The sequence below is a fragment of the Gracilibacillus sp. D59 genome (genome assembly GCF_052246695.1).
Lineage (GTDB): Bacteria > Bacillota > Bacilli > Bacillales > Amphibacillaceae > Gracilibacillus.
Window position 1 is genome coordinate 1 of sequence record NZ_JBQQCK010000019.1, and the last position, 52,122, is coordinate 52,122.

Sequence of the window (52,122 nt, forward strand, 5' to 3'; positions counted from 1 at the left end):
TACCCATGCATTTTCGTTTACTAATCATTTAATGTATTCGACTAATTTTAATCGTAACAGGTTTATTTTTTCTCAATATGAAATAGTACATTCTCACCTGCTGCTACGGTTTGTTCACCTGCAACATTACTCATAGCAAATTCTTCACCGTTCAGCAAAATAATTGGAGTCACCGTTTTAAATCCTTCCGCTATAATGGTATCAATATCAAATATAGCTAATGGATCTCCTTTTTTTACCTTTTGGCCATTCTCTACTTGAATATCAAAACCTTTACCATCCAATTCAACTGTTTCAAGTCCCATGTGCACTAAGATCTCTGCCCCTCCTTCGGTTTTCAGGCTAATTGCGTGTTTTGTTTTAAATACATCGACCACTTCTCCGTCGACCGGTGACACAACCTGTTTATCCGTAGGTTCAATCGCTATTCCGTCCCCCATCATTTTTTGGGAAAACACTTGATCTGGCACTTGATCTAATGGTATTACTTTTCCTGTTAATGGTGCTATTAAGTCCGTGTTTGCAGCTTTTTTCTTAAATAGATTTTTTAACATTGCATAACCCCTCCATTAGCGTCATTATATAGATACTTTTACCCCAAAATAAGCCATAATAATCATTTTAAAATATTCCATCAAAATTAATCGAGCAAAACCTATCTCGCTAACGACAAATCATTTAACACAAAAATACTCCTCATTATAAAATGAGGAGTATCCTTCTTATTTATTAATAACTTTTTTCAAGTTGACAACATTCTCTTTGGCACTGTCTAGCGGGTCTCCATCAAATTGTTCCTGCTCAATTACATACCAATCAACTCCGACAGATTCTCCAGTTTCCCATAACGTTGCAATATCTAGTGATCCTTTTCCAATTTCAATACTACGTTTTTCATCATTCTCTACTGTCATATCTTTGATGTGTAAGGAGACCACAAGATCATTATATGCTTTTATCGTTTGTAACGGATCTACACCGGCATGAGTTGCCCAATAACAATCGAGTTCCATTTTCACATACTCACGATCGGTTTCTTCAAATAAGATATCAAATCCTCTTTTTCCATTACCAAGATCAAAAAACTCCATATTATGATTGTGGTAAGCAAAGGAAAAGCCTGCTTCCGCACATTTTCGACCGATCTCATTTAACTCTTCAGCTGCACGATAATATGCTCCTTCATCTGCTCGCAGTTCTTCCGGAAGGATCGGACAAATGATCAAATCATTACCAATTATTCTATTATACGTTAACGATGCCTCCAGTTGATCTCCTGTTAGACTGTCAAACGGCATATGACTGCCAGCAGCTACAAGGCCAGACTCATCCATCACTTGTTTTAATTCGTCTGCAGGTGTATCAAAGAATCCGGCAAATTGCACCGCTTCATAACCCATCTCTCCTAATTTACGTAAAGTACCTAAAAAATCTTTCGTCGTATGATCACGAACAGAATATAATTGAATAGCAATTTTCCCCATGTGTAGCACACTCCTTATCACTCTTAAATTTTATAAGTAGACAGCTTTACCTGATTCAGCCGATTGATAAAGTCCATCGATAATTTTTTGAATATTGGTTCCTTGCTTTGCAAAACGGTCTGTTACATTTCCTTCGATACAGTCTGCTACAAAGGCGTGAATTTCTGTTTGATGAGCATTGATTTCTGGTAAATAGGCTGGCGTAATATCTATTAATGTATCGTGTTTTTCCTGATACATTTTTAATGGAAAAATATCTGCTCCTCCCTTATTTCCCATTAAGGAAACCTGCATCGTATCACGCTTCTCGACATTGGCTGCAAAAGCGGATTCTAATACAAGTGATGCACCATTTGTAAAGGTAATCATTCCTACAGCCATGTCCTCTACGGTATAATTTTGGTAATCCCATTCACCTAATAAACCTACACCTTTTTTCGTTCCTAGTTGTTGATGTGTTTGACCGAGGACTACGGCTGGTTCCGGATAACCCATTAAATATAACGCCGTATCTAACATATGGACACCGATATCGATTAATGGGCCACCACCTTGTAACTCTTTGTTAGTAAATACACCCCAACCAGGAATACCTCTACGTCTGATTGCTTGCACACGACCAGAATAAATTTCACCTAATTCGCCGGCATCAATAAATCGTTTAGCTGTCTGTGTTTCAGATTGAAAACGATAATGGAAACCATACATCAACAATTTACCTGATTTAGTAGCCGCTTCTTCCATTTCTTTTGCTTCTTGTTGGTTCATTGCCGGTGGTTTTTCACATAAGACATGGCAACCTGCTTCTAAGCCAGCAATCGCTGCATCCTTATGAAATTTATTCGGTACACAAACACTCACCGCGTCTATTTCTGTTTCTGCTAACATAGTCTCATAATTATCAAATGCTGCTTCAATACCATAATCACTTGCCACCATTTTTGCCTTATCATATGCTACATCTGCCACCGCTACAATTTCTACTTGTTCGGGAACTTTTCTATATGCAGGAATATGCACATCTGTTGCAATACCTCCTGCACCAATCAGAGCAACTTTTAATTTTGTCATTAGTGACTTCCTTTCCTTACGCCCACCACATCTCTGCTGGGCTTTCTTTAATATTAACTGCTTTTAAATTATCTACAGCACGAGCAAATCCTTCATCAATCGACATTAATGGATCTTCATGTTCAATACTTACCACGTAATCGTAACCAAAAGTACGTAGTGCACTGATCATGTTAGACCAATCTTCTAAGCTGTGGCCACATCCGACAGAACGGAAATTCCATGCTCTTGTCTGAATGTTGCCATATGGTTGCATATCTGTAAGACCATACATATTGACATTATCCTGATCAATGTAGGTGTCCTTTGCATGAAAATGATGTATCGCATTTTCTTTTCCTAAAATTTTAATGGCTGCGACTGGATCTATCCCTTGCCACCATAAATGACTAGGATCTAGATTTGCACCAATCGCTGGGCTTGTTTTCTCACGAAGTTTAAGCATAGTGTATGGTGTGTGTACTAAAAATCCAGCATGTAACTCGATTCCGACTTTGACGTTATGCTTTTCTGCTAGTTCTCCGATTTCTTTCCAATACGGAACAAGCTTTTCTTCCCATTGCCATTCTAATACATCTGCATATTCCGTTGGCCAAGGTGCTACAGGCCAGTTTGGTGCTTTTGCATTTTCTTGGTCACCTGGTGTTCCCGAAAAACAGTTAACAACTGGTACTCCAGTAAGGCCCGCAAGTTCAATTGTTTTACGAAGAATTTGATCACTTTCTTCAGCAAATTTCTTATCAGGTGTTAATGGGTTTCCGTGACAGCTAAATGCACTTATAGTTAAGTCTCTTTTCTTTACCGCTTGCAAATATTGCTCGCGTTTAGCTGAATCCTCTACTAATTCATCAATTTTACAATGAGCATCACCTGGATAACCTCCAGTTCCGATTTCCACTGCATCTAAACCACTTGCTTTAACATGATCTAACATTTCTTCATAGTTTTTATCTGAAAAAAGAACAGTAAATACCCCGAGTTTCAAGACTTTCTCCTCCTTTTGTGAACAACCGTCCGTAACTAACAATCAGCTGGAGATCAAGAAAATCCCCACTGATTGAAGTCTCTTTTTATAACGATACATTTTTCTTTGTTTCGTTTGCTTCTAAAGCTGCAAGTATAATCTGTAACGATTTATATCCTTCTTCTCCATCTATTAATGGTTTTGTATCATTTCGTACACTTTCGACAAAATGATCGACTACTCCTGAAGAGGTTTGACCACCACTGTCATTTGTTTGGATTTGACCAAGCTCATAATTTACTTTTGATCCATCTGTATAGGTTGCTATTAATCCATAAGCAGGATCATCTTCGAGACGGAGCATACCTTTTTCACCATAAATGACGGTTGAATTATCCTCACCAGCTCCATATGCCCAGCTTGCTGTTAACGTACCAATAATCCCATTCTCACTACGTAAGATGGATACAGCTTGATCATCGACATCACTGTTTTCTTTTGCTGATGCCTCGACCATGGCAGCTACTTCAGTAAATTCTGTACCTAATATATAACGAATCATATCTGCCTTATGTACGCCAAGGTCACCGAGCGCCCCAATAAACGCTTCTTCTTTACGGAAAAACCAGCTTTCTTTGCCATCGATACTCCATCCTTCTGGTCCACCATGGCCAAATGTAGTACGGAAGCTGTACACTTTTCCTATCTCACCATTTGCAATTAATTGTTTTGCTTTCTCATGACTAGGTACAAAGCGTTGATTGTGTGCAATCATTAATTTTTTACCTGCTTTATTACTTGCTTCGATCATTTGTTGTGCTTCCTCTTCTGAGGTTGCCATCGGCTTTTCGCATAGGACATGTTTTCCTTGTTCTGCTGCAAAAACCGAAACTGGGGCGTGTAAATAGTTCGGTAAACAAACACTGACTAGATCTGCCTTAGAGTCTGTTATCGCTTGCTTATAATCAGTATAGGCTTTTGCATTATACTCAGATGCCGTTAATTGCGCGCGCTCCTCTTTAATATCACAAACAGCAACAATCTCAACGAAAGGATTAGCTTGATATTCTGGTAAATGACGATGAATCGCAATACTTCCACAGCCGATTACTGCAACTTTTAATTTTTCCATAGTTCATTTCTCCTTTTATGATTTTATCTCGGCGCTAACCAAGTCTTACTTTATCACGGTGCTAACCGTCTGTAAGACCCCCATTTCATGCTTCAAGTAATTTTAGGGACATCAGACGCTAACACCCTGATAAGTTTCGCTAAAGTGGAGGTCAAAACCCTCACTGATCATAGTCTCACTTTATCTCTTCTAGTGGTTGAGCATTACCGTAACTGGAAAATTCCCTTGTTGTCGGTTTAGCCCATCTCACTGCATTTTGAATCACTTTTTGGACATCTTTATGATAATACGTTGGATATGCTTCATGACCTGGACGGAAATAAAACACCTTTCCGTGACCTCTACGATATGTACAACCGGAACGGAACACTTCGCCACCTTCAAACCAACTAACAAGCACTAACTCATCAGGTGCTGGAATATCAAAATGTTCGCCATACATTTCTTCTTTTTCAATTTCAATGTATTCTCCAATACCTTCTACAATTGGATGTGATGGATTAATTACCCACATTCTTTCCTTCTCATCTGCTTCACGCCATTTCAAGTCACAACCTGTTCCCATTAATTTCTGGAATATTTTTGAGAAATGCCCGGAATGAAGTACAATTAAACCCATTCCTTCCAAAACACGCTGATGAACTTTATCAACTATTTCATCCGCTACCTCATGGTGAGCTAAATGTCCCCACCACAGCATGACATCTGTTTTTGCCAATTTTTCATCAGTTATTCCGTGATCTTGCTCGTCTAGTGTAGCGGTTTCAACATGAATATCATCTGTTTCCAAAAATTCTTTTATCGCTTCATGGATCCCTTTTGGATAAATTTTTGCTACTTCTTCATCTTGTTGTTCATGTCTGTATTCGTTCCATATTAAAACGTTCATTATGCTCCTCCTCCACATTTCGTATTTGCGCAAATAATAGGGGTTAACAACCATAATTATTATCTAGGAGAATCATTTAATTTAAATTTGTTACCCTTTTCATTTGCAATATAAGTTATCTATTATAATAAATGATGATATACAACTTGAACATAAATGATATAATCAAAACATGAACTATTTTGCTATTAATCATAATTTTATTGTATTTATTTTAAAGATGGGGGATTTTCTTATGAAGATTGGTTTTTGTGGTTATGCTTATCATAATTATCGTTACCACACGTCACATCAATCGCGTTATGCGTCATATTTATTTAGGCTTCAAACAGAAGGACAGGCAAAGGTGAAAGTGAATGAAGATACACGAGTAGTAGAGAAAGGCGATCTGTTGATTATCAAACCGGGTGAGAATTATGTGTTGTATGTCGAGGAAGGACAACAAAGTGGTGACTTTCATTTATATTGTGAAGGTGAATGGATTGACGAACGCTTTAAGGATGCTCCAACCTTTGCAAAGATCACACTTGATGAAGCTGTATTGGATTTCTGGCATCATCTTATCATTGAAGAAAGAAGACCCAAAAAAGAAAGAAATAGTGAACTTACCTTTTATTTGGTTAGTGCCCTTTGCGTTTCTTTACAAAGAGCTATTGATAAAAGATCACATGAAATATATCGGCCATATGTTGTAACGAAGATGATGCGCTTCATTGAAGAAAACGCGACAAAACAAGGCTTCAAGGTTGAAGACATTGCCAATCATTGCAATTTAAGTGTCTCAAGATGTGTGCACCTATTTAAAGAACATGTGAATCAAACATTAATCGAGTACGCTCAATCAATTCGAATATCTGCAGCGATAAACCAAATGAAATATACAACGATGACACTCGAAAATATTGCACAAAATTGTGGATTCGGTTCTTACTCTTATTTTCATCGCGTTTTCAAGAAGAATTACAACGTTTCTCCAAGAGCCTACCGTGAAAAAATGTAGGACTATCAACCGGTCATATCAGATAGTATTTGCAAGAGCTCCACACGACTTTTGATTTGGAGCTTTTTATATATAAGTGATAAATAATTTTTTACCGTACCTTCACTAATTCCTAATTTTTCAGCAATCATTCGGTTTGTCCAGCCTTTTTTCATTAGTTGAATAATTTGTAATTCTCTGTTATTCAAATCCTTATGTTGATTAAATTGTTCTTTTATAAAATGCAACGAACTCTCCCGTTCGATTCTTAGTAAAGATTCTAAACGCTGGGAGAAATATTGAACTAGTTTTTGTGGTGCAACAAACTTGCCATCAATAATAAAGCGAAGTGTATCTTTAAATTCATCAAGTCCTGAACTTTTTAATATGTATCCATCAGCTGATGCAGATAATACCGTTTCAATCGATTCTTCGTCATCATATGCAGATAATAAAACTACTTTAATGTTTGGGTACAATTCTTTTAACTGCTTGGCACATTCTAAACCATTCATAACTGGCATATGAATATCTAACAATATTAAATAGGGACGAACTTCCTTCTCTTTTATAAAATTGATGACTTCTTGTCCATTTTTCAACGTTCCAATCACCTGGAACTCATCCATGTCTTCTACAAAATTCGTAATCATATCACGAAAAAGTGTTTGTGATTCTGCCACAACTACCGTATGCTTTGTCATACTATTTTCCTCCTCCTATTTACTAATTTATTTATAATTTCGAACACTGATATTACTATTATTCCTACCATGTTTTTATTATAACGTATTTTTTATTCGTTTTAAAGAACATTTTGGTTTAAATTAACTATTTTTTCAATAAAATTGTCCATTACTCGTTAAAATTTGGGATTATCCCCGTCAAATGGACTAATTATCCAATGTTATATCTTTTTTATCGATTTTATCGCTTGTACGATATTACACCATCCTTTTGGTAATATATGGTTGTGATCGAATGATTCATTTTTCATATCAATAATAGGCTTCTGTAATGTTATTGCTTCAAAATAGATGGAAGAGTGCTTTTCCCATTCAACATAGACATCTGCTGTTTCCAAATATTGAAAAACATTTGCTATATCACCAATAAACACCACATGATCCTCTAGTTGATGAGTTTTAAGCTCTTCACGTATTATCGTTTCATTTTGGTTATCACCATAAAAATACCACCTGAAAGGGGTGTTCTGTTTAACCAAGTATATGGACATACGAATAAATTCTTCGATATGCTTCTTATTTTGAAGATTATTTGCCGATAAAATAGATAAGCAACGCGGATGATACCTTTTTGCATCTAATAACTGCAAAACACGGTAGAGTGATTCATGATAGTAAGGATCCGCGTAGTACTTTACCTGAAGATTATTTGCCTTTAACTCACGATACATCGATTTTGAAGCGGTGTATATGAAATCCTGTTGACTTAATTGCTCAACAATAGGTGCTGCAACCTGTTGAAACTGTCTGACAGGAAAATAGTAGATTTTCTTCTCGGCTTTCACTTTGTCTCTTAAGTAAAAGGATGGAATACCAGCAGAAAGACTAATAGCCTCATCATAATGGATATGACTTTTTGGTACTCCCCTGCTTATATATTGCCAATACAACCGGACTATTGTTGGATAATTGTAATATGCTTTTCTTATATGCAATGGCACCGGCCGAGATTTCATCGAAAAACGCCATCCCCTAGGGAAGTGGGTATCTTTTCTTGCAGAGGAAATTATATGACTAATTGGTAGCAATATATGGATATGCTTATTAAGTTGTTGTAAAAATAGGGAATCGTAATTTAATAATTTGAGATAAGTGTCAGCATCAGGATCAAGCTGACGATGGATAAGGTGTAATTGATGTTCAATTGATAATCCAGGATCTAATGAATCCATTACAAATAACACTTTTTTCATGAACATTCCTTCTTTCCATCCATTTTTCGTTGTAACTAATTGCTTTTGATGATTCCTTTAGACTCGTCACACATATTAAGCAATCTATTCATTAATATTAGCTATATAGTATATAAAAACTCTCTGTTCTTATTTCTGTGCGTCCTTATGGTTCTTCCATTTAATGAATTCAAAGACGATTCGATATTCATCAAAATTTGGTTTTGTTATCCCTAAGGATTTTAGATTATTTATAAAATCCAGCCATTCTTTATCATTTGTAAAAGTTTGACCTTCTTCTCCTAGTAGCGTCACCACTTCTACACCTAATACTTCTGCTAATTTTTCAACGATTTGTATCGAGGGATTATCATTTAAATTGCGTTCGATATTACTCAAATAAGATTTAGACACATCTGCTCTTTCCGCTAATTCTGATAAAGTTAAATTTTTCTTTTTCCTAATTCGATTTATATTTGTCCCTATCATTTTACAAACCTCAAATCCTATCAATATTCTATTTTTTTGATTATGTAAGACAGTAACCTAACTTATATGCCATCATCCCTAAGTTGCAAATACTTTTGCTCTGTTAATTGAGCTACTTCTTTGACGTGATAGCCCTTTTTTTCTAACACTTCGGGTGCAACTGGATTTCGATATTTTTGGTCATAGGCATCATACATAGCATCCAACCATTCTCGCTTATTATCTAGGGAATGAATTGAATTAATCCTGCTCCCAAATCAATTTCTTTGGATATTGAGTCAGAGGTAATAATCGGTAACCCTGTGACTTGGGCTTCTAATAATGTAAGGGGAAAGCTTTCATGCTGAGATGGGAACACAAGCAGATCAAAAACCTGTTTCCATTTCTTAATATCTTCTTTGACGCCTAATAGAATAACATGATCTTGTATGTGATACTGCTTTATTTTCGCTTCAATTTGCGCCCTTAATGGTCCATCACCGACTAAAATCAATTTCGATTGAGGTATCCTCCTGCGAAAACCAACAAATAATTCTATTAAATAGTCATGATTTTTTTGTGGTGTAAATCTACCAACATGTCCAATTACAAATTCTTTATCGATTATATTTAATTCTTTTCGCCCTTGTTCTCTACGCGAATGTGAATAGCAAAAGCGTTCTAATTCGATTCCATTAAACATAATTTCTGCTTGTTTAGCTTTCCTTTTGAACAACCATTCTGCAGCTTCTGTTGAACAAGCAAAATAATCGGTAGCATATATAGGAATTATAAAACCAGCAATTTCTTTAAACAGCTCCCTTTTTTCTGTTCTGATACTTTTTGTACTGTGACTGTGAGCTATTCTTACAGGTATTCCTGCTCTTTTTGCTGCTTTCAGAGGAAAGACACTCATTTGATCTATATGTGAATGCATAATAATATAAAACCTGTGCCCCTTAAAAAAGTGGCGTAATGCTTTTTGATAACCTTTAATTCCAGCTTCCTTTCTAGAAGGTATATGATAGATAAGACCACCTAACTGACGTATTTCCTCGTTATAATCCCCTTCCTCACATGTTAAAAAATCAAATTGTATTTTACTTCGATCTAAATTACGGTAAACATTCATTATCATAGTTCCTATTTCACTATGACTCATGCTATCTACAACATGCAGAATTCTTAATGCACTTTCCACTTTTTGTACCTCCAATTTCGAATCTTGCACTTCATTATAACGAACAGACGAGTGTATGTGTTTATTAAAGAGCCTGTAGACAAAGACAATACTGATGTAATCATTACTTTATGTCTGTTCAATTACAGCTCTGTCATTTCACCTATTCTTTATAAAGAACACAAATACATATTCTCATGATTTAAAAAGGTTGTCAACTGTAATTTCGCAGATATAAGATAGTTATGAGTGAGTGCAAGATACGCTTCGGCAAAATAATTCTCTTTTCAAAAAAATAAACTCTGTTTCAATATAAAACAGAGTTTTTAAATCTTATTCTTCCATCATTTTTCTTCTGTCATTTTCTTCTGTTAAGAAATTAATGAATGTTTGTATCCCCATTTTAGGTTGTGACTTTATTAGAGAAATATAATCCTTCTTCTTGAGCTCATTCATGACGTTACTTTTCTCAATTCTAGTTACGATATGTTCCATCTCTAATTCCCTAATTTTCTTTTTAATGTGCTTTGATTCCTTATATAGCGCCATACCAACGGCTGCCATTAATGCACAGACGACCGCAACAGCTACCATACCATTGGAGAATCCATCAAAGAACAAGAAAAAGAATAAGTTGAAAATTGAAATAAATAACAAGGGAACAGCAAACATCATATATTTAGCATTCTTTTTTATTAAAGGATTTATTTTATGAAATAATTTTTCTAATTCGGTCTTCATAAATGTAGGTATGCCATTCGTAAAAAATGAAACCATATTGATAACCTCCTTTATAGAGTTATTCCCAATTTTATAAAACGAAAACCTACATCGTTGGCCAAGGAAATATTGAGATTATCTTTATACTAATCATTATATGTTTCAAACCTTTAGAACGTCAAAATCTTTGCTTTATCAAAAGAATCTATTTTATCATAAAGTGAGACTTCCATCAGTGGGGGTTTTTAACCCTGATGGTTAGTAAAACTTATCAGGGTGTTAGCGTCCGTTATCACCCCTTATTTATTTAAAAACTTGAAGTGGTGGGGTTTACAGACGATTAGCACCGTGATAGATCTGAGGTGATAAAAATGAGATTCGCTTTTATTTCTGACATTCACGGAAATGCCGTAGCTTTGGAAGAAGTCTTGGATGATATCGAAAGAAAACAAGTTGATCGTATTGCTGTACTTGGTGACATCGCGTATCGTGGACCCGAACCATCCAAATCGATAAACTTAATTCGTGGTTTAAACACAGATGTTATCAAAGGCAATGCTGATCAATGGATCGTTAGAGGTGTCCGGGAAGGAGAAGTTCCTCAGCAAGCCTTTGACACAATGGAACAGGAACAGCAATGGGTAAAAAATCAACTAAATGATGAGCAAATTTCCTATTTAGAATCACTGCCAACAGAATTAACGTTAGAGGAAGAAGGAGTCCGCATTCATGCCTTCCATGCAACACCTGACAGTTTATTTGATGTCGTCTTACCAAATGTAACGGACAATGATTTGTTAGCAAAATTAACGACAAAAGAAGAGGCAAACCTTTATTTATACGGTCATATTCACAAAGCATATGAACGGACAATAGAAGGCAAAACCATTGTTAATTTAGGGAGTGTTGGTCTACCTTTTGACGGGATTGCGAAAGCATCCTATGTGATCGTTGATATTGTTGGTGGACAGGTGCAAACAAGTCATGTGCGTGTTCCATATGATCTTGAAAAGGTGTGCCAGCAATATCAAGATTTTGACTATCCAAATATAGAAAAAATGCAAAACATTATTCGTTCTGGTCGGAACTAATTTTGAAATTATGTAAAACTTGTGGTGATATATTGATGCCTGTTCACGAGATTATCTTGTGAACAGGCTAATTTGCGGAACATTATTTATCATTTTTGCGGATTAACCGTAAAGCATTTAAAACGACTAGCAAAGTCGCTCCCATATCTGCAAATATGGCTAGCCACAATGTTAACCACCCTGGAATCACTAGTAACAAGGCAACCACTTTTATTAATAAAGCTAATCCTATGTTTTCTTTTATAATGCGTAATGTCCGCTTGCTTAAGTGCATCGAATCATGAATTTTCGAAATATCGTCGCCCATTAACGCAATATCCGCTGTTTCTAAGGCAACATCCGTCCCTGCTCCACCCATGGCAATACCAACATTTGCTTCAGCTAATGCAGGTGCATCATTAATTCCGTCACCAACCATCGCAACACGGTGAGACTGCTTTAACTGCTTAATAAATGATAGTTTTTCTTCCGGAAAAAGTTCTGCCTTTACCTCAGATACACCTGTTTCTTTTCCAATTTGTTCTGCGACATTGGATACATCACCTGTCAGCATCACCGTTTTGCTTACACCTAATTGATGGAGGTTTGCAATCTGTTGTCTGATACCAGGCCGAGGTTGGTCTTCTATAGTTAGATAACCTATTAGTTTATCCTCTGTTCCGATATATAAAACCGTATTTCCTGACACAGAAGGTAGCTCAATTCCATCAAAAAGTCTGGCATTACCAATTTGATAATTTATTCCATGAATCTTAGCTGTAATCCCTTTTCCGGTAATCGATTGAAATTGTATTGCTTCAGGTAACGTTAAGTCTTTTGTTTTTTTATGAATGGCACGTGCTATCGGATGTTCGGAATAGGCTTCCAATGCCCCTGCTATTTGCAGAAGTTCTTCTTCGGTACCATGAATAGCTTTTACTTCGGTAACAACAGGTTTACCAAGTGTAATGGTACCTGTTTTATCAAAAGCGACAGTATCAATATTTGCCAGTTGTTCTAAATGTATACCACCTTTGATCAGCACACCATTTCGCGCTGCATTGCCAATCGCTGTCACAATCGCAACTGGAGTCGAGATAACCAGTGCACATGGACAACCAACAACTAATACAGCTAAGCCATTATAAATCCACGTCTGCCAGTCCGCACCAAAAATAGGTGGAATAACGATGACAAGGAAAGCCAATACCATAATAGCGGGGGTGTAATATTTAGCAAAACGATCGACAAATTGCTGTGTTGGTGCTTTTTCTGCTTGTGCTTCTTCGACTAAATGAATAATTTTAGCAATCGTTGTATCCTCGCTTGATTTGGTTACTTCGACAACTAATGCTCCTTCTTCATTAAACGAACCTGCAAAGACTTCGGCCCCTTCTTCTTTTTCAACCGCAACAGATTCACCGGTAATCGCTGCTTGATTAACAGACGACATTCCTTCTTTAACAATGCCATCCATGGCAATCTTTTCTCCTGGTTTGACGATCATTGTATCACCGATTTGTACATCTTCTACATCTATTTCTATCAATTGTTTCCCACGCTTAATGGTCGCACGATTAGGAGCAACTTCCATTAACGATTGGATCGAATTACGGGCTTTATCCATTGAATAACTTTCCAAAGCCTCACTTAATGCAAATAGAAAGACAACCACAGCTGCTTCTGCCCATTCACCAATAATTGCTGCTCCTATCACGGCGATTGTCATTAACGTTTTCATATCGAATTGTAATTTAATCAGGTTTTTACTTCCAGCTTTTATCAGATCATATCCGCCTATTGCAATCGCAAGTAAAAAAGTCCCGATTGTAAAAGCATGATGTTCTCCTAATTGAAAGAAAAAGACATACCCAATAATGACAAGTAATAATGCAAGCATCGTTAACTGATTTTCTCTTTTCTGGTAAAAAGGAATGATTGGAGCTTTCTTTTTTTCCGGATACACTTTGATATGATCGAATGCACCAGCTTGTTCCAACTGTTCAATGGTAGCCTTACCATGCACTGTTAACTTAGCTGCGGAAAAATTTAAATCTACATCCTCGACACTGTCAATTTTTCTAATATTTTTTTCAAATGTAGCAGCACAATTCGTACATGATAAACCTTGTAGTCGAAAGACTTGTTTCTCAGCCAATTTGTACACCTTCTTCCGCATGTGTTTTAGCAATAGTTACAAGTTGACGCACATGGTCATCCTTTAATGAATAAAAGACAAGCTTTCCTTCCTTGCGATATTTCGCTAATCCCATATTGCGAAGCATGCGTAAGTGATGGGATGCGGTTGCAGTTGAAGATCCGATAATATTAGCCACATCACAAACACATAATTCTTTTTCTAATGTTAAGGCATATGTGATTTTTAATCGTGTTGCATCGGACAATGCTTTAAAAATCAATTCGACACCTGTAAGCTTTTCTATTTCGGGCTGTACACGTGTTACAACCGCTTCATCATAACAATATGTTTCACATTTCATCGAAACACCTCATTCAAATATTCATTTGATTATTTGAATATAGTATATAATAAAAAAGGAAAAATGTCACTACTATCAAAAAAGAACTTTCTAATAATTAACTTCAGACATTTCTATTCGACGTTCGCTTCCTTTTTGAGGCTCCTGACGTCGTTTAGATCACTTCTATTCGACGCAAGCAGCCAATGAAAAGCTATAAAGCTACTTTAAGCATTATTATTTTCATCGACCTCTATGTTATCTATACAGTACCTTTTTTACTAAACGCTGAAAGATGACCTGTCTGATTATAGCTTTTTATTTTCCAGGATTCTTCTTCTAACCATTCAATATGATTAATACAACCATTAACAAGCTTAGTCTTTCCTGAACCGATTTTTCCGTCTGAAAAATGGGTTAAAATTGCATTGATCACAGCACCATGAGCAACAAGTAATACTTTTTTTCCTTTATGTAACTTATGAATTTTACGTATTCCTTCGACAAGACGCTCCGTAAGTGCTTCAAAACTTTCCTGATTAGGATAGATCCCATCCGGGAAGACTTGCAAACGTTCCGTTACTGTCATTCCTTCTGCATCACCAAAGCCTCTTTCACAAAAATCCTCCATTTCTGTTAAAGGCAGATCGAGATATTTATTAATGATTGTTGCTGTTTCTTTTGCTCGCAGTAAAGGGCTGGTTATCATCAAGTCCCATTCGGAATCTTGTAAGTAACGTCCACATTCATCTGCTTGTGAGCGCCCATTATTATTTAATGGGATGTCTGTTTGCCCTTGAATTTTCCCTAGTGCGTTCCAATCTGTTTCCCCATGTCTTACAAAACATATCGATGTCAAGCTAACCCTCTCCTTTATTTAGGTTTTGTATCTTCCCCGACTTCTAGATAAAATACTTCCAGAAATTGTTCCATAAACTGATGTCGCTCTTGAGCTAATTGATAACCTGCACGCGTATTCATTAAATCTTTTAATTTTAACAATTTTTCATAGAAATGGTGAATCGCACTTGATTTACCTTTACGATATTCGTCAATACTCATTTCTTCTCGTACTTCTAAATCCGGATTATACATAGGCTGACCTTTTTTTCCAGCATAAACAAAGCACCTTGCAATGCCAACCGCACCAATCGCATCTAATCTGTCAGCATCCTGTACAACTTGTCCTTCTATTGTTTCTAGCTTCTTTCCGTTACCACCTTTAAATGACATATTCTTTATGATAGATAAAATATGCCTCACGTCTTGTTTTTCTACACCATGTTGCCCAAGCCATTCCTGAATTGCTTTCAAACCGATCTCTTCACTTTCTACTACCTTATCATCTGCTAAATCATGTAATAGCGCTGCTAGTGTCACAACAAATAGATTAGCGTTTTCTTGATCGGCTAGTTTTTTAGCTGTAGTGGTCACGCGTTCAATATGGTACCAATCATGGCCCGATCCCTCACCCAATAATTTCTCACGCACCATGTCTTCTGTTTTTTTAATTACTGTTGTCTGCTCCATTTCATCACCTTCATTCGTTAAAGTAAGACTTTGATCAGTGGAGGTTTTTGACCCCCACTGATCATTAGCGAAACTTATCAGGGTGGTAGCGTCTTTTACCCCCACTTAGCTTCTTTGTGTTACTAGAAGCTCGAAGTGAGGGCTTACAGACGATTACCACCGTGATAAATCAAAAAACCACAACAATTATGCTGTGGTTAATCTAGGCCTGGAAAGCCTTGTTGTTTTAAGACATCATAGACGATAATCGCTGCAGTATTAGATAAATTCAAGGAACGAACTTTATCTGTCATATGAATACGCAGGCAACGATCTTCTTTACCTGCTAATAGTTCTTTCGGAATGCCATTGGTTTCACGACCAAAAACGAAAAACAAATCTTTCTCACTGTCGCTAAAGTCAAAGTCTGAATAATATTTCGTACCAAAGTTTTCGATATAATAAAACTCACCTTTTGGAAATGTTTCATATAACTCATCCAATGAATCATAATAATTAATCGAAACATCATGCCAATAGTCTAATCCTGCACGACGTAACATTTTATCATCAGTAGAAAAACCGAGTGGTCTTATTAAGTGTAAATGAACATTTGTTGCTAGACAAGTTCTAGCGATATTTCCCGTATTTGCTGGGATTTCTGGTTGATATAGAACGACATGGACTGCCAATGTATTTTCACCTCGAATATTGCTTATTAACCCTAGTTATTATACCATAATCTTAATCTTTTGCACGATCTTCCTCTCCTATTCGAAAAAAACGATAATTACAATCCGGTGTCCATGCTGCTGAATCTTCATAGGTCCAATATCGATGGCGGCTATTATTCGTATGGGCATTTACTAGCGGCATGTTCTGACTATCTTTTGCCACAACAATAGTAGTATGATCCCATCTGCCATCTCCTTGAAAATCATAGCAAATTACATCACCTAGTAATAGATTTTTCGGATCACTTAACTCTGTTCCCTTTAACCCTGATGTTGCTCCACTTAAATACCACCTAAACGCGTTAGCTACCGACCAGCTGTAACTCCAATTATTATTCTGATACCACCAGCCCTTAGAACGATTCGGGGCACCATTCATCGGAGCTCCTCCTGCTCGTAAACATTGCGAAATATAGTTGGTACAATCATTATCTTCAAAAAAATGATAGGCAGGATTGGCATCATTCCACCATCGTTCTGCATATTGAACCGCTGCTCTCCTATCATATGCAAAACGAACCTGATTTTGATCAACCTCTACTTTCTCTTGATTTAGCACAGTCTGAAATGAAATTTCTTTATCTTCTATTAATTCATTATTTTTTATAGTTGCAATACGATTTTCTACCACTTCTTCATGGTAAAAATCTTCGTGATCCTGAATAAATAGTTTTATATACAATTGATACGCTACCTCTGACCGATCGTTAGCTGTCTTTGTATCCTGTTTTTTTCCTATTATATCTATATGATTAATACTTTTACCATTTTTCCTATGAAGCTGTTGCTTTTTGCGAAGAGAATGCTCATTCTTATCCCAGTTATCTTCCCAATGACTTTTAATTAACTTCCATTCTGACAACACAATCCCCTCCCTTTTTCCATATATATTCATAAGATTTGCAATTAGTCTTGATTAACATGATCTGATTAAGTTTACAATTTTGTTTCGTTATATCATAAAATTTTCAAATCTATTACTATATTTAAGGAAGATTAACATTATATTAAATAGGCTTTTTTTATGATTAATTGGTTTACTACCTGGGAATAAGATTTGTGAACATACAAGAAGGAGGAATTAAACATGAAGAAAAAAATATTATCATTGATTGGAATTTCTGTACTGACAGTTGGTGGTCTAGCAGCTTGTAACGAGGAGGAAAGTCCAGATCCAGCAGAAGATACGCCAATGGAAGAACAAGCTCCGGCTGAGGAAGAGACACCTACGCCAGAAGAAGAGCCTGCTACTGGTGATGAGGCTCCAGCTCCAGAGGAAGATCCAGCTACCGGTGATGAAGCTCCTTCTGAAGATGCACCTGCAGACGAAGGCGCAACCGAAGAAGGTAATCAAGACAGTACTGGTACAGAAGGTACAGAAGAAAATAGTCAAGACGATACCCAAGCAAACACAGAAATGGAAAGCGATGTTGGGCTAGAGTAATAGTAAATAGAGGTAAGCGAGCTACTCGCTTACCTTTTTTTATGGAAATTATAAAATTTGACTATGTGGATAAATATGGTTGTGTTGAGCCACGTCCACGAAGCGTCCTTATGCCCTTGGGTGAAAGTCATCATTGGTTCTCTTTTCTCAGTGATTCCTTTTCTTAACGGGCACTTGCGCTTTTTTTTATGTTAACCTCATGTAAATAATATAAATTTTAGTTAATAAATGGAATTTTTAGTTGTAATTATCCATATTGATTTTTAGAATGGAAATTGAAGGAGGGATAATTGATGAAAAACAAATGGCTTTCTCTATTTGCTGTTGCTTTCTTAGCATTTGGCGCACTTACTGCATGTGCTGGAGAAGAGGAAAGTGACACTGAAGACCAAACGGAAAAAACTACAACTGAGACATCTGATGAAGAAGCAACAGAATAAAACATATAAAGGCGGAAGCATATTAAGCTTCCGCCTTTTCTAGTGCTAATAAATATTCTTTTTTATCTAGCCCTCCGCCATAGCCAACCAACTTGCCATTTTTTCCAATAACACGATGGCAAGGAACAATGATGGAAATGGGGTTCTTATTATTAGCACCTCCAACAGCACGTACTGCTTTCGGTGAATCAATGTGATGAGCAATATCCAAATAAGAGCAAGTTTTGCCATACTCTACTTCAGCTAACGCTTGCCAAACCTTTTGCTGAAAAGGTGTACCATAAAACTTATATGGTATGGAAAACGTCTTTCGCTCTCCATTAAAGTATTGATCTAATTGGTAAATCGTCTCTTGTAATGGCTCTATTGCTTCCGTTAATGAAGTTGGGAGTGAATGTTTTTCTGCCCATGCTGTAATCTCTTTTTCATTCTCCTGAATCGTACCAAATTTAATTAGAATAAGATCTTGATCATAACTTACAAGTAAAATAGTGCCAAGTGGTGAATCATATGGATAATAGACCAGCGTATTCATTATAGAACCTCCCACTGTATATTATTTTGAAACAGCTTCAAATTGTAAACCTTTTTCCATTTCTGCGATAACTTCCGGATCTTTTTCTCGCTCCATTGCTTGTTCAATAGCTCGGAACCCTCGCTCTTCGCCAATTTTGCCAATTGCCCATGCTGCTGTTCCACGGATGACTGGACGTGGATCATCGTTCATCAATTCGATTAACTTATCAACCGCCGAAGCTTCCTTATAGTGGGCTAAGGCGAGAATTGCATTACGTTGGAGTGGTTTTTTACCACGCCATGAACCAGCCATTTTCCCAAATTTATCTTTGAATTCACGGTTGGAAACGGATAACAAATCAACAAGTCGCGGTTTTACCAGTTCAGGATCAGGCTCAAATTCTTCGTGATTATGAAAATCTACTCCTTTGTTATACGGGCAGACGACCTGACAAGTTTCATATCCATAGATGTAATTTCCCAGTTTCGTACGATGATCTTCTGGCATAAAATCTTTTGTCTGAGTGAGAAATGCGAGACATTGCTGTGCATTTAATCTTCCCGGTTCAACAAGCGCTCCAGTTGGACAAGCGTCAATGCATTTCGTGCAAGTCCCACATCCATCTTCAAGCGGTTGATCAGCTGAAAAAGGAATATTAGTAATCATTTCTCCTAGATACATATAAGATCCGTATTCTGGAGAAATGATTAATGTATTACTACCACTAAAACCAATGCCAGCACGTTCTGCAACAGCTCGGTCAGATAACTCTCCCGTGTCCACCATCGAACTGTATTGAAAGCCGGGCACTTTTTCCTGTAAAAAAGACGCGAGCTTATCTAATTTTTCTTTTAAAACAATATGATAATCTGTTCCCCACGATGCACGGGCAAAGAAACCGCGACGATCTCCTTTGACACTTTTAGGCTCGTCTTTAATTTTTGTCGGATAGGCAAGTGCAATAGCGATGATCGATTCTGCACCTTGCATTAGTCGTTCCGGTTCCGTTCTTTCTTCATTGGTTCCTTTTTCAAAACCAGAAGCATAACCTAATTCTTGCTGTTCTTCTAATCTCGATTTAAATTCAGTAAAAGGTTCTGTACTGGCAAAACCGATTTTATCAATACCAATTTCTTTACTATAAGCAATTAACTCTTCTTTAAGCTTTTGATATGCCATTACACTCACCTCCTTTTTATCGAACTTTTGCTGTCCTCATTCGGTTCAAGCACGCCGCTATTTCAAATCTTCTTGGCCGGGCTAGGTCACCTGGATGTTGATTTGGAAACGGAGCAAAAGCTTGTAAACCTTCTTTATCTATTAGTGTTTCCAAGTCGTCAAGCAACTCCGATAATGGTTTTGTTTGCTTTAAAACCCCTTTCGCTTCCATGAAACGTAACATTTCTGCGATGGCCTGAGTTTGCGAAGCATCGACTAACTGTTCTACATCTTGGAGCTGGATTGTTGACGTCCCCATCATAATGGTATAAAGACCTTTTGCTTGGACTTTTTTCTTTTTTCCCTTTTGTAAGTTTAGACTTTGAGGTAAAAAGACACGTTGATTCATATTAATAGTCAGTTTTTCCGTTACCGACTGACGTGATACAGGATGATTTTTCACAATTTCACGTGCTTTGTCTGTGACGCTAAATGGTTTATATTGATCCATCATGATTACTTCATCTGCCACATCAAAATAGTCACCAGAACCACCCATTACTAAGATTGTTGATACATCTAAATCATCTCGTAATTGTTTGATTTTATCGATAAATGGTGTGATCGGTTCTTTGTCCTCGTGAACAAGAGCTTGCATCCGTACATCACGAATCATAAAATTAGTCGCACTTGTATCCTCATCAATTAACAATGTTGTCGTCCCTGCCTCAATTGCTTCCACTACATTAGTTGCTTGTGAGGTACTACCACTGGCATTCTCTGTCGTAAAATTAGTCGTCGCTTGCCCATGTGGGAGATCATTAATAAAAGCTGAGATGTTGACCGAGGTCACCTGTCTGCCATCCTCCGCTCTTATTTTTACAGCGTCAGGATCAGTTAACACATATTCACGGCCATCACCGTGAATGTGATGATAAACACCGCGCTCCAATGCTTGCAGTAACGTACTTTTTCCGTGGTAGCCGCCTCCTACAATTAGGCTTATTCCTTTCTTAATTGCCATACCTGTTAAAGGATCCTCACGATGAGGCAGATTGATTTCTACTCTATTTTCTTGTGGACTTTCAAAAGGCACTGCTTTTTTTAATGGTCTATTGCTCACTCCACTTTCCCGTGGAAGTATCGCACCATCTGCAATAAACCCAATCCAATTATTTTGCTTCATTTTCTCTCTTATCGCAATATGTTGATCTGCTAGCTGGACACTCTGTTCTAATTCCTCATCCTTAATAGCAAAAATGGAGTATTTCAGAATCGAGGGCAGAATCGTAAAAAATAACTTTTCTGCTTCCTTACCATTAATACGACGCCCATTTGCCGGCAAACCAACCGATAAACAGACAATTGTTTTATCTTTTTTTAATTGAACTGCTGTTCGTTCAAGAATTTCCTGACCTGGTTGATCAATATGAATTAATCCACTTTTACCAGATCCACGCAATTGTTTGGATTCCGCTTGAATCGCTTTTGCTACCGAACGAGCCATATGATCAGCTACATATATATTTCTTTCATTTGACTGTTTCCATTCATCTTTAATCGGACGATATGCATCTGGAATCACAATACGTATTTTCGAAGGAGACGCAAATGGATCTCCTTGAACATAGTCCACACACAATTCATAACGATGGAAGGAATAACGACCTTGGATAGATTTATAGGCTTTATATCCTTTTCCATCTATATTTTGTAAGAGTTGTTGTAACTTTTTCATACTAATTACTCCTCTTATATAGTTATTCAACCTCTACAATACAAGTTATAAACGATGATTCGCAAGTGTTTTATTCATACTCTTCATTATTTCGTGGTTATTCACCGTTTTGTCAAGATACTTACTGTCGTAGCGAAACACAAAAAAACGTAATGCTTCATTAAAAACGAAACACTACGTTCAACCCTATGTATGGAGCGGGTGAAGGGAATCGAACCCTCGACATCAGCTTGGAAGGCTGGGGTTTTACCACTAAACTACACCCGCATATTAAAATGACTAACACTGTTTATTAACAGTTTATTAAATAAAATTAACGATTTCTTAACGAAACCACGTTGATTATTATAACAAGCTACTTCAAATTTTGCAACATTTTATTGAAAAAAGTTTATTATTGTCGTTAATGGGTATTGTATACGTACAATCGTTAAGAAGGAGTGACTTCATGATTTGGACAATTATAGGTATTCTACTATTAGTATGGATTATTGGCTTTTTATTTGAAGTTGCAGGTGGTCTCATTCACATTTTACTAGTAATTGCGCTAGTAGTCTTTATTGCAAAAATGATACGAAAATAGAAAAAACGGGGAACGTACCCCGTTTTTTTTATATGAACAATAATAAGCTTAACGCCATTAATGCCATCCCTGCTATAAGCCCATATATAGAAGTGTGAGCTTCATCGTATTTCTTCGCAGCGGGTAATAATTCATCCAAAGAGATAAATACCATAATTCCAGCCACTGCCGCAAAAATCATGCCAAACAACACGTCTGACAAAAAAGGCATTAAAAATAAGAAGGCAGCTAAAGCTCCGATAGGTTCAGATAAACCTGAAAGGAATGATAACTTAAATGCTTTCTTTTTGTCTCCTGTTGAAAAATAGATCGGAACTGAAACGGCAATTCCTTCTGGAATATTGTGAATGGCTATTGCAACAGCAATGGCAACCCCTAAACCAGGATCTTGTAAAGCAGCCGTAAAAGTAGCAATTCCTTCAGGAAAGTTATGAATACCAATGGCCAATGCAGTGAACGTACCCATCTTTAATAAACTTCCATCACCATTTGGATTTTTGTTCATATCCTCTACTTTTTTCAACTCATGTGGGTTACCTTGCTTCGGAATAAATTTATCAATTAATGCTATTAAAATCATACCAGCAAAAAAACCTATAACTGTTAACCAAGCCCCTGTTTTTTCCCCTAATTCTCCAACCAATGAGTCTTGTGCTTTTACAAAAATTTCCACCATAGAGACATAAATCATTACACCAGCCGAAAACCCTAATGCCCAGGACAAAAATTTCGTATTTGTATTGGATGTAAAAAATGCAAGAATACTACCAACACCTGTTGCCAAACCTGCAAGCAAAGTCAAACTAAACGCTAAGATCACTCCTTCAAACTCCATCAGCTGTCCACCTCTCCTATTCAAACAATAATAATGTGACTTCCATCAGTGAGAGTATACTTCTTCCCACTTGATGATTTGCGAAACTTATCAAGGTTAGCGTGAGTTACCCCGCTCTTAACCCTTGTGTTTTGAAGCGGGGATTATGAGCATTTGTTCACCGTGATTATAGATCTCAATTATATATATGCCCAAACATCCGAAAAGTTTCCCTTGGGAAAAATAATACACCTAACGCAAAAATTCGTCAATATTTTTATTATTCTTAAAGTGATCACAATCAAAATAATTGACAAAAAATTTCATTTATGCTATAATTTACAATTAGTTACTATTGTTTTATAATAAGATTCTCCTGGCCAGGGGAATCTTATTTTTTTGTGGGAGGAAATAATATGAAACATAATGAATCTAGTTTAACTTCCATTGTCTCTGCTTTTGGGCGAGCTTATCACAGCCAATTTGACACACCAAAAATTTTTGATGATTTTATTGCAAAAGATTTAATTTCCCAGGAAGAATTTTTAGCGATTAGTAAAAATATGATTGAAGGAATTCAATTTTTTAACCCAGATATTGCGCAAAGGCATCAAGATGATCCAGAAGAAATATTAAAATGGATTACACAAATTCAACTTTCTCCTACACCCTTAGCACGATCTGCATATTGTGAAAAAGTATTACTTAACGAAGTTAGCTTAGGATTAGCGCAGTATGTCATACTCGGAGCTGGGTTAGATACTTTCGCCTTACGTCATCCAGAATTGAAAAGTTGCTTAAATATATTTGAAATTGATTATCCAGCTACACAAGAATTCAAAAAGAAGAAGCTATCTGCCAGCAAGTTTTCTATACCGAATAACCTTCATTTTGTTTCAATGGACTTCACCACTAGTTTTTCTAATCAAGATTTAATAGATGCAGGGTTTGTAAATCAAAAAACATTCTTTAGCTTACTGGGCGTTTCCTATTATTTAACTAAAGAGGAAAATGCCAACCTACTTAATCATTTATTTGCTAATGTCCCACGGGGAAGTTCAATTGTTATTGATTATGCAGACGAGAAACTCTTTGAGGAAAGTGGAATTTCTAATAGAGTTAAAAATATGGTGAAGATGGCTTCGGCAAGTGGTGAACCTATGAAATCCAATTTCACTTATAATGAAATGGAGACTATGTTAGAAAAATCAGGATTACTTATTTATGAACACTTATCCCCAACTAAGATAAAGCAGGTTTTCTTTAGTGGACGGTCGGATTATTTGACTGCATTCGAGACCATTCATTTTATCCATGCCGTAAAACAGTAGTTTTCTATTTTCACTTGAGGTTGGGACAAATCCATTTTTTTCACTCCAAAGACGAATAATGTAATGTATTAAAATGAACATAAGAAGGTTACCTGCAGTACTCTGTTGCAAATATTGAAATGGTTGGAACTGCTAAACATCCGCTCCGGCTGCCCGCTTCGACTCCTGAGGGATCAGCGTGATCTGAAGATCCACTTTTGTAAAGTGATTTTCTTTACAAAAGTTAGCTGAAAACACGCCCCTCGGAAAACGAAATGGGCAAGTCGTAGCGGTTTTTAAGCATTTTATACATGTCAAAATTTCCACTGTCCCTATTACGTAATTGAAAAATCCGAACGATAACAATTTCTAATCGTAGAATTCACATAATCGTTCAGTTTTTATGTTTATCAAATCACTTTTGTCTCAGCCTCATTTTATTATTCTGTGATTTCAAAATGGGTACCTGTAAAAAAAGATAGTTAGTACACATGTACTAACTATCTAAATATAAAATATAGAGTTATAGAGGCTTATCTCGGTATGAATACCAATCTGCTATGTGATCTACATCCTCTACTCTTAATTCTCTAACAATGAAATGTCGACCAACAAACATATTTAAGATTGCTGTATCTAATGTCGCTAATCCCTGTTTCCGATGTAAAATGTGCTGTTTCTTTTTTAAAGACTGTAATCTTTTGTGAGGTATTAAAGCGGTATCCTTGCTAATAGCACGACTTTGCACCAGCAATTGTTGATCTTGAATAAGATATCCCGTTGATTTAAATTGAAAATAACCATATATGCAAGTAAGTAAAGTCACTACTAGTGGAATCCAAGCAAATTTAAAAAACATAATGGCAATTACAATTGTCGCGATCAATGGTAATATAGCTGCTCGAACTAAATAATATGGGATTGCTTTATTCGATAGTTTTATCATTCCTTCAGGCTCATAGCGATATTCAGGTAATAATTCCTTTAAAAAGCTAGGGATATGCTTTTTACGCATTAAAGGGAAGATTAACGTGTGCATCTCTTGGCTCTTGCCGATTTCACCACTGGCAATATCGACATAGACCGAGGCTAGTCCTAATGGCTGGCGAATAATCGTTTCCTTAATACCGACCGCTTGAATCCTTTTTAAAGGAATAGTGGATTGTTTCTTTTCTAATAATCCTCTCGTAATAAATAATTCTTTGTCATATCTCGTAATGGTAAAATTCCAGTATTGGATTAATGTTTGTAAAATACCTAACATCCACAATAAAATCAATACGATAACAGTAAATGCGATCAACACTTGAGTTGCTTGAGAAAACAACCATTCTGTTGCCTGATTATAAAATCGGTCAGGAATAAACGTTTCTATTTCAGAAAAGACTAAACCAAATAAACCAAGAATAATTCCGAAACTTCCTGAAGTTGAACCAGCTACAAGTAATGTTTTTGGTGTAACTTTTTTCTGAGGATAATCTTTTTCTTGTACCTCTTCTTTTATCTCCTGCTGGGTTCCTTCTGTATCTTCGTTCTCATCCACTTTCACTTGTTTTTTATATTTAAGTTGATCGTGAAGCATTTTACCATCAGCCATCGTCACCGCAGATAAAGCCGCATCAATCCGATGATCACTACCCGCCGTTTCAATCTGTACTTTTGTTAAACCCATTATGCGATGAATTATATTTTGCGATAGATCAATCGATTGAATCCGATGTTTAGATATCGTTCTTTTTTTTCTAATTAATATACCTTGTTCAATACGAATTTGATCTTCTTCTAATTGATAGGTATAACGAAACCAGGATAAAACACTAAATACAATAATTAAACCGATCAAAATGGAAGCACCAAGAATGACATAAAACCACTCGTCATTACCTACTGCTAAAATGACAATAGGAAGAAATCCAAACACGGATTGACGGATGGCCTGAATAATATTAAATATCATTCCTGCCGGGTGTAATCGTTTTGGTTCAGACATCATCTTGTTCCACCCTCGCTAATTCGGAGATTTGATCTCGTAAATCTGCTGCTTCATCTTCTAATAAGGCAGGTATTTCATGTGTTGTAGCAGCAGTTGAAATTTGTAAAGTTGCTAATCCATACTTCTTTAAAATCGGACCTTGTTGTGTATCGACATGCTGTACTCTTATCATCGGTACGACGGTTCTGGTCACGATTAAAATTCCATGCTGTATGTATATTTCCTGGTCATAGATTTGGTAGCGCCATCTTCTCCATCTTAATTTAGGTATGAAATATACGGTGATTCCCCATTCCAAAGCAGTTAAACCTACAAGTACGATACCTACCCAATACTGTAAAAATTCGAAAAAGTATGCTACAACAAAAGCTGCTATCGTCAATAATAATGGTATAATCGCTATAAGTTGTGCCGTTAATTTCCACGCCTTAATTGCATCGGTGGCAATTCTTTCATTTGGTTGTTCTCTCATTTTCTCACCCCTTCTTCATTATTACGAGAAAGCTCATCGGTTGGTTTCACAAATTGTGTAAAATCAATTATTTTTTCACATAGTTTATCTAATAAAGTGTGGTCATGACTAATAATTAGTAATCCAACCTTATGTTTCTTGACATATTCCGTTACCAGCTTCCAGATTTCTGCTTGTGCAATCGGATCTAACATCGTCGTAATTTCATCTGCAATTATGTAGGAAGGAGTCGTTAATAAACAACGTGCAATGCAGATTCTTTGTTGTTGGCCGCCTGAAAGTTGGTGTGGATAACGATGTAACCATTCAAAAGGTATGTTCAACTCATCGAGCAATTGCCTATCTATCTCCCCTGCTTCTTCTAAGACCTTATGTATGCGCCATTTTGGGTTGACCGACTGTTCTGGATGCTGCCATATTAATTGGACAGGATTCGGTTTGTTTTTTAATGGTTTGCAATTGACCTCACCAGATTGTGCAGGAAGATAACCTGTTATCACTTTAGCAAATGTCGTCTTGCCTAACCCGCTAGCACCAATTAACCCAACAATTTCTCCTTCATCAAGTGTCAAAGAAATATCACGGAAAAGCGTTGTTCGATTCGGCAAAGTATAAGATAATTTCGCAACCTCTAGCATTAACAAGCTCCTTATGAAAAAAAATTTAATATTACTTGATTCATAGTAGATAAAAACTGTGAACTAATGAATATTTTAAATTGCTTCCTTCCATCCTAGTTTTTGATAAGTGCAGGCACACGCTACGGCAAGATACTTCGCTCTTCGTAGTGTTCTGATTTTTGAAAGAGGTAATACACGGGAATTGGTTTCCGAGTACTTCCACTTTAAAAATATAGAATAATGTCATTAGTGGAGGCAGAATACGGAGACTCCTATGGGAACAGCACGAGCTGAAGATCCACTTGGTAAAGCGGTCTTCTTTACCAAGTTAGCTGAAGCCGTGCCCATGGAAAGCGAAGTATTCTGCCGGAGCGGTGGCCATAACACTCCATTCAAGAAAGGATGGAAGAAAGCAAATCCTCGACAGCTTTACTTCGCAGTTTATATTTTTTCTGCATCATTTCAAAAATAAATTTTGTGGGAGGGACTGCCATAATGTTTTTGTAAAAGGATGTGCTAATTTCTCCCCATCACCGGAAAAATTATCGACATTAGTTACTTCGACGATCTTTCCATTATCTAAAACAGCTACCTGGTCCGCAAGTTGAAGTGCAACATCAAAATCATGGGTAATCAAGAGTATGGCTTTCCCTGCTTGTTGAACCTCTTTTAATAAAGAAATCATTTCATCCTTAGCCACCTGGTCAAGTCCAGGAGTTGGCTCGTCGGCAATCACCACGTTGGCAGGACTCCCTAGTGCAATCGTTACTAATACTCTCCGTGCTTGTCCTCCAGATAATTGGAACGGGTAACGTGTTGCAATTTCAGCATCCAACCCCAATCTTGCTAATAAGTCAAGCATCTCCAGATGAGAATCCTCCGCTTGAATCAGACCTTCTATCTGTTTGCCAACTTTCATCAATGGATCAAGTGCCTCGACTGACTGTGGTATTAATACGACGTTTCTACCACGGTCATCTTCTGTTACATAACGATCACCATATAGCACTTCCCCTTTTTGACGAAGGTTATCAGGCAACAGTTGCAATATCGATTGAGCTAAGAGACTCTTTCCTGAACCACTTGCACCAACAAGTGCTAACACTTGTCCTTTTGTTAATGATAAACGAATGTCTTCTAACAGATAATGTTCCGATTTTTGATGAAAAACAGAAAGTTGATTAACTGTTAAAATAGTGTCCATAGGAACGATCCCTTTCTAAATGGTTTTGGAATGCATTAGCAAAACGTTGAAATAGAATAACCATAACTAGCAATGTCAAACCTGGAAAAAAAGCAAGCCACCACATACCCGAAGATAAATATTGCATCGATTCCGACAAAATAATCCCGATTGCCGGTTCTTCAGCTGATAAACCAAATCCTAAGAAAGTTATCGATGCTTCATGTAAGATCGCATGCGGAAAAATTAAAGTAAAGCCTACCATTAATTGTGGAAAAAGGTGTGGTAGAAAATGATGTCTTGCTCGCCACCAGAATCCTTTTCCCAGCTGTTTTGAAATTTGCACGTATGGCATTGACTCTAATTGCAATAGCTCCGCTCTTAGTACCCTAGTTATCGCAGGCCAATGGGTCAGCATTAAACCAATCACTACACCTTTGAATCCACCGCCCAAAACAAACGAGATCAATATTAATGTAACAAGATGTGGTAAGCTTAGAAATAAATCGATCAGCCATGATACCATTTTATCAAAGTATTGATTGAGCGTTGCCAGAAGACTCAGTAATAGCCCTAAGAAGGTCGAGAGCAATGCTGTTACAATACCAAGGGTAATACTGAGTTGAATTCCTTTAAGTGTTCGGAGTAGCATATCACGCCCGAGCCAGTCAGTCCCAAATAAATGCGATAAACTTGGTGCCTGATTCTTGCTGATTAAATCAAGACTAATCATATCCTTGGTTAACACGGACGATAGCAAATAAATAGCAAGAAATAAGAAAAGCGGGATCATCATATTTTTTTTCATGACCTGTTCCCCCCTTTTCGTAAGCGAGGGTCTAAAACGAGATATAAAATATCAGCTATCCAGTTACCGACAAATACAAACATCGCACTTATTAGTACAATGGCTAGGAATAGGGGGATGTCTCCCTGTAATCCTGCATCCACTACCGCTTGTCCTAATCCAGGATAACTGAATACTTGTTCTGCAATAATCGCCCCACCAAATAGTTCTCCAAATGAAGCGAAATGCACTGAAATGGCAGGTAACAACATATTACGGAGGCCGTGTCTCATAAATAAATGAATGCCAGCATAACCATTGGCTCTCGCTTGCAGAATATAAGGTGTCTGCAACACATCTAACAATTTTTCTCTTGTATGTAAACAAACATTGGCAACACCAATAATACTAAGCGTTATAGCTGGTAAAATAGCATGATAGAGACGATCAACAATGGTTATTTCCGATGCAGTTATGCCTATCGGTGCACTCAGGCCTGTCGGGAAAATGCCTAGCCAGACCGAGAATACCATTAAGAGTAACAGTCCTAACCAAAATCCTGGAGTGGAAAGTAACAGATAACAATATCCTTTAATAAACCGGTCAATCCATGTTCCCTGTTTCATCGCAGCAACAGATCCTAATACAACACCTAACAATCCTGACATTAGCCATGCAAGAGCAATTAATAGAATTGAAGAGAAAAATCTATCACTTATGACCTTTATCACAGGCACACGATGAATTAACGATGTACCGAAATCACCTGACAGAATACTAGAAATCCATTGTACATATTGGGTAAAAAGAGGTTGATCCAATCCCCAGTATGCTTCGATTAGCTCCCGTTGCTCTGGACTTATCAGCAGCATGTCTGCTCCAATATATGCTCGTACCGGATCAACCGGAGACATGCTGACAAGTAAAAAAGTAAGGAGACTTACCGCAAAAAGCAATATACCTAACCGTATTAATTTCTTTATAATCGCAATTGCCATTTACGTACGTCTCCTTTCCTGTTCACTCTATTATTTGCCATTCTGTTATAAAATCTGTGATTGGCCAACCATGTCCATGTGGCTGTATTTTTTGTTCGCCTATATCAATCTTTTCATTAATATAGTAAATATGATTGAGATTAACTAGCCACACCCAAGGCGCATCGCCTAACGTACTTATGCCTGTCTCGCCATCCCATTGAGCTAGTTTCCAATATTTATTTGCCTCATCTTCTGTGCGTGCATGTATCGCTTGATCTAAATAGTGATCGACTTGTTCATTTTGATAATAATTAGCGTTATAATAGTCAATTCCTTGCATGGAGGAATGATAAAGCGAATATATTTCAATCGGATCATGACTACCCCAACCCATCATGACAGGATTAGCATGCATTTTTCGCTCAATCTCACTCCAACTTGCACCTTCTGTAGTGACTTCAATGCCAAACTGATTCATCATGTCTGCAAAAACAAGTGAAAGGGATTGTCTCATTTGATCATCGGAAGGATAATAAAGCGTTATACTAGCCTTTTGTCCATCTTTCTCAAAAATATCATCTTTTCCTCGTTCCCAGCCTGCATCCTTCAAAATCTGTTCGGCACGCTCTTGATCAGCATCTTCAATGGTTGCTTCAGAGTTTCCCCATGGTAATCCGTCCGCACTGGAAAAAGCGACTGATCCTTCGCCATTCAATACACCGTCTACGATTGCCTGGCGGTCCACTGCATAATTGAGTGCTTTTCGGATAGCAGGGTCTGATGTTACAGCATTTCCTACTTGCTCTCCTTCTTCATTCGTTGTCGGTTCAAGATATGGTAGCATTACCCCTCTGTTATCAACACTTTGTAAAGAAATCTGCTTCATCCCTTTCATTTCTTGATCAGCCATTGTAATCGGCACTGATAACACATCAACTTTCCCTGCTTTCGCTGCCGCAATTGCCTGATCTTCTCCTGCAAATAAAAAGGTAAGCTGCTCAAATTCCGGCTGAGTTCCATAGTAATAAGGATTTTTTTTGACGATTAACTGTTCCCCTTTTCGCCATTCTACTAATTGATAGGGACCAGAACCAACCGGATTCTCCGCATAATTCTCATCATAGGCATGTTCTGGAACAATTCCTAATCTTTTTAGTGAATAAACAAAGGTCGATTGTGGCTGTGATAGGTGAAAAGTTACTTGATAGTCACCTTTTTTTTCGATCCTTTCCAGATTGGCTAAGTCAACAATCGATTGGGCTTGTTTTGCCGTTTTATATGTAAAGATAACATCATCCGCTGTTAACGGTTCACCATCAGAAAATTGCACATCATCCCTTAGTGTAACATTCCATGTTAAACCATCATCTGACACTTGATAATCTGTAGCAAGATCATATGTAATTTCCATATTATGATCTTGTTTTAATAACGTACTTTGAAAAAGTGGTGAGCCATATCTTCCCCAGCCTGTTGTTGGATCAAAGCCACCATCCGGCTCTCCCCCGATTGCTAATGTCAATTGATCTTCTTGATCTGATTTAGCATTTGTTTCAGGTGCTGGTTTATCACTGCAACCTGCCATGATAACTATAAGTATCATTAGTAACAAAAAACTATATTTCTTCACTATTGATTACTCCTTATCTGAATTGAAATACCGGTAATTATTATAACATGCATAGTTTAAGAAATCGGATGTTTTCCATTAAAATAGTAAAACTCGTTCCAAGTGTAATTGAAACGAGTTTAGACTTATCAACCATTTCGTTTTCTACGATGTTTGATTCGCAATTCGGTGGATCATTACCGCATTATAAGCGCCACCAAACCCATTATCAATATTGACCACACTGATTCCTGATGCACAAGAATTAAGCATTGTTAGCAAAGCAGATAGCCCTTGAAAATTCGCACCGTACCCAACACTAGTCGGCACTGCCATTATCGGATGAGAGACAAGCCCTCCTACTACGCTTGGTAAAGCGCCTTCCATTCCAGCTACAACAACAGATACTGTCGCCTGCCTTATTTCATCAATATGTGCCATTAAGCGATGTATTCCTGCTACACCTACATCATAAAAACGTCTGACTTCCACACCATAGGCTTCTGCTGTTTTGGCAGCCTCTTCTGCGACTGGTAAATCAGAAGTTCCCGCACATACCACGGCAATATAGCCTTTATAATGAGTTTCTTCCAGACTATTTTTCATAAACAATGTTCTACTTGTATGGTCATATTGAAAATCAGGTAATCGTTCAACAATCTCTTCTGCCTTAGAATGAGTAACTCTTGTTATCAATATGTTTTCCTTTTTCACCATCATTGCCCGGGAAATATCGATAATATGTGACGGTTCTTTCCCTTCACCAAAAATCACTTCAGGAAAGCCTTGTCGTTTTTTTCGATGATGATCGACTTTCGCAAAGCCAAGATTTTCAAATGTGGCAAGCTTTTCTTTTGCTACATCTGGTGATAATTCCCCACTAGCTACTTTTTTTAAGATATCTTCAAGCATTTCATCACATCCATAAACTGATACACAAAGTTTATGGCCACTTTCTCAAGGATTTTATGGCCACTTTTATTGGTTTAATGACCACTATTTCCAATTTAATGGCCACTTTAAAAATACTTCTCTATGTCCTTTGCGATTTGCTGATATTTTGCGAACACTTCTTTATATTTTGTATGATTGTCGGTATTCGGTTCGACAACCTGGTCAATCGGTATATTCTCTTTAATCTTTTCGAATGATTCTACTTTACCAGTTGCCACGAGAGCTGTCCAACTCGCTCCCCACGCTGCACCATGGTGTGTATCGGCTAATTGTATCTCCTGTCCAAACACATCTGCCAATATTTGAACCCATAATGGAGATTTTGACAACCCTCCATTTACCGAAATAGTAGTTGGCGCTCCAGCAATTTCTTCAAGTGATTGTCCAATTTGATACAAATTAAATACGATTCCTTCCAAAACAGCACGAACTAAATGCGGACGACGGTGCGTTACGTTTAAACCATAAAAATTACCTCGTGCTTTTTGATTCCATACCGGTGCGCGTTCTCCATTGACATAAGGGACAAAAAGCAACCCGTCAGCACCTATCTCCACATCTTCTGCTCCTACTAAAAATTGCTCGTGACTACCTTCGAATTCCATCATATCCTTGAGCCACTGTAAAGCTATTCCACCATTATTAGTCGGTCCACCAATTATGGAGGTATCTGATGTAAAGGCATAACTGAAAGTTTCACCATTTTCGTTGACATGCTGTCCGGATATTAATTGACGAATCGCACCACTAGTACCGACTGTCACCGCTACTTCTCCAGGCTTAATCGCACCATTTCCAAGATTGGCTAATTGTCCATCTGCAGCGCCAATTACTAATGGGGTTCCTTCTGGCCAACTAAGTTCTGCAGCAATTTCCGCTTTTAGGCCATCCACTATTTCCGTTGGTCCAACAATCTTTGATAATTGTGAACGCTCAACGCCAGCAAGCGCTAATGCTTCCTCTTCCCAATCCAATGATTTTACATTCATTAAACCGGTAGCTGATGCCATCGAATAATCAATGACTCGCTTATCAAACCATTTAAACAACAGATATTCCTTCATCGACATAAAATATGCCGCTTGTTGATACGGTTGATAGTTATTTTCTTTCATCCACATAAGCTTTAATAATGGTGACATCGGATGAATCGGTGTACCCGTTTTACTGTAGACACTTTTTTTAATAGTAGGGTCTAAACCTGCGACTAATTCACTGCTTCTTCCATCTGACCAAATCGACATATCAGATAATGGACTTCCATCTTGATCGACACAGATCAATGAGTGCATTGCACATGAAATTCCGACTGCTAATACGTTTTGGTGTTTTGTCTCAGCAAATATATCGGCTAGCACCTTTCTAGCACTTGCTTCGATTTCATCAGGTTTCTGTTCAACAAATGCTGTTTTAGGATAATAGGTTTCAATCAATTGTTCTGCTTCTTTTTTTACGTTTCCTTTTAAGTCAAATGCTACTGCTTTCACACTTGTAGTCCCAAAATCGAGACCAATCACTAATTCCTCCATAATGTCCTCCTTACCCAGAAGAGAAAAGCTTTGGACAAGATCCAAAGCTTTTCTCCATTTTATGATAGAGCACGGTTCATACTACCGCTTTTATATCCTACCAAGTCCATTGTAACAAATTTATAGCCATAGCTCTGCAGTTTTTCCGTTACTCGTTGATGATTCGCTAATAATTTCTGCATATCTTGCGGTTCAACTTCAATTCTTGCAATGTCTTCATGAGTCCTAACTCTCACCTGTCGAAGGCCGATTGTTTTCAAGAAGGCTTCCGACTTATCAACTTTGGTAAGCTTTGCCTTCGTTATCGTTTCACCATAGGCAATCCTTGAGGATAAACACGCAAAAGATGGTTTATCCCATGTTGGCAAGTCCATTTGTTTCGATAATTCACGAATTTCTTCTTTATATAAATCGGCTTCCTGTAATGGACCGCGCACCCCTTGCTCTTTCGCCGCTCTCATGCCTGGGCGGTATTCACTCATATCATCGGCAATCACACCATAAACAATGTTCTGGAATCCTTTTTCCTGCATTATCGGTACGAGATGGTCAAATAAGCTGTTTTTACAGAAATAACATCTGTTTTTATCATTCTCTGTATAACCCGGAATCGCAAGTTCACTCGTTTCAATCACCTGATGTCTGGCACCGATATGCTCAGCTAACCTTTTGGCTTCTTCCAGTTCACTTGTTGGATAAGTCTCCGAGTCAGCTGTCACTGCCAGAACATTTTCGACTCCTAGTGTATCCACTGCTACTTTTAATAAAAAGGTACTGTCCACACCACCTGAAAAAGCCACAACTACTTTTTTCATTTCCTGGAGAATAGAAACTAAGTTTTGATGTTTTTGTTCAATCATGTTCTATCTCTCCCCCTTTGCGGTTTGTTGGTCTTTATCACGGTGCTAATCGTCTGCACACATTATGAAGCTAAGTTGGGACAGACGCTAACACCCTAATAATAGTCTCACTTTATTATATCGTCATGCTTCCAAAACCACCATCAACTCGCAGCAACTCACCTGTAACATAGCCGCTTGCTTTATCAGATGCAAGGTAAACCGTTGCACCTTGTAATTCTTCCGGCTCTCCAAAACGATTCATTGGTGTATGATTCATGATCGAATTCACACGGTCTTCACTTAGAATTTTACGGTTTTGTTCTGCTGGAAAGAACCCTGGAATGATCGCATTGACACGAATATTGTGTGGTGCAAATTCTCGGGCTAAATATTGTGTTACACTATTGATCGCTGCTTTTGAAGCGGAATAAGTGAACACTTTAGAAAGTGGTGTGGTAGATGAAACGGACGAAATGTTAATAATGCTACCACCGCGTTGTTGTTCTACCATTTTCTTCGCGAAAATTTGTGTGGCAAATACAATCCCTTTTAAGTTAACATCCATTATTTTATCCCATTCTTCAGTAGATAGCTCTAAGTATGGTGTGGTACTATTCATACCTGGTGCATTGACAAGGATATCCCATCCACCTGACCATTCTTCAATCTCTTTTGCTACGTTTTCTACTGTTGAAAGATCACTTACATCTGCCTGAAAAGCTTTAGCTTCGCCGCCATCGTTTTGAATTTCTTTTACGACCTCTTCAGCTGTTTCTAAGTTACGTCCAACAATGGCAACTTTTGCTCCATGTTCAGCCAAACCTTTTGCCATCGAACCACCTAATGTACTGTTTCCTCCAAGTGCTACAGCTACTTTTCCTGTTAAATCAAATAATTTACTCATTATAGACTTCCCCTCTCTGTTTTATTTTAGATTTCCTTCAGAATCAAATTCGAAATCATATAAGTCGGACAATTTTTCAAGATTGTCATGTTTTTCTACATCGTCGAGCATATTTTCCGACACTTCTATTTCACCAATTTCTAGTGTGTTTTTAATTCGAACTACTCTAGCTTTAGTAAAATCTAAAATATTACATGTTTTAATGGCAGCTTGAACCGCTGTTCTATCGTCAGGCATTGCCGTTGATATATGTGTAGGACCTACAACTGTAGAAGTTAAACCATTAGCATAGGTTGCTTCTCGATTCATTTTATCTACCAGCTTTTGTGTGGTGAAATCTGCTGTACCTACACCATTGGCATTGCCTTCTGTTTCCTCAGTTAGATCTAATACCACCATTTTCGTTACATCTGGACCACCATATGCATATGGTGTCGGATAGCGTCCAGTGATATTTGGATCCATTCCATCCCCACTGATGTTCTTACCTATTTCATCGATCACTAGTACGTCAATCTGTTCAAAGAAAAGTTTTGGTAACGATTTTTTGGCAAGTTTTTGTAGCTCTGGTTCCCGTTCTTCAATTTCTTCCGGTAATAACACTTCTAATGTAGCCACTTTATCAAACGCATTTTCCACCGTTGCTACGGTAAAAAGTATCGGCATTTTATCGATGATGATTTTTGCCATTGCCGGTACGTGTTCTGCCATATGTTTAAAACCTAATTGATGACAAGCTTCTGCACCTTTTTGCTTTCCTAAACCAATACTAATCATTTTCATAATACCACTTTCAACAGGACCTCGGAATGCGGTATGTGGCTTTACACGATTTATAACCACAATGCCATCTGCTTCTGATGCAAGCTTATCAATATAAATTGGTAAGCCGTTTTCTAATTCATCAATTTTAATAACTTCCATCGAAGAACGGATTTCTGCTCCAACTACATCTTCTTTAACACCGAGGTGCTCAAGTACCGCTTTTTGCCCTGGACCTGTTGCACCACCATGACTACCCATACATGGAACGATAAATGGTTTAGCACCATGTTCTTTAAGAAAATCTATTGTTACTTTCGTTGTTTCAACAAGACGGTCAAGCCCACGGCTACCAACTGCAACTGCCACTTCCATCCCAGGTTTAATCTGATTCTCTATTCCTTTTTGATTTAATTGCTGATTCAAGACTGCTCCTAAATCATCGATTTGCTGATCATCAAAGTATTGTTTCACTTTCATCATTTTAGGAATCGGAATATCTTGCACTAATTCATGTAAAATCCCCATCGGATTCACTCCTTCTCCATTAGTATGGTACCGTTTTGCTAATTTTATTGCGTTTAGTATAACATTAATTTGTTTGGTGGACAAATTAATTATTCCACCCTTTCATATAAGGATGTGTTCCATTTCTAACTGGTTAAAATAATAGCTGCGCAACGTAAACGGTTCCTGTCACTGTAAGCATGCTTGCTATCGTTGAAAATAGTACTGTTTGTGCTGCTAAATCCGGATGACTTTTGTATTCTTCGGCAATGACGGCACTGTTAACAGAAGTGGGCATCGCAGCAGCGATAAATAATGCTTGAGCCATCATACCTTCCAATTGAAAAAGACTAATAATAATGAATGCGACAATCGGGCCACCAATTAAACGCAAGGTAATACTGGCATAAACCGTATATAACCCTCGCTTGAACTTCAATCGAGCTACCTGTGCACCTAATGTCATCAACGCAAACGCTATCATCGCATCAGCAATATAATTAGCTGATACCCAAATTGGTTCAGGAATCGAAATATTCCATGCATTTAACAGGACTCCTGAAAGCATGGCATATAGCACTGGCATTTTAAAATAACCTAAAGCTGCCTTCCATTTTCCATCTTTAGCTGCTCTTAGTGAAAAAATCCCATAAGAAAAAAGAAAAATATTTTGTAAAGTTAGCACTATGACTTGAATTGACATTGCATATGGGTCACCACGAAAAACTAAGTCATTTACCGGTACACCGTAATTACCTGAATTAAAAAACATTACACTATTAGCAAATGTCGTCCTCTTTCCACCTTTAATCCGCATTATCTTGGCAATTACTAGCGCTACCAAATATAGCAAAAATACTAATAACAGAAAAAAAGCTAACACATGCGCGAATAGCTGAAGACTAAAGGTTGCTTCATACAATCTCACAAAAATAAAACCTGGCACGACAAAATAAATATTTATTTTGGCTAATGTCGCTATATCCAATCTAAATTTAAGATGTAAACAAAACCCAATCGCCAACAAAATAAAAATAGGGAGAATTACATCTTTAAAGATGACGAGAAACTCTGCCAAATGCTCACTCCCCTTTTTATCAAAAGATTATATTCTCTTTCGTATAACAACGTTGTTATTTTGATTTTATCACATAATTTTGGAAAAAGGAATATGCTTTTTTCTTTACTCGCATAAACATCGATTAGGTTGGTTGTTTTCGACGTGTTGGAAGTGTCAAACATCGATTAGACTTATTCTATTCGACGCAATGAGCTTAAAACCAGTGCAAAACGTCGATTAGACTCGTTCTATTCGACGTGATGAGCTTAAAATCAGTGCTGAGCGTCGATTAGACTGCTTCTTTTATTCGACGGGAAGTTTATTTATAGTTTTTTATCTATGCACAAATGAAAAAGGACTACCCACACATAACGGGCAGCCCTTCTAACTTGATCATTTTGTAACATCTATCGCTTTTTCTTGTGCTTTCAGGCATAGTTCAGCTGCTTTAAATGCGTGTTTCTGTGTCATAGCATTCTCAGTACGATGGATACAATCTTTAATTAGTTCACCAAAAAATGGGTATCCAACTTTACCTCTTAGATCATAATGTTTTTCCCCTTCGTGATTGACAAGATAAAGCTGATTTCCACCTTTGTCTGTGGCTAAATCAACATATTTCCGGATCTCTATCGTTCCTTCCGTCCCAACAATAAACATCCTCCCATCGCCCCAAGTACTCAAACCGTCTGGTGTAAACCAATCGACACGGAAAAATTGTGTTGCACCATTATCTCCTTTTAATGTCGCGTCACCGTAATCATCAAGTTCAGGATGGTCCGGATTAGCATAATTTCCTATTTTACTGTGTAATACTTCTGCATCTTCACAGCCAGCATAGAATAAAAATTGTTCAATTTGATGACTACCAATGTCACACAAGATCCCACCATATTTTTCTTTCTCAAAAAACCAATCCGGTCGACTTGGCGCGTTTAGTCGATGGGGACCAAAGCCTGTTACTTGAATAACTCTACCTATCGCGCCTTGTTCAATTAATTGTCCAGCAAAAACAGCACTTTCCACGTGTATACGTTCACTGTAATAAACCATATATTTTTGTCCTGTTTCTTCTACTACTTTCTTCGTTTCTTCTAATTGTTCGAGGGTTGTGAATGGTGTTTTATCTGTGAAGTAGTCTTTCCCTGCTCTCATGACTCGATTTCCTAAAGCACTTCGTTCAGATGGAATTGCCGCTGCTGCGACAAGTTTCACTTCTTGATCGTCTAACACTTGTTCTAAAGACTCTGCCTGTTTAGCCTGCGGGAATTTTTTCAAAAAGTTATCCACTTTTTGTTGATCCGGATCATAGACCCACTTTAAAGTAGCACCCGCTTCTAGTAATCCATTACATTGACCAAAGATATGTCCATGATCTAATCCTGCTGCTGCAAAAACAAATTCTCCTTCTTTGACGACAGGGTTTGGTTTACCCTTTGGTGCATAATTCATACCATCTGCATTACTCATCAACTCACACTCCTTATAACTATTAATCTACTATCTATTGTAAGTGTTTTCAATTCATTTTCCTATTAAAAACAATTAGTTTTGTATGTAACCTTGTGTTAACTGGACTTTTCTTTCTTCTTTACCTTTTATTTTTGATCATGGAAAAGCTCCATATTCAGTGTCTGTTTCGCTTCTGATGATTCACGTATTACATGGATCATTTCCACCGAAACTTGAGCATCTTTTGCATGAATATAATGGTTGCCATCATTGATAATTTCTTGATAGAATTGATCAATTAATTTCGTATGACTTGCTCCATAATAAAATTTCGATCCTGCTAACTTGCTATCTTCTGCCAGTTTTACTTTCTTTCCATTTTCATTAGCAATCGTTAATATACTGTCTTTTATCGTTAATTTTGCCTTTTCTAAGATAACCTGAAATTCAACCGATGAGTTCTGTGCATTGGAAATAGTAGCAAAGAAAAGACCTGTTGCTCCATTTTGGTATATTATATGAGCGGTCGCCGTATCCTCAACATCATAACCGTAATCTAGTAACCGGTCGACAGAACCACGAATTCTATCAATTTTGCCACCAAACAGTTGCAAAAGGTCTAACGTATGAATTGATTGATTAATCATCACACCGCCACCGGCAGTTTCCATCGAACCACGCCATGGTTTTGCTTCATAATACGATTTAGGACGGTGCCATGTAACAATTCCTTTCAACCCTTTCACTTCACCATATTTACCATCGGCAATTATCGATGCTAATTCTTCTACTGTTTCGTTTAATCGATTTTGTAAACTAACACAGATTTTCACTTCAGGATAGTTTTCTTCAAGTTCAACAATGGCACGGCTATCTGCTAAATTATGGGCAAGTGGTTTTTCTAGTAACACATGCACGCCTTGTTTAACTGCCGCTTCTGTTGCTGGATAATGTAAATAATGTGGTAAGCAAACATGGACACAATCAAGTACTACTTCCTCTAACATAACTTGATAATCTGTGTAAAACGGCACTTCCTTAAAACTACTCTGCAGTGTTGTATCAATATCACAAACTGCTACTAATTCTACATATGAACTTTCGTTAATCGCAGCGATATGAATCTTTGAAATATCACCAAGACCTATTATTCCGACTCGTAGCATGTTATCACACCCTTTCTTTCATAGGAAGAAACTTAATTTATGATTGCATTTGGGAGCTATTTTCTTGTTCTCTAAGTTTATTTAATTCTTCTAAATATAAATTCTCATCGATTGGAAGGGATATTTCTTTATTTAACCAGCTTGATAAGTGCATGGCATTTGCCAGTTCCACACCATTAATCCCATCACTGCCAGGAGCAAGCAAAGGCGTCCCGTCTAATATATTAGCAGCGAAGTTTTCTAATACCGCTAAGTGTTGGCCACCCCAAACACTACCAAACTCTAAAACTTCCTCTTGATAGATCGCTCCAGGTCCTTCTCCCTTTAGTAAGTTCGAAACTTCTTTCATCGACATAGTGTCGCTCATTTCTTTTTCAGGTTTGTTCAATCGTTTAATCGTTACCTTTTTACTGTCATCAACCACAATTTTTCCTTGATCACCGTGGATTTCTAAACGATCCGTTCCCATCACATCATGAGTACAAGTAATAAATACACCTGTCGCACCATTCCCATAATCCAATACCGTTGTTACATCATCCTCTACCGGAATATTGCGTTGGAAGCCATATTGTGCTTTCGTGTAAACTTTTTCAGGCATCCCGCAAATCCATTGCAATAAATCAATTTGGTGTGGTGCTTGATTTACTAAAACTCCGCCACCTTCACCATCCCATGTTGCTCTCCAGGAACCTGCATCATAATAACCTTGTGGACGCCACCATGTCGTAATAATCCAGTTAGTTCTCCTAATTTTACCGATTTCTCTATTATCAATAATTTCTTTTACTTTTTGATAAAGCGGATTGGTACGCTGATTAAACATAATCGCGTAGGTTAGATCCGGTTTAGTTTTAGCGAATTCATTGATTTCTTTTACTTGTTTGGTATACACACCTGCAGGTTTCTCCAATAAAGCATGAATATCGCGCTCTAGTGCTTCGATCCCGATTTCTGGATGTAAGTAATGTGGTACACAAGTTACGATCGCATCAACGTCTCCACTAGCTAACATCTCCATATAATCTTCATAAAAAGGTACACCAGGAAATTCTTGATCCGCGCGTTTTTTCTTTTCGGGATCAATATCACAAATTGCTCCAAGTTCCATATTGCTTACATGACCTTCTTTGATCATATTCCCGTAAGCGCCACCTTGCTGTCCTAAACCAATAATTCCTAATTTCACTTTTGACATTAACCTTCACTCCTTTTGTATATTTCAAGACGTTTCTGTCGGTATTGCCTAGCAGTCATTCCAACATTTGATTTTAAAAAACGACTTAAGTGGGAAACGCTTTCAAAACCACATTCATCTGCTATTTGTTGTAATATTTTCTCTTCATCTACTTCTATAAGAAATTTGACTTCTTGGAAACTTGTCGCCATTACGTATCCATAATGGGATAACCTGTCATCTCTTTAAAGACGTGTGATACATAGTATTTACTTAAATTCAATGTTTCCGCTATCTGGTCAATCGACATTTTTTTGCTGAAGTGCGCCTTGATATAGGTGGCTATTTTTTTTGCGTGCTGTGCTTTATCGTATTTATCATTGACAGCGAGGTTTGGCGTAGACGGTTAACCAGAACAAGAACCTGAATCAATAATGTCTTCATTCCCCATACCTTTTTTTCTCCGATGCCAGCTGATCATTTTTTACCTCACTCATCTTCTTGATTAACTGCTCCAATTCTTCAATATCTTGCCGCTTTGAGGAGCGAATCAATCAATGATGAAGCTTGTGGAACACATCTAACCGAGAAGACGCCCCTATTGATGATAACGCTGGCTCTATTACGTCCGGTGAAAAATGGATGTGACTACCAACATATTCACTTTTTCTTGGTAAATTAGACTTACACTTTTATTCTATTGTAAACGATAGGATAAAAAAATAACTAATATTGCTTTATTTATTTTATTTTTTGACTGAGAGTGCACACCTTCAAAGCAAAAAGAACCTGGTATATAATATTCTTCTTCACTTCAAACACGAACGATGCACTAAATATTGTTGAGCAATAAGCGGATACTGTGCAGTATCTTCCTAGTATGTATATAAATCCAAAAGATATCGAAATACATTCGAACAAACGTTTAGATTTCACTAATTACAATGCACATCTGTCCCAGGCTCTTCCATACATTACCCTTTCACACTTCCTGCCGTGATCCCTTCCACTAAATACTTTTGGAAAAACAAGAATACAAGTAACTGAGGTACAATGGAGGCAACACTCATTGCGAACATTGGTCCCCATGCTGAAACGGAAGATGGGTCTGAAAACATCTGAAGACCTAGGGCAACCGTGTATAATTTGGTATCATTTAAATAAACTAATGGAGTCATAAAGTCATCCCATGTCCAATAAAATGAGAAAATAGCAACTGTCGCAATCGCTGGTGTAGTCAATGGTAATATAATTCTCCAAAAGATCGAAAACGTACTAGCACCATCCATATAAGCAGCTTCATCTAATTCTCTTGGAATCCCTCTGATAAACTGAATCATTAGAAAGATAAAAAACGGAATACCACCAATAAAAGCTGGCACAATTAAAGGTAAATACGTATTGACCCATCCCAAATTATGAAAAAGGATATATTGCGGAATCAATGTTACCTGTTGTGGTAACATTAGCGTTATGATCATACAAACAAACAATGGTGTACGAAAACGAAAATTCACTCTTGCAAAACCAAATGCCACTAATGTAGAAGAAAAAATGGTTCCAATTACGACCATAGTAGTCACAAATGTAGAGTTTAAAAAGAAGGTAGCAAAACTAAGATCTCCAAATCCTTCCCAGCCTTTTGCATAGTTTTCCCATTTCCATTCAGAAGGGATTAATGATGCAGCATTGCGAAATATTTCATTTTCTGCTTTCAATGAACTAGCAATCGTCCATAAAATCGGATAAATCATCAATAATCCTATCACCCATATGGATCCATGATATACAAGTGTTCGAAGTGATTTATTCTTTTTCATCATTAATTCCCTCCTTCCGATTCGTAGTGAACCCAACTTTTAGCGGTTCTAAATATAAATGCAGTGAATAGTCCACAAATTAAAAGTAAAATCCATGCTAATGCAGAGGCATAACCCATGTCAAAATGAGCAAATGCTTTCTCATATAAATAAACAGCATAGAATAAAGTATTATCCATTGGTCCACCATTTGTGATCAGAAAACTTTGTGTAAATGCCATAAAACCCTGGATCGTTTGCATCACAAGATTAAAAAAGATAACAGGAGATAACATAGGTAATGTAATCTTAATAAATTGCAAGAATGGATTCGCTCCATCAACAGAAGCAGCTTCATACAATTCGCATGGTATCGCTTTCAAACCTGCCAAGAATATTAACATTGGCGACCCAAATTGCCATATTACCAATAATATTAATGTCGATAATGCAAAATCAGGACTTGTTACCCAACTCGTCGTTGGAATGCCGAAAATAGATAATATATCATTTACTGCACCATCACGACCAAATAGTTGTTTCCAAACAACTGCAATCGCAACACTTCCTCCAAGAATTGATGGTACGTAATACAGTGTACGATATACTCCGACACCTCGACGCTTTGTATTAAATAGCATTGCTACAAACAAAGCAAACGCTAACTTTAATGGTACACTTCCAAACACAAAAACAAGTGTGACACGAATCGCCTTCCAAAAACGATCATCATTTGTAAACATATTGACGTAATTATCTAAACCTATCCAGCTCGGGGCAGATAATAAATCGTAATTGGTAAATGAAAAATATAGTGATGCGATCATCGGACCAATTATAAAGCCTAAGAAGCCAATTAGCCATGGTGCAATAAATGCAAACCCTATTAAATCCAATCTAAGTTGACTACGTAATTTGCCTGTGTGTTTCTTTTGGTTTAATTCATTTATTTCTTCAGCCATCCCCTACACCTCCAGTAATTAAAGCAATCAGAAGCCACCTAAAAGATGGCCACTATTGCAATTTATTTATTTTTTGCTAGTATTTCTGATGCTTTTTGCCTGAAATTCTCCGCTGCTTCCTCTGGAGTTATTTCTCCATAATGAATCGGATCTTGCACCTCATTCTCAAACAATGATTCGATTTCTGTTGCACCTTGTGGATCTGGCGGATCAATTTCTCGACTATATTCTTGAGCTAACTCTACATATTCAAACATTTTTTTACCGGCATCTGATGCATTTTCTTTTAAATGCTTTCTAACAGCTCCTGCTATAGGTACACCACGTTCAGCATTTAAAATTTCATTCGCTTCGATACTATTAGTGAAAAAGCTGATGAATTTTGCTGCCTCTTCTTGTTCTGTTGAATCATTTGATACAGATAAAAACTGACCTGGTTTAATATAATGACCTAATTCACCGCCTTCTAGAGTTGGCTGAAGCATCAAGTCTAAAGGTCTACCTGCAGCTGATTCTAATGCGATTAATTGGTTACTATGAATATCCATAACAATTGCAGTTTCTTCCGTAACTATAGGAAATTGCTCTATATTAGTACTTGCTGCCATAAATACTTCTGGTGGTGCTGCTCCACCTGATTCCAGCATGTCTGCTGTAATTTGTAAATAGTCTACTAATAATTGATCATCTTCATACCCTAACGCTGTACCATCATCATTATATAACCATTGACCGTTTTGTCTTAAATAATGTTTAAAGCCCATTACTCCAGCATTTGGATGTACACCATAAACACCATCACCTAGGTTTTCCGTCAATTTTGCTGAAGCTTCCTTTAAATCTTCCCACGTATAACCTGGTTCAAATGGTTCAACACCTGCTTTTTCAAACATGGCATTATCTACCGCTATCGCGTGGGCATTAGCGCCGATATTAACGGCAAATAATTGATCATCAATATAACCACCGTCAATATACGTATCTTCCACGTCACTTAAATCAAGTGCACCACTCTCAACATGTGTACTTAGATCTGCTAATAAATCTTTACCTGCATACTCAGCTAAATATTTATAATCCATTTGGACGATATCCGGAAGATTTCCACCTGCCGCCTGTGTTGCCATCTTCTCCCAATATCCATCCCATCCAGTAAATTCCGCTGAAATTTCTACATTAGGATTCTCTTCCATATATAAGTCAATTACTTCTAAAGTTCTGTCATGTCTATCTTGCGACCCCCACCATAGTATCCGTAGTTCAACTTTATCTTCGCTTGATTCTGATTCATCTTCCGTAGCATCAGATCCAGAAGAATCACTATCAGAGCTACAAGCTACTAAAATACTGATAAGCAAAAATAATACCGCAATGAACATGCCGTTTTTCCAAATTCGTTGCATCTTTCAATCTCCCCTTTTCTTTTAATATATATTTAAAACAATTTTCATTGTCTTAAATCACCATTAATTGCTATAGCGCTCTTTTAATACTTTTATTTGGTCTATACCATGTGTTGCCATGATCATTATTATAAAAAAAGTTAAACTAATTCCTATAGAAAACATGATTTGCGGAAAGTATAAAGACAGATATAGCATCCCGCCAGCCGCAACAGCCATTCCAATTGTTTTAAAAGGATTTAACATTGCCACAATAAAAGCGTAACGGATGGTTGTAAATAACTTTACTTGATAATGGGTATAAATAGGAAATACATATAAAACAACCATCATATACCAAATAGAGAAAATAAAAATGAGAATACTAATTGTTCTGTACCATAGTCCTTCCTTTTCCATAAAAAATTGGAGATCAAAATAAATAATAGCACCTAAAACAATCAAAATGATGGTTAACATATTTACTTTGAGAAAACTTAACTTGTATTCTTTCCAAAACGAGGAAAAAATAGAGGAAACGTCTTTTTCCTTTAACCAACTGTGTTGAATTTTACATAATGCAGCGGTGGCCGGACCTAATCCGAACAAAACAAAACCCAAAAGCATAAATAAAAACCACAAGGTATTCAAATAAGTTAATTTCAACGCAGTGATGCAAAATGTTCGCATAATTTCCGTTAATTTTACCGAATTCATTTCCTCATCCCTCTGTTTAACATTGTCAATTTTCCTTTGTTCCATTAGAATAGAACAAAGCAATCAATGTTTAATCGATATGTTTAGTATACTCGATCGAAACTATCAAAAAAGGCCTTACAATTAATAAAAACACTTATTTTTTAAGCGCTTACATTATAAAGTTTCATATTCTATCTTATTTAATAATAAATGATACCTTTTTTAATGAAGGGAGTTTTTGGATGTATAAGATTCTATTGGTTGATGATGAAATAGAGATCCGCAGTGGTTTAAAAAATTATTTCCCTTGGAACAATTTAGGATTCGAGGTTATCCATGATTGTGAAAACGGAAGAAAAGCATTAGCTTACCTAGATGAGAACCAGGTGGATGTTATACTGACTGATATTCGTATGCCCGTAATGGATGGGATTAAACTAGCAAAAAAAGTATTTCATGATAAAAAGCAAACGAAGGTAATTCTTTTAAGTGGTTATAAAGAATTCCATTATGCAAAAGAAGCAATGAAATATGGAGTGGTAGACTATATCGTAAAACCAGGGAAATACGATGAAATACAGGAAGTGTTTACTAATTTGAAACAACAACTCGATACAGATATTTCTACTAAATATTCAAAAGCTTACCCAAACTATACTGACAATATTATTGAAACAATCAAAGCGTTTACGATAAAAAATTATGCAGATATATCGTTAGAGGACTTAGCTGCCCTCTGTAAAATGTCACCGAATTATATTAGTACTTTTTTCAAAGTAAATACCGGAAAGAATTTCTCAACATATGTAACGGAAATCAGAATGAAAAAAGCTGCTGAGATGTTAGCGGATTTTCATTATAAAACCTATGAAATAAGCAGTTTAGTTGGTTATACAAACCCGAAAAACTTCACTCGTGTGTTTAAGAAGTTCTATGGTGTGACACCACGAGAATACAGAAAACAGAAAGAAGCATCACATAGTAATGAATAATAAAATATTACTCAAAAATATTGTGCTATTTCTTTTTCCTTTATTGATTCCTGTGTTTATTTTAGGGTCATTTGCCATCATCATAACAGATAAATATATGAAGGAATCAATTACAAATAATAATTTAAACACGCTTCAACAACTCGAACAACAAACCAACATCGTTTTGAATGAAATGCATTTATTACATTTAGATTATAATTGGAATCCGCAAATTATTTTATCACTTCAAAACATTCTTGATTCCGATTATTTAACCCTTGATCAAAAAAGAAATCTGGAATATGGGAGGGGAACGTTACGCAGAAAAGATATTGCAACCGACTATATCCATTCAATTTATGTATACTATATGAATGATAAAGATCGTGTGCTCACTTCAAGTTCTGGTGTAAGAAACATTGATACTATGTATGATCAAGACTGGTATAAAGAATTCAATTCTAATTCGACCAATGAAAAGCTCTGGTTCGAAACGAGAAATATAGCACCTTATGAATTTGTGAAACCAGATCCTGTGATTACCATTTATAAAAATGTTTTTAAGACAAACGCTCCTAATGCTGAAGGGTTAATCGTCTTAAATATAAATCAAGACTTTTTCAAAAATTTAATTAGTGAGCTCAACCATTACCATAACCAAAGTATTTTTGTAATAGATGAAAATAATAATAAATTGTATGGCAATTCTATTAGTGATGAAATGGAGATCAATGATTTATCACTGACTAACAAACAAGAAACATATGAACTGAAAATTAATAATAAGAATTATATTGTCAATCAACTCTACTCTGAAGAGCATAAGTTAAGATACTATTCCGTAATTGAAAAAGATATTATCTACTTCTTACCTAATCAATTACGATTATTAACAATTGTATTTGTATTTTTATCACTTATTTTAGGAGCTGCCACTATTTATTATTTATCAAGAAAAAATGCTCGACATGTTAGTGATATTATTAAAATTTTAAACACTACCAATCAAAATGAAAAAGAATTGATCAAAAACGTCTCCTTCAAGGACAATGAATATCAGCTGATCGTTCGACGAATCCTTAAAAATTACATTGCACAAAACAATCTGGAAAAAGAACTTAATAACAAGGAATATCAACTACAATCTGCGGAGTTACTTGCACTGCAAAATCAAATTAATCCGCATTTTCTGTCTAATACGCTAGCTATCATTTATTGGAGAGCAATGGCGCTTACAGGAAAACCAAATAAAGTGACAAAAATGTTGGAGACCCTTACAGATATACTTAATTTTTCGTTAAGAATTAAACATCACACCGTTACTTTAGAAGAAGAAATAGAAAACACAAAGAATTATCTGGAAATTCTTGCGATTAGATCTGATAAATATTTCGATGTGGAATGGGATTATTCACCTGACCTAAAACATGTACAGGTTTTAAAGTTTATCTTACAACCTATTATTGAAAACAGCTTGCAACATGGTTTTGATTATGAGAGTGATGCCGACTGTCTTCACTTAAAAATCAAAATTAGATTAGATCATGAAATTATTAGATTTACCGTTATTGACAATGGACAAGGAATCGAATCGGATAGGTTGCATGATCTTCAAAATAAAATAAACAAAAATGAGTATACAACAGACCATATAGGATTAACGAACATTCAAAAGCGGTTGTCCCTGATTTATAATCATGATTATAAATTTATCATTAGAAGTAAAAAAGGCTGTGGAACGGTAATTATTATTGAGCATCCGATTACCGCTAATTATAAATAAACGTACCACATCAATAGAGGTCCCGTGCTAAACGCGCACAGTTAACGTTTAGTACGGACTTTTTATGTTCATCTTGAGTAAAAAATACATATTAATATGTATTTATTATTGTGTAATCGTTTTTCTTGGAGTAACTTTAGTTTAGAACTGGTACGTTCATAAGCATATTTATCAAAGCAGATATCCAGATAAAGTGATACTTCTACTGATTGATAGCGGAACTTATCAGGAGGTTAGCATCCGTTTATCTCCCACACAGTTTCTTAGCTTATGAGTTGTGTCGCGTTGTCTTTTCTTTTGCACATCTAGATTTATAGTAGTGTTCGTTTTTGAGTGGAGAATAATATTTATGTTAACGAAACTTATCAGGGTTTTACGAACGTTTAAGAAGTGATAAATCCTTTTAATAAGAATAAGTTCAATTAGATCGTTATCTCTTAAACCACTATCTTTTTCTTATCTGTATTTGTTATAATTTATATTAAAATAATCAATTTCTTTAGTTTGTTTTCTAAACAAATATAAATATATGGAGGTAACTTATGCATACAGGAGATGGAGCTTACATAAAAAAAATAAATCGCAGCTATATATTAACAGAGATTTTTGAGCATCATAAAATTTCAAGGGCTAGCCTTTCAAAAGTTACAGGTCTTAACAAAGCAACTATTTCTGTACAAGTAAATGACCTGCTTGACGAGGATTTAATTTACGAAAGACAAGAAGAACACCATTCTGTCGGTAGGAGGCCGATTCTACTATCTATTAATGAGAAAACAGCCTATTTTTTGGGGATCGATCTTGAACATGATCAACTACTTTTTAATATTACAGATTTAAAAGGTAACACTGTTAAATATGAAAAAGTAGATCTACTTACTGATATTTATGATGAGATAGTAGCCTTAATTGCAGATCGTATAAAAAAGTACCAAGCAGATTTCGAATCAACTAGATATGGTTTGGTTAAAACAGTAATCGCTATCCACGGCACGGTATCTAGTGACAACAGAATTCACTTTATTCCACGAAATCAATGGAGAGATAAGAATATTTTAACGGATCTAAATAAACTAGGCATCAATAATATTACGATCGAAAATAATGCTAATCTATCTGCATACGCCGAACGAATATTTCAGTATCATAAAAGCAAAAATTTATTAAATATTAACCTTTCATCTGGGATTGGATCAGGAATCATTATTAATGGCGAATTGCACAAAGGCTATCATGGACATGCAGGCGAAATGGGACATATGATTATTTATCCGAAAGGAAAACCTTGTCGATGCGGCAATAAGGGCTGTTGGGAACGCTATGCTTCTGAACCCATTTTTTTTGAAAATGCAAATAAATATTTAGAAACAAAAGTAGAAACACACGCAGATATAAAGAGATTATTAAACGAAAAAAATGAAGATCTCATCAAGGTCTTGAACGAATGGATATCTGATTTGGCAATCGGATTAAACAATGTGATCAACCTTTATAATCCTGAAATGATTGTATTAAATAGTCCTATATTAAAAATTTACTCTTGTGCACTTGAAGAAATTAAAAAACATTTGATTTCTTCTGTTTCTCAATACCGAGATATTGTAATATCAGGTCTAGGTGCAAAGGCAAGTGTAGTTGGTGCTTCTGCAATGGGAATTCAGCAATTTCTGGACCTGCCACGTTTGACGTTATCAGAAACAAATAATTCGATTACTATTTAATTAACTCGTCCATCTTTTTTGATGTTGTGTGTCCTCACAAAGAAACTTCTTATTAGAAGAACTCGGCGTTCGCCTCGTCTTTTAACGAGTGCCGAAGTTTTTCTTATACTTTGTACATTCAAAATTTTTACTTTGTCGAATTACTTCATTACTAAAATTTTATACTTTCCTAACGTACAAAAAAAGCACGGAACATAAAACGT

The 52,122-nt window shown here is 36.7% G+C and carries 54 protein-coding genes and 1 tRNA gene; 10 read left to right on the forward strand and 45 right to left on the reverse strand.

Going from position 1 to position 52,122, the window contains the following annotated elements; all coding sequences use genetic code 11:
• Positions 1-62: 62 nt before the first annotated feature.
• The 6 genes from ACTWP4_RS21340 to ACTWP4_RS21365 all read right to left on the reverse strand — a co-directional run bounded on the left by ACTWP4_RS21340 (position 63) and on the right by ACTWP4_RS21365 (position 5,540).
• Complete coding sequence (locus tag ACTWP4_RS21340; protein WP_443130806.1) at positions 63-554, reverse strand: PTS sugar transporter subunit IIA; 492 nt, start codon at positions 552-554, stop codon at positions 63-65.
• A 168-nt stretch (positions 555-722) separates the two neighbouring features.
• Complete coding sequence (locus ACTWP4_RS21345; protein WP_443130807.1) at positions 723-1,484, reverse strand: sugar phosphate isomerase/epimerase family protein; 762 nt, start codon at positions 1,482-1,484, stop codon at positions 723-725.
• A gap of 30 nt (positions 1,485-1,514) precedes the next feature.
• Entirely contained in the window at positions 1,515-2,555 is a 1,041-nt protein-coding gene (locus ACTWP4_RS21350) for a Gfo/Idh/MocA family protein (RefSeq protein ID WP_443130808.1), read from the reverse strand.
• Between the two features lie 16 nt (positions 2,556-2,571).
• Positions 2,572-3,540 (reverse strand): sugar phosphate isomerase/epimerase family protein, encoded by a 969-nt coding sequence (locus ACTWP4_RS21355; protein WP_443130809.1) that lies wholly within the window; start codon positions 3,538-3,540, stop codon positions 2,572-2,574.
• A gap of 85 nt (positions 3,541-3,625) precedes the next feature.
• Positions 3,626-4,651 (reverse strand): Gfo/Idh/MocA family protein, encoded by a 1,026-nt coding sequence (locus ACTWP4_RS21360; protein WP_443130810.1) that lies wholly within the window; start codon positions 4,649-4,651, stop codon positions 3,626-3,628.
• Between the two features lie 175 nt (positions 4,652-4,826).
• Complete coding sequence (locus ACTWP4_RS21365) at positions 4,827-5,540, reverse strand: ThuA domain-containing protein (protein WP_443130811.1); 714 nt, start codon at positions 5,538-5,540, stop codon at positions 4,827-4,829.
• A gap of 235 nt (positions 5,541-5,775) precedes the next feature.
• Between ACTWP4_RS21365 and ACTWP4_RS21370 the strand changes: the two genes are divergently transcribed.
• A complete protein-coding gene (locus tag ACTWP4_RS21370; RefSeq protein ID WP_443130812.1) occupies positions 5,776-6,540 on the forward strand; it encodes an AraC family transcriptional regulator in 765 nt (254 codons plus the stop codon).
• 5 nt (positions 6,541-6,545) lie between these two features.
• Here ACTWP4_RS21370 and ACTWP4_RS21375 read toward each other — a convergent pair whose 3' ends face one another.
• The 6 genes from ACTWP4_RS21375 to ACTWP4_RS21400 all read right to left on the reverse strand — a co-directional run bounded on the left by ACTWP4_RS21375 (position 6,546) and on the right by ACTWP4_RS21400 (position 10,862).
• The gene (locus ACTWP4_RS21375) at positions 6,546-7,223 is read right to left on the reverse strand and encodes a response regulator (protein WP_443130813.1); all 678 of its coding nucleotides are present in this window, start codon (positions 7,221-7,223) and stop codon (positions 6,546-6,548) included.
• Positions 7,224-7,426: 203 nt separating this feature from the next.
• Positions 7,427-8,458 (reverse strand): glycosyltransferase, encoded by a 1,032-nt coding sequence (locus ACTWP4_RS21380; protein ID WP_443130814.1) that lies wholly within the window; start codon positions 8,456-8,458, stop codon positions 7,427-7,429.
• Positions 8,459-8,587: 129 nt separating this feature from the next.
• Complete coding sequence (locus ACTWP4_RS21385) at positions 8,588-8,926, reverse strand: helix-turn-helix domain-containing protein (RefSeq protein WP_443130815.1); 339 nt, start codon at positions 8,924-8,926, stop codon at positions 8,588-8,590.
• 62 nt (positions 8,927-8,988) lie between these two features.
• Complete coding sequence (locus ACTWP4_RS21390) at positions 8,989-9,123, reverse strand: hypothetical protein (RefSeq protein WP_443130816.1); 135 nt, start codon at positions 9,121-9,123, stop codon at positions 8,989-8,991.
• A gap of 26 nt (positions 9,124-9,149) precedes the next feature.
• Positions 9,150-10,106 (reverse strand): glycosyltransferase family 1 protein, encoded by a 957-nt coding sequence (locus ACTWP4_RS21395; protein WP_443130817.1) that lies wholly within the window; start codon positions 10,104-10,106, stop codon positions 9,150-9,152.
• 312 nt (positions 10,107-10,418) lie between these two features.
• Entirely contained in the window at positions 10,419-10,862 is a 444-nt protein-coding gene (locus ACTWP4_RS21400) for a DUF5392 family protein (protein WP_443130818.1), read from the reverse strand.
• A gap of 314 nt (positions 10,863-11,176) precedes the next feature.
• On the opposite strand from ACTWP4_RS21400, the gene ACTWP4_RS21405 reads away from it, so the two are divergent.
• On the forward strand, positions 11,177-11,896 hold the full coding sequence (locus ACTWP4_RS21405) for a metallophosphoesterase family protein (RefSeq protein ID WP_443130819.1): 720 nt from the start codon (positions 11,177-11,179) through the stop codon (positions 11,894-11,896).
• A gap of 82 nt (positions 11,897-11,978) precedes the next feature.
• Here the strand turns inward: ACTWP4_RS21405 and ACTWP4_RS21410 are convergent, their stop codons facing one another.
• The 6 genes from ACTWP4_RS21410 to ACTWP4_RS21435 all read right to left on the reverse strand — a co-directional run bounded on the left by ACTWP4_RS21410 (position 11,979) and on the right by ACTWP4_RS21435 (position 17,460).
• Complete coding sequence (locus ACTWP4_RS21410; RefSeq protein ID WP_443130820.1) at positions 11,979-14,054, reverse strand: heavy metal translocating P-type ATPase; 2,076 nt, start codon at positions 14,052-14,054, stop codon at positions 11,979-11,981.
• On the reverse strand, positions 14,026-14,376 hold the full coding sequence (locus ACTWP4_RS21415) for an ArsR/SmtB family transcription factor (RefSeq protein ID WP_443130821.1): 351 nt from the start codon (positions 14,374-14,376) through the stop codon (positions 14,026-14,028). The genes ACTWP4_RS21410 and ACTWP4_RS21415 overlap by 29 nt, the downstream gene beginning before the upstream one ends.
• Before the next feature lie 241 nt (positions 14,377-14,617).
• Positions 14,618-15,214 (reverse strand): histidine phosphatase family protein, encoded by a 597-nt coding sequence (locus ACTWP4_RS21420; protein WP_443130822.1) that lies wholly within the window; start codon positions 15,212-15,214, stop codon positions 14,618-14,620.
• A 14-nt stretch (positions 15,215-15,228) separates the two neighbouring features.
• Complete coding sequence (locus ACTWP4_RS21425; protein ID WP_443130823.1) at positions 15,229-15,885, reverse strand: HD domain-containing protein; 657 nt, start codon at positions 15,883-15,885, stop codon at positions 15,229-15,231.
• A gap of 197 nt (positions 15,886-16,082) precedes the next feature.
• Positions 16,083-16,556 (reverse strand): tRNA (uridine(34)/cytosine(34)/5-carboxymethylaminomethyluridine(34)-2'-O)-methyltransferase TrmL, encoded by a 474-nt coding sequence (gene trmL / locus ACTWP4_RS21430; RefSeq protein ID WP_443130824.1) that lies wholly within the window; start codon positions 16,554-16,556, stop codon positions 16,083-16,085.
• Positions 16,557-16,608: 52 nt separating this feature from the next.
• A complete protein-coding gene (locus ACTWP4_RS21435; RefSeq protein ID WP_443130825.1) occupies positions 16,609-17,460 on the reverse strand; it encodes an amidase domain-containing protein in 852 nt (283 codons plus the stop codon).
• A 225-nt stretch (positions 17,461-17,685) separates the two neighbouring features.
• Here ACTWP4_RS21435 and ACTWP4_RS21440 point away from each other — a divergent pair, with 225 nt between their 5' ends.
• On the forward strand, positions 17,686-18,042 hold the full coding sequence (locus tag ACTWP4_RS21440; protein WP_443130826.1) for a hypothetical protein: 357 nt from the start codon (positions 17,686-17,688) through the stop codon (positions 18,040-18,042).
• 293 nt (positions 18,043-18,335) lie between these two features.
• The gene (locus tag ACTWP4_RS21445) at positions 18,336-18,482 is read left to right on the forward strand and encodes a hypothetical protein (RefSeq protein WP_443130827.1); all 147 of its coding nucleotides are present in this window, start codon (positions 18,336-18,338) and stop codon (positions 18,480-18,482) included.
• 22 nt (positions 18,483-18,504) lie between these two features.
• On the opposite strand, the gene ACTWP4_RS21450 is transcribed toward ACTWP4_RS21445, so the two are convergent.
• The 4 genes from ACTWP4_RS21450 to ACTWP4_RS21465 form a co-directional block, all read right to left on the reverse strand.
• Positions 18,505-19,017, reverse strand: a complete 513-nt coding sequence (locus ACTWP4_RS21450; RefSeq protein WP_443130828.1) for a methylated-DNA--[protein]-cysteine S-methyltransferase — start codon at positions 19,015-19,017, stop codon at positions 18,505-18,507.
• Positions 19,018-19,038: 21 nt separating this feature from the next.
• The gene (gene queG, locus ACTWP4_RS21455; RefSeq protein ID WP_443130829.1) at positions 19,039-20,178 is read right to left on the reverse strand and encodes a tRNA epoxyqueuosine(34) reductase QueG; all 1,140 of its coding nucleotides are present in this window, start codon (positions 20,176-20,178) and stop codon (positions 19,039-19,041) included.
• 16 nt (positions 20,179-20,194) lie between these two features.
• Positions 20,195-21,895 carry an ABC-ATPase domain-containing protein gene (locus ACTWP4_RS21460; protein WP_443130830.1) on the reverse strand — a complete coding sequence of 567 codons (1,701 nt, stop codon included), beginning with the start codon at positions 21,893-21,895 and terminating at the stop codon, positions 20,195-20,197.
• Positions 21,896-22,088: 193 nt separating this feature from the next.
• Positions 22,089-22,162, reverse strand: a tRNA-Gly gene (locus ACTWP4_RS21465).
• Between the two features lie 181 nt (positions 22,163-22,343).
• Between ACTWP4_RS21465 and ACTWP4_RS21470 the strand changes: the two genes are divergently transcribed.
• Positions 22,344-22,478 carry a lmo0937 family membrane protein gene (locus ACTWP4_RS21470; RefSeq protein ID WP_443130831.1) on the forward strand — a complete coding sequence of 45 codons (135 nt, stop codon included), beginning with the start codon at positions 22,344-22,346 and terminating at the stop codon, positions 22,476-22,478.
• A 28-nt stretch (positions 22,479-22,506) separates the two neighbouring features.
• Here ACTWP4_RS21470 and zupT read toward each other — a convergent pair whose 3' ends face one another.
• On the reverse strand, positions 22,507-23,313 hold the full coding sequence (gene zupT / locus ACTWP4_RS21475) for a zinc transporter ZupT (RefSeq protein ID WP_443130832.1): 807 nt from the start codon (positions 23,311-23,313) through the stop codon (positions 22,507-22,509).
• 395 nt (positions 23,314-23,708) lie between these two features.
• Here zupT and ACTWP4_RS21480 point away from each other — a divergent pair, with 395 nt between their 5' ends.
• The gene (locus ACTWP4_RS21480) at positions 23,709-24,623 is read left to right on the forward strand and encodes a class I SAM-dependent methyltransferase (RefSeq protein ID WP_443130833.1); all 915 of its coding nucleotides are present in this window, start codon (positions 23,709-23,711) and stop codon (positions 24,621-24,623) included.
• Positions 24,624-25,125: 502 nt separating this feature from the next.
• On the opposite strand, the gene ACTWP4_RS21485 is transcribed toward ACTWP4_RS21480, so the two are convergent.
• Genes ACTWP4_RS21485 through ACTWP4_RS21495 form a run of 3 tightly spaced genes read right to left on the reverse strand, consistent with a single transcriptional unit; the run spans position 25,126 to position 27,705 of the window.
• Positions 25,126-26,592 (reverse strand): PH domain-containing protein, encoded by a 1,467-nt coding sequence (locus tag ACTWP4_RS21485; protein ID WP_443130834.1) that lies wholly within the window; start codon positions 26,590-26,592, stop codon positions 25,126-25,128.
• Entirely contained in the window at positions 26,585-27,067 is a 483-nt protein-coding gene (locus ACTWP4_RS21490) for a PH domain-containing protein (protein ID WP_443130835.1), read from the reverse strand. Before ACTWP4_RS21490 ends, ACTWP4_RS21485 begins: the two co-directional genes overlap by 8 nt.
• On the reverse strand, positions 27,064-27,705 hold the full coding sequence (locus ACTWP4_RS21495; RefSeq protein WP_443130836.1) for an ABC transporter ATP-binding protein: 642 nt from the start codon (positions 27,703-27,705) through the stop codon (positions 27,064-27,066). Before ACTWP4_RS21495 ends, ACTWP4_RS21490 begins: the two co-directional genes overlap by 4 nt.
• Positions 27,706-27,961: 256 nt before the next feature.
• Between ACTWP4_RS21495 and ACTWP4_RS21500 the strand changes: the two genes are divergently transcribed.
• Positions 27,962-28,159, forward strand: a complete 198-nt coding sequence (locus ACTWP4_RS21500; protein WP_443130837.1) for a hypothetical protein — start codon at positions 27,962-27,964, stop codon at positions 28,157-28,159.
• Here ACTWP4_RS21500 and ACTWP4_RS21505 read toward each other — a convergent pair.
• The 19 genes from ACTWP4_RS21505 to ACTWP4_RS21595 form a co-directional block, all read right to left on the reverse strand.
• Entirely contained in the window at positions 28,145-28,891 is a 747-nt protein-coding gene (locus ACTWP4_RS21505) for an ATP-binding cassette domain-containing protein (RefSeq protein WP_443130838.1), read from the reverse strand. The genes ACTWP4_RS21500 and ACTWP4_RS21505 overlap by 15 nt on opposite strands.
• Positions 28,869-29,678 carry an ABC transporter permease gene (locus ACTWP4_RS21510; RefSeq protein WP_443130839.1) on the reverse strand — a complete coding sequence of 270 codons (810 nt, stop codon included), beginning with the start codon at positions 29,676-29,678 and terminating at the stop codon, positions 28,869-28,871. Before ACTWP4_RS21510 ends, ACTWP4_RS21505 begins: the two co-directional genes overlap by 23 nt.
• Complete coding sequence (locus ACTWP4_RS21515; protein WP_443130840.1) at positions 29,675-30,655, reverse strand: ABC transporter permease; 981 nt, start codon at positions 30,653-30,655, stop codon at positions 29,675-29,677. Before ACTWP4_RS21515 ends, ACTWP4_RS21510 begins: the two co-directional genes overlap by 4 nt.
• Before the next feature lie 22 nt (positions 30,656-30,677).
• Positions 30,678-32,267, reverse strand: a complete 1,590-nt coding sequence (locus ACTWP4_RS21520) for an ABC transporter substrate-binding protein (RefSeq protein ID WP_443130841.1) — start codon at positions 32,265-32,267, stop codon at positions 30,678-30,680.
• Positions 32,268-32,411: 144 nt separating this feature from the next.
• The gene (larB, locus tag ACTWP4_RS21525; protein ID WP_443130842.1) at positions 32,412-33,158 is read right to left on the reverse strand and encodes a nickel pincer cofactor biosynthesis protein LarB; all 747 of its coding nucleotides are present in this window, start codon (positions 33,156-33,158) and stop codon (positions 32,412-32,414) included.
• Between the two features lie 107 nt (positions 33,159-33,265).
• Positions 33,266-34,729 carry a gluconokinase gene (locus tag ACTWP4_RS21530; protein ID WP_443130843.1) on the reverse strand — a complete coding sequence of 488 codons (1,464 nt, stop codon included), beginning with the start codon at positions 34,727-34,729 and terminating at the stop codon, positions 33,266-33,268.
• 59 nt (positions 34,730-34,788) lie between these two features.
• Positions 34,789-35,589 carry an ATP-dependent sacrificial sulfur transferase LarE gene (gene larE, locus ACTWP4_RS21535; RefSeq protein ID WP_443130844.1) on the reverse strand — a complete coding sequence of 267 codons (801 nt, stop codon included), beginning with the start codon at positions 35,587-35,589 and terminating at the stop codon, positions 34,789-34,791.
• A gap of 115 nt (positions 35,590-35,704) precedes the next feature.
• Positions 35,705-36,475, reverse strand: coding sequence for a glucose 1-dehydrogenase (locus tag ACTWP4_RS21540; RefSeq protein WP_443130845.1), 771 nt, complete (start codon positions 36,473-36,475; stop codon positions 35,705-35,707).
• 21 nt (positions 36,476-36,496) lie between these two features.
• The gene (locus ACTWP4_RS21545; RefSeq protein WP_443130857.1) at positions 36,497-37,765 is read right to left on the reverse strand and encodes a lactate racemase domain-containing protein; all 1,269 of its coding nucleotides are present in this window, start codon (positions 37,763-37,765) and stop codon (positions 36,497-36,499) included.
• Positions 37,766-37,898: 133 nt separating this feature from the next.
• Positions 37,899-38,822: an AEC family transporter gene (locus ACTWP4_RS21550; RefSeq protein ID WP_443130846.1), complete on the reverse strand. Its 924-nt coding sequence runs from the start codon at positions 38,820-38,822 to the stop codon at positions 37,899-37,901.
• Between the two features lie 375 nt (positions 38,823-39,197).
• Positions 39,198-40,274 carry a Gfo/Idh/MocA family protein gene (locus tag ACTWP4_RS21555; protein WP_443130847.1) on the reverse strand — a complete coding sequence of 359 codons (1,077 nt, stop codon included), beginning with the start codon at positions 40,272-40,274 and terminating at the stop codon, positions 39,198-39,200.
• A 128-nt stretch (positions 40,275-40,402) separates the two neighbouring features.
• On the reverse strand, positions 40,403-41,422 hold the full coding sequence (locus ACTWP4_RS21560) for a Gfo/Idh/MocA family protein (protein ID WP_443130848.1): 1,020 nt from the start codon (positions 41,420-41,422) through the stop codon (positions 40,403-40,405).
• Positions 41,423-41,459: 37 nt separating this feature from the next.
• Positions 41,460-42,620, reverse strand: coding sequence for a Gfo/Idh/MocA family protein (locus ACTWP4_RS21565; protein ID WP_443130849.1), 1,161 nt, complete (start codon positions 42,618-42,620; stop codon positions 41,460-41,462).
• A complete protein-coding gene (locus ACTWP4_RS21570) occupies positions 42,620-42,811 on the reverse strand; it encodes an AraC family transcriptional regulator (protein WP_443130850.1) in 192 nt (63 codons plus the stop codon). The genes ACTWP4_RS21565 and ACTWP4_RS21570 overlap by 1 nt, the downstream gene beginning before the upstream one ends.
• Complete coding sequence (locus ACTWP4_RS21575; protein WP_443130858.1) at positions 42,811-42,945, reverse strand: AraC family transcriptional regulator; 135 nt, start codon at positions 42,943-42,945, stop codon at positions 42,811-42,813. The genes ACTWP4_RS21570 and ACTWP4_RS21575 overlap by 1 nt, the downstream gene beginning before the upstream one ends.
• A gap of 628 nt (positions 42,946-43,573) precedes the next feature.
• Positions 43,574-44,419, reverse strand: a complete 846-nt coding sequence (locus ACTWP4_RS21580) for a carbohydrate ABC transporter permease (RefSeq protein WP_443130859.1) — start codon at positions 44,417-44,419, stop codon at positions 43,574-43,576.
• A 2-nt stretch (positions 44,420-44,421) separates the two neighbouring features.
• Positions 44,422-45,360: a carbohydrate ABC transporter permease gene (locus ACTWP4_RS21585; RefSeq protein WP_443130851.1), complete on the reverse strand. Its 939-nt coding sequence runs from the start codon at positions 45,358-45,360 to the stop codon at positions 44,422-44,424.
• Positions 45,361-45,422: 62 nt separating this feature from the next.
• On the reverse strand, positions 45,423-46,763 hold the full coding sequence (locus tag ACTWP4_RS21590; RefSeq protein WP_443130852.1) for an ABC transporter substrate-binding protein: 1,341 nt from the start codon (positions 46,761-46,763) through the stop codon (positions 45,423-45,425).
• 63 nt (positions 46,764-46,826) lie between these two features.
• Entirely contained in the window at positions 46,827-47,459 is a 633-nt protein-coding gene (locus tag ACTWP4_RS21595; RefSeq protein WP_443130853.1) for a YesL family protein, read from the reverse strand.
• 224 nt (positions 47,460-47,683) lie between these two features.
• Between ACTWP4_RS21595 and ACTWP4_RS21600 the strand changes: the two genes are divergently transcribed.
• The 3 genes from ACTWP4_RS21600 to ACTWP4_RS21610 all read left to right on the forward strand — a co-directional run bounded on the left by ACTWP4_RS21600 (position 47,684) and on the right by ACTWP4_RS21610 (position 51,919).
• Positions 47,684-48,433 (forward strand): response regulator transcription factor, encoded by a 750-nt coding sequence (locus ACTWP4_RS21600; protein WP_443130854.1) that lies wholly within the window; start codon positions 47,684-47,686, stop codon positions 48,431-48,433.
• Entirely contained in the window at positions 48,426-50,198 is a 1,773-nt protein-coding gene (locus tag ACTWP4_RS21605; protein ID WP_443130855.1) for a sensor histidine kinase, read from the forward strand. Before ACTWP4_RS21600 ends, ACTWP4_RS21605 begins: the two co-directional genes overlap by 8 nt.
• 542 nt (positions 50,199-50,740) lie before the next feature.
• Positions 50,741-51,919: an ROK family transcriptional regulator gene (locus ACTWP4_RS21610; RefSeq protein ID WP_443130856.1), complete on the forward strand. Its 1,179-nt coding sequence runs from the start codon at positions 50,741-50,743 to the stop codon at positions 51,917-51,919.
• Positions 51,920-52,122: the final 203 nt, after the last annotated feature.

Bases quoted from the DNA above. Each gene is read 5' to 3' on its own strand.
- ACTWP4_RS21340 (WP_443130806.1), bottom strand. From the start codon at position 554: ATGTTAAAAAATCTATTTAAGAAAAAAGCTGCAAACACGGACTTAATA.
- ACTWP4_RS21345 (WP_443130807.1), bottom strand. From the start codon at position 1,484: ATGGGGAAAATTGCTATTCAATTATATTCTGTTCGTGATCATACGACG.
- ACTWP4_RS21350 (WP_443130808.1), bottom strand. From the start codon at position 2,555: ATGACAAAATTAAAAGTTGCTCTGATTGGTGCAGGAGGTATTGCAACA.
- ACTWP4_RS21360 (WP_443130810.1), bottom strand. From the start codon at position 4,651: ATGGAAAAATTAAAAGTTGCAGTAATCGGCTGTGGAAGTATTGCGATT.
- ACTWP4_RS21365 (WP_443130811.1), bottom strand. From the start codon at position 5,540: ATGAACGTTTTAATATGGAACGAATACAGACATGAACAACAAGATGAA.
- ACTWP4_RS21370 (WP_443130812.1), top strand. From the start codon at position 5,776: ATGAAGATTGGTTTTTGTGGTTATGCTTATCATAATTATCGTTACCAC.
- ACTWP4_RS21375 (WP_443130813.1), bottom strand. From the start codon at position 7,223: ATGACAAAGCATACGGTAGTTGTGGCAGAATCACAAACACTTTTTCGT.
- ACTWP4_RS21380 (WP_443130814.1), bottom strand. From the start codon at position 8,458: ATGAAAAAAGTGTTATTTGTAATGGATTCATTAGATCCTGGATTATCA.
- ACTWP4_RS21385 (WP_443130815.1), bottom strand. From the start codon at position 8,926: ATGATAGGGACAAATATAAATCGAATTAGGAAAAAGAAAAATTTAACT.
- ACTWP4_RS21390 (WP_443130816.1), bottom strand. From the start codon at position 9,123: ATGTATGATGCCTATGACCAAAAATATCGAAATCCAGTTGCACCCGAA.
- ACTWP4_RS21400 (WP_443130818.1), bottom strand. From the start codon at position 10,862: ATGGTTTCATTTTTTACGAATGGCATACCTACATTTATGAAGACCGAA.
- ACTWP4_RS21405 (WP_443130819.1), top strand. From the start codon at position 11,177: ATGAGATTCGCTTTTATTTCTGACATTCACGGAAATGCCGTAGCTTTG.
- ACTWP4_RS21410 (WP_443130820.1), bottom strand. From the start codon at position 14,054: ATGCGGAAGAAGGTGTACAAATTGGCTGAGAAACAAGTCTTTCGACTA.
- ACTWP4_RS21415 (WP_443130821.1), bottom strand. From the start codon at position 14,376: ATGAAATGTGAAACATATTGTTATGATGAAGCGGTTGTAACACGTGTA.
- ACTWP4_RS21425 (WP_443130823.1), bottom strand. From the start codon at position 15,885: ATGGAGCAGACAACAGTAATTAAAAAAACAGAAGACATGGTGCGTGAG.
- ACTWP4_RS21440 (WP_443130826.1), top strand. From the start codon at position 17,686: ATGAAGAAAAAAATATTATCATTGATTGGAATTTCTGTACTGACAGTT.
- ACTWP4_RS21445 (WP_443130827.1), top strand. From the start codon at position 18,336: ATGAAAAACAAATGGCTTTCTCTATTTGCTGTTGCTTTCTTAGCATTT.
- ACTWP4_RS21450 (WP_443130828.1), bottom strand. From the start codon at position 19,017: ATGAATACGCTGGTCTATTATCCATATGATTCACCACTTGGCACTATT.
- queG (WP_443130829.1), bottom strand. From the start codon at position 20,178: ATGGCATATCAAAAGCTTAAAGAAGAGTTAATTGCTTATAGTAAAGAA.
- ACTWP4_RS21460 (WP_443130830.1), bottom strand. From the start codon at position 21,895: ATGAAAAAGTTACAACAACTCTTACAAAATATAGATGGAAAAGGATAT.
- ACTWP4_RS21470 (WP_443130831.1), top strand. From the start codon at position 22,344: ATGATTTGGACAATTATAGGTATTCTACTATTAGTATGGATTATTGGC.
- zupT (WP_443130832.1), bottom strand. From the start codon at position 23,313: ATGGAGTTTGAAGGAGTGATCTTAGCGTTTAGTTTGACTTTGCTTGCA.
- ACTWP4_RS21480 (WP_443130833.1), top strand. From the start codon at position 23,709: ATGAAACATAATGAATCTAGTTTAACTTCCATTGTCTCTGCTTTTGGG.
- ACTWP4_RS21485 (WP_443130834.1), bottom strand. From the start codon at position 26,592: ATGTCTGAACCAAAACGATTACACCCGGCAGGAATGATATTTAATATT.
- ACTWP4_RS21490 (WP_443130835.1), bottom strand. From the start codon at position 27,067: ATGAGAGAACAACCAAATGAAAGAATTGCCACCGATGCAATTAAGGCG.
- ACTWP4_RS21495 (WP_443130836.1), bottom strand. From the start codon at position 27,705: ATGCTAGAGGTTGCGAAATTATCTTATACTTTGCCGAATCGAACAACG.
- ACTWP4_RS21500 (WP_443130837.1), top strand. From the start codon at position 27,962: ATGGGAACAGCACGAGCTGAAGATCCACTTGGTAAAGCGGTCTTCTTT.
- ACTWP4_RS21505 (WP_443130838.1), bottom strand. From the start codon at position 28,891: ATGGACACTATTTTAACAGTTAATCAACTTTCTGTTTTTCATCAAAAA.
- ACTWP4_RS21510 (WP_443130839.1), bottom strand. From the start codon at position 29,678: ATGAAAAAAAATATGATGATCCCGCTTTTCTTATTTCTTGCTATTTAT.
- ACTWP4_RS21515 (WP_443130840.1), bottom strand. From the start codon at position 30,655: ATGGCAATTGCGATTATAAAGAAATTAATACGGTTAGGTATATTGCTT.
- larB (WP_443130842.1), bottom strand. From the start codon at position 33,158: ATGCTTGAAGATATCTTAAAAAAAGTAGCTAGTGGGGAATTATCACCA.
- ACTWP4_RS21530 (WP_443130843.1), bottom strand. From the start codon at position 34,729: ATGGAGGAATTAGTGATTGGTCTCGATTTTGGGACTACAAGTGTGAAA.
- larE (WP_443130844.1), bottom strand. From the start codon at position 35,589: ATGATTGAACAAAAACATCAAAACTTAGTTTCTATTCTCCAGGAAATG.
- ACTWP4_RS21540 (WP_443130845.1), bottom strand. From the start codon at position 36,475: ATGAGTAAATTATTTGATTTAACAGGAAAAGTAGCTGTAGCACTTGGA.
- ACTWP4_RS21545 (WP_443130857.1), bottom strand. From the start codon at position 37,765: ATGGGGATTTTACATGAATTAGTGCAAGATATTCCGATTCCTAAAATG.
- ACTWP4_RS21555 (WP_443130847.1), bottom strand. From the start codon at position 40,274: ATGAGTAATGCAGATGGTATGAATTATGCACCAAAGGGTAAACCAAAC.
- ACTWP4_RS21560 (WP_443130848.1), bottom strand. From the start codon at position 41,422: ATGCTACGAGTCGGAATAATAGGTCTTGGTGATATTTCAAAGATTCAT.
- ACTWP4_RS21565 (WP_443130849.1), bottom strand. From the start codon at position 42,620: ATGTCAAAAGTGAAATTAGGAATTATTGGTTTAGGACAGCAAGGTGGC.
- ACTWP4_RS21570 (WP_443130850.1), bottom strand. From the start codon at position 42,811: ATGGCGACAAGTTTCCAAGAAGTCAAATTTCTTATAGAAGTAGATGAA.
- ACTWP4_RS21580 (WP_443130859.1), bottom strand. From the start codon at position 44,419: ATGAAAAAGAATAAATCACTTCGAACACTTGTATATCATGGATCCATA.
- ACTWP4_RS21585 (WP_443130851.1), bottom strand. From the start codon at position 45,360: ATGGCTGAAGAAATAAATGAATTAAACCAAAAGAAACACACAGGCAAA.
- ACTWP4_RS21590 (WP_443130852.1), bottom strand. From the start codon at position 46,763: ATGCAACGAATTTGGAAAAACGGCATGTTCATTGCGGTATTATTTTTG.
- ACTWP4_RS21595 (WP_443130853.1), bottom strand. From the start codon at position 47,459: ATGAATTCGGTAAAATTAACGGAAATTATGCGAACATTTTGCATCACT.
- ACTWP4_RS21600 (WP_443130854.1), top strand. From the start codon at position 47,684: ATGTATAAGATTCTATTGGTTGATGATGAAATAGAGATCCGCAGTGGT.
- ACTWP4_RS21605 (WP_443130855.1), top strand. From the start codon at position 48,426: ATGAATAATAAAATATTACTCAAAAATATTGTGCTATTTCTTTTTCCT.
- ACTWP4_RS21610 (WP_443130856.1), top strand. From the start codon at position 50,741: ATGCATACAGGAGATGGAGCTTACATAAAAAAAATAAATCGCAGCTAT.